The 56,231-nt window shown below is 69.3% G+C and carries 50 protein-coding genes and 2 tRNA genes (2 of these 52 cut by a window edge); 36 read left to right on the forward strand and 16 right to left on the reverse strand.

Annotated features, from left to right (window positions below; genetic code table 11):
- The 3 genes from HNQ73_RS14030 to purH all read left to right on the forward strand — a co-directional run.
- On the forward strand, positions 1-780 hold the 3' portion of the coding sequence (locus tag HNQ73_RS14030) for an RsmB/NOP family class I SAM-dependent RNA methyltransferase (RefSeq protein ID WP_183335507.1). It extends 504 nt beyond the left edge of the window; the window shows 780 of its 1,284 coding nt (coding positions 505-1,284); the start codon falls outside the window, past its left edge; it ends in the stop codon at positions 778-780.
- Between the two features lie 108 nt (positions 781-888).
- Positions 889-2,694 carry a heparinase II/III family protein gene (locus HNQ73_RS14035; protein ID WP_183335508.1) on the forward strand — a complete coding sequence of 602 codons (1,806 nt, stop codon included), beginning with the start codon at positions 889-891 and terminating at the stop codon, positions 2,692-2,694.
- Positions 2,695-2,819: 125 nt separating this feature from the next.
- Complete coding sequence (gene purH / locus HNQ73_RS14040) at positions 2,820-4,412, forward strand: bifunctional phosphoribosylaminoimidazolecarboxamide formyltransferase/IMP cyclohydrolase (protein WP_183335509.1); 1,593 nt, start codon at positions 2,820-2,822, stop codon at positions 4,410-4,412.
- Positions 4,413-4,476: 64 nt separating this feature from the next.
- Here purH and acs read toward each other — a convergent pair whose 3' ends face one another.
- The 6 genes from acs to hemC form a co-directional block, all read right to left on the reverse strand.
- Positions 4,477-6,426, reverse strand: a complete 1,950-nt coding sequence (gene acs, locus HNQ73_RS14045; RefSeq protein ID WP_183335510.1) for an acetate--CoA ligase — start codon at positions 6,424-6,426, stop codon at positions 4,477-4,479.
- A 271-nt stretch (positions 6,427-6,697) separates the two neighbouring features.
- Positions 6,698-6,773, reverse strand: a tRNA-Thr gene (locus tag HNQ73_RS14050).
- A 97-nt stretch (positions 6,774-6,870) separates the two neighbouring features.
- Positions 6,871-8,721, reverse strand: coding sequence for a heme biosynthesis protein HemY (locus HNQ73_RS14055; protein WP_183335511.1), 1,851 nt, complete (start codon positions 8,719-8,721; stop codon positions 6,871-6,873).
- A gap of 10 nt (positions 8,722-8,731) precedes the next feature.
- Positions 8,732-10,000, reverse strand: coding sequence for a COG4223 family protein (locus tag HNQ73_RS14060; RefSeq protein WP_183335512.1), 1,269 nt, complete (start codon positions 9,998-10,000; stop codon positions 8,732-8,734).
- 114 nt (positions 10,001-10,114) lie between these two features.
- Positions 10,115-10,834 carry a uroporphyrinogen-III synthase gene (locus HNQ73_RS14065; protein ID WP_183335513.1) on the reverse strand — a complete coding sequence of 240 codons (720 nt, stop codon included), beginning with the start codon at positions 10,832-10,834 and terminating at the stop codon, positions 10,115-10,117.
- A gap of 1 nt (position 10,835) precedes the next feature.
- Complete coding sequence (gene hemC / locus HNQ73_RS14070) at positions 10,836-11,768, reverse strand: hydroxymethylbilane synthase (protein ID WP_183335514.1); 933 nt, start codon at positions 11,766-11,768, stop codon at positions 10,836-10,838.
- A 209-nt stretch (positions 11,769-11,977) separates the two neighbouring features.
- Here hemC and tsaD point away from each other — a divergent pair, with 209 nt between their 5' ends.
- Genes tsaD through HNQ73_RS14095 form a run of 5 tightly spaced genes read left to right on the forward strand, consistent with a single transcriptional unit; the run spans position 11,978 to position 15,786 of the window.
- Positions 11,978-13,018 carry a tRNA (adenosine(37)-N6)-threonylcarbamoyltransferase complex transferase subunit TsaD gene (tsaD, locus tag HNQ73_RS14075; protein ID WP_183335515.1) on the forward strand — a complete coding sequence of 347 codons (1,041 nt, stop codon included), beginning with the start codon at positions 11,978-11,980 and terminating at the stop codon, positions 13,016-13,018.
- Complete coding sequence (locus tag HNQ73_RS14080) at positions 13,015-14,013, forward strand: NAD(P)H-dependent glycerol-3-phosphate dehydrogenase (protein ID WP_183335516.1); 999 nt, start codon at positions 13,015-13,017, stop codon at positions 14,011-14,013. Before tsaD ends, HNQ73_RS14080 begins: the two co-directional genes overlap by 4 nt.
- Positions 14,014-14,027: 14 nt before the next feature.
- Positions 14,028-14,441 carry an EVE domain-containing protein gene (locus tag HNQ73_RS14085; protein ID WP_183335517.1) on the forward strand — a complete coding sequence of 138 codons (414 nt, stop codon included), beginning with the start codon at positions 14,028-14,030 and terminating at the stop codon, positions 14,439-14,441.
- Positions 14,442-14,500: 59 nt separating this feature from the next.
- Entirely contained in the window at positions 14,501-15,013 is a 513-nt protein-coding gene (locus HNQ73_RS14090) for a tellurite resistance TerB family protein (protein ID WP_183335518.1), read from the forward strand.
- A complete protein-coding gene (locus HNQ73_RS14095; RefSeq protein ID WP_183335519.1) occupies positions 15,013-15,786 on the forward strand; it encodes a glutamine amidotransferase in 774 nt (257 codons plus the stop codon). Before HNQ73_RS14090 ends, HNQ73_RS14095 begins: the two co-directional genes overlap by 1 nt.
- A 25-nt stretch (positions 15,787-15,811) precedes the next feature.
- Here the strand turns inward: HNQ73_RS14095 and HNQ73_RS14100 are convergent, their stop codons facing one another.
- Positions 15,812-16,048 carry a hypothetical protein gene (locus HNQ73_RS14100; protein WP_183335520.1) on the reverse strand — a complete coding sequence of 79 codons (237 nt, stop codon included), beginning with the start codon at positions 16,046-16,048 and terminating at the stop codon, positions 15,812-15,814.
- A 246-nt stretch (positions 16,049-16,294) separates the two neighbouring features.
- Here HNQ73_RS14100 and HNQ73_RS14105 point away from each other — a divergent pair, with 246 nt between their 5' ends.
- On the forward strand, positions 16,295-16,645 hold the full coding sequence (locus HNQ73_RS14105) for a 4a-hydroxytetrahydrobiopterin dehydratase (protein ID WP_183335521.1): 351 nt from the start codon (positions 16,295-16,297) through the stop codon (positions 16,643-16,645).
- A 44-nt stretch (positions 16,646-16,689) separates the two neighbouring features.
- A complete protein-coding gene (locus HNQ73_RS14110; protein ID WP_183335522.1) occupies positions 16,690-17,322 on the forward strand; it encodes a MarC family protein in 633 nt (210 codons plus the stop codon).
- A gap of 107 nt (positions 17,323-17,429) precedes the next feature.
- Here HNQ73_RS14110 and HNQ73_RS14115 read toward each other — a convergent pair.
- Positions 17,430-17,505: transfer RNA gene (locus HNQ73_RS14115), tRNA-Ala, on the reverse strand.
- A 148-nt stretch (positions 17,506-17,653) separates the two neighbouring features.
- Here HNQ73_RS14115 and HNQ73_RS14120 point away from each other — a divergent pair.
- From HNQ73_RS14120 to HNQ73_RS14160, 9 genes are all read left to right on the forward strand, one after another.
- Positions 17,654-17,944: a YggT family protein gene (locus HNQ73_RS14120; RefSeq protein ID WP_183335523.1), complete on the forward strand. Its 291-nt coding sequence runs from the start codon at positions 17,654-17,656 to the stop codon at positions 17,942-17,944.
- A 22-nt stretch (positions 17,945-17,966) separates the two neighbouring features.
- The gene (locus HNQ73_RS14125) at positions 17,967-18,296 is read left to right on the forward strand and encodes a DUF167 family protein (RefSeq protein ID WP_183335524.1); all 330 of its coding nucleotides are present in this window, start codon (positions 17,967-17,969) and stop codon (positions 18,294-18,296) included.
- Positions 18,293-19,204 carry a bifunctional methylenetetrahydrofolate dehydrogenase/methenyltetrahydrofolate cyclohydrolase FolD gene (folD, locus tag HNQ73_RS14130; protein WP_183335525.1) on the forward strand — a complete coding sequence of 304 codons (912 nt, stop codon included), beginning with the start codon at positions 18,293-18,295 and terminating at the stop codon, positions 19,202-19,204. Before HNQ73_RS14125 ends, folD begins: the two co-directional genes overlap by 4 nt.
- A gap of 90 nt (positions 19,205-19,294) precedes the next feature.
- On the forward strand, positions 19,295-20,341 hold the full coding sequence (locus tag HNQ73_RS14135; RefSeq protein WP_183335616.1) for a MaoC family dehydratase: 1,047 nt from the start codon (positions 19,295-19,297) through the stop codon (positions 20,339-20,341).
- A gap of 136 nt (positions 20,342-20,477) precedes the next feature.
- Positions 20,478-20,891, forward strand: coding sequence for a succinate dehydrogenase, cytochrome b556 subunit (gene sdhC / locus HNQ73_RS14140; RefSeq protein ID WP_183335526.1), 414 nt, complete (start codon positions 20,478-20,480; stop codon positions 20,889-20,891).
- 11 nt (positions 20,892-20,902) lie between these two features.
- On the forward strand, positions 20,903-21,298 hold the full coding sequence (sdhD, locus tag HNQ73_RS14145) for a succinate dehydrogenase, hydrophobic membrane anchor protein (protein WP_183335527.1): 396 nt from the start codon (positions 20,903-20,905) through the stop codon (positions 21,296-21,298).
- A gap of 4 nt (positions 21,299-21,302) precedes the next feature.
- Complete coding sequence (gene sdhA, locus HNQ73_RS14150) at positions 21,303-23,258, forward strand: succinate dehydrogenase flavoprotein subunit (RefSeq protein WP_183335528.1); 1,956 nt, start codon at positions 21,303-21,305, stop codon at positions 23,256-23,258.
- 76 nt (positions 23,259-23,334) lie between these two features.
- Positions 23,335-24,120, forward strand: a complete 786-nt coding sequence (locus HNQ73_RS14155) for a succinate dehydrogenase iron-sulfur subunit (RefSeq protein ID WP_183335529.1) — start codon at positions 23,335-23,337, stop codon at positions 24,118-24,120.
- A gap of 211 nt (positions 24,121-24,331) precedes the next feature.
- Positions 24,332-25,003 carry an AprI/Inh family metalloprotease inhibitor gene (locus HNQ73_RS14160; protein ID WP_183335530.1) on the forward strand — a complete coding sequence of 224 codons (672 nt, stop codon included), beginning with the start codon at positions 24,332-24,334 and terminating at the stop codon, positions 25,001-25,003.
- A gap of 41 nt (positions 25,004-25,044) precedes the next feature.
- Here HNQ73_RS14160 and HNQ73_RS14165 read toward each other — a convergent pair whose 3' ends face one another.
- Complete coding sequence (locus HNQ73_RS14165) at positions 25,045-25,632, reverse strand: GNAT family N-acetyltransferase (protein ID WP_183335531.1); 588 nt, start codon at positions 25,630-25,632, stop codon at positions 25,045-25,047.
- Positions 25,633-25,811: 179 nt separating this feature from the next.
- On the opposite strand from HNQ73_RS14165, the gene HNQ73_RS14170 reads away from it, so the two are divergent.
- From HNQ73_RS14170 to lpdA, 9 genes are all read left to right on the forward strand, one after another.
- A complete protein-coding gene (locus HNQ73_RS14170) occupies positions 25,812-26,438 on the forward strand; it encodes a glutathione S-transferase family protein (protein ID WP_183335532.1) in 627 nt (208 codons plus the stop codon).
- A 63-nt stretch (positions 26,439-26,501) separates the two neighbouring features.
- On the forward strand, positions 26,502-27,707 hold the full coding sequence (zapE, locus tag HNQ73_RS14175) for a cell division protein ZapE (protein ID WP_183335533.1): 1,206 nt from the start codon (positions 26,502-26,504) through the stop codon (positions 27,705-27,707).
- The gene (locus HNQ73_RS14180) at positions 27,704-28,327 is read left to right on the forward strand and encodes a TetR/AcrR family transcriptional regulator (RefSeq protein WP_183335534.1); all 624 of its coding nucleotides are present in this window, start codon (positions 27,704-27,706) and stop codon (positions 28,325-28,327) included. Before zapE ends, HNQ73_RS14180 begins: the two co-directional genes overlap by 4 nt.
- A gap of 302 nt (positions 28,328-28,629) precedes the next feature.
- A complete protein-coding gene (mdh, locus tag HNQ73_RS14185) occupies positions 28,630-29,595 on the forward strand; it encodes a malate dehydrogenase (protein WP_183335535.1) in 966 nt (321 codons plus the stop codon).
- Positions 29,596-29,694: 99 nt separating this feature from the next.
- On the forward strand, positions 29,695-30,891 hold the full coding sequence (gene sucC, locus HNQ73_RS14190; RefSeq protein WP_183335536.1) for an ADP-forming succinate--CoA ligase subunit beta: 1,197 nt from the start codon (positions 29,695-29,697) through the stop codon (positions 30,889-30,891).
- A gap of 3 nt (positions 30,892-30,894) precedes the next feature.
- Positions 30,895-31,779, forward strand: coding sequence for a succinate--CoA ligase subunit alpha (sucD, locus tag HNQ73_RS14195; protein ID WP_183335537.1), 885 nt, complete (start codon positions 30,895-30,897; stop codon positions 31,777-31,779).
- Between the two features lie 204 nt (positions 31,780-31,983).
- Positions 31,984-34,944: a 2-oxoglutarate dehydrogenase E1 component gene (locus HNQ73_RS14200; protein WP_183335538.1), complete on the forward strand. Its 2,961-nt coding sequence runs from the start codon at positions 31,984-31,986 to the stop codon at positions 34,942-34,944.
- Between the two features lie 72 nt (positions 34,945-35,016).
- Positions 35,017-36,240, forward strand: coding sequence for a 2-oxoglutarate dehydrogenase complex dihydrolipoyllysine-residue succinyltransferase (gene odhB / locus HNQ73_RS14205; protein WP_183335539.1), 1,224 nt, complete (start codon positions 35,017-35,019; stop codon positions 36,238-36,240).
- 99 nt (positions 36,241-36,339) lie between these two features.
- A complete protein-coding gene (lpdA, locus tag HNQ73_RS14210; protein ID WP_183335540.1) occupies positions 36,340-37,740 on the forward strand; it encodes a dihydrolipoyl dehydrogenase in 1,401 nt (466 codons plus the stop codon).
- A gap of 68 nt (positions 37,741-37,808) precedes the next feature.
- Here lpdA and HNQ73_RS14215 read toward each other — a convergent pair whose 3' ends face one another.
- Positions 37,809-38,741 (reverse strand): tyrosine recombinase XerC, encoded by a 933-nt coding sequence (locus HNQ73_RS14215; protein ID WP_183335541.1) that lies wholly within the window; start codon positions 38,739-38,741, stop codon positions 37,809-37,811.
- Positions 38,742-38,813: 72 nt separating this feature from the next.
- On the opposite strand from HNQ73_RS14215, the gene HNQ73_RS14220 reads away from it, so the two are divergent.
- Positions 38,814-41,018, forward strand: a complete 2,205-nt coding sequence (locus HNQ73_RS14220) for a primosomal protein N' (RefSeq protein WP_183335542.1) — start codon at positions 38,814-38,816, stop codon at positions 41,016-41,018.
- 29 nt (positions 41,019-41,047) lie between these two features.
- On the opposite strand, the gene HNQ73_RS14225 is transcribed toward HNQ73_RS14220, so the two are convergent.
- Entirely contained in the window at positions 41,048-41,968 is a 921-nt protein-coding gene (locus HNQ73_RS14225) for a pseudouridine-5'-phosphate glycosidase (protein ID WP_183335543.1), read from the reverse strand.
- A 480-nt stretch (positions 41,969-42,448) separates the two neighbouring features.
- Between HNQ73_RS14225 and HNQ73_RS14230 the strand changes: the two genes are divergently transcribed.
- The 5 genes from HNQ73_RS14230 (at position 42,449) to HNQ73_RS14250 (ending at position 47,446) form a co-directional block, all read left to right on the forward strand.
- On the forward strand, positions 42,449-43,009 hold the full coding sequence (locus HNQ73_RS14230) for a F0F1 ATP synthase subunit delta (RefSeq protein ID WP_183335544.1): 561 nt from the start codon (positions 42,449-42,451) through the stop codon (positions 43,007-43,009).
- A complete protein-coding gene (gene atpA / locus HNQ73_RS14235) occupies positions 43,009-44,538 on the forward strand; it encodes a F0F1 ATP synthase subunit alpha (RefSeq protein ID WP_183335545.1) in 1,530 nt (509 codons plus the stop codon). The genes HNQ73_RS14230 and atpA overlap by 1 nt, the downstream gene beginning before the upstream one ends.
- Positions 44,539-44,594: 56 nt before the next feature.
- Positions 44,595-45,476 (forward strand): F0F1 ATP synthase subunit gamma, encoded by an 882-nt coding sequence (locus tag HNQ73_RS14240; protein WP_183335546.1) that lies wholly within the window; start codon positions 44,595-44,597, stop codon positions 45,474-45,476.
- 35 nt (positions 45,477-45,511) lie between these two features.
- Positions 45,512-46,963 carry a F0F1 ATP synthase subunit beta gene (gene atpD / locus HNQ73_RS14245; protein WP_183335547.1) on the forward strand — a complete coding sequence of 484 codons (1,452 nt, stop codon included), beginning with the start codon at positions 45,512-45,514 and terminating at the stop codon, positions 46,961-46,963.
- Between the two features lie 81 nt (positions 46,964-47,044).
- Positions 47,045-47,446, forward strand: coding sequence for a F0F1 ATP synthase subunit epsilon (locus HNQ73_RS14250; RefSeq protein ID WP_183335548.1), 402 nt, complete (start codon positions 47,045-47,047; stop codon positions 47,444-47,446).
- Positions 47,447-47,496: 50 nt separating this feature from the next.
- Here HNQ73_RS14250 and HNQ73_RS14255 read toward each other — a convergent pair whose 3' ends face one another.
- The 5 genes from HNQ73_RS14255 to HNQ73_RS14275 form a co-directional block, all read right to left on the reverse strand.
- Positions 47,497-49,113 (reverse strand): acyl-CoA synthetase, encoded by a 1,617-nt coding sequence (locus HNQ73_RS14255; protein ID WP_183335549.1) that lies wholly within the window; start codon positions 49,111-49,113, stop codon positions 47,497-47,499.
- 77 nt (positions 49,114-49,190) lie between these two features.
- Positions 49,191-49,937, reverse strand: coding sequence for an ABC transporter permease (locus HNQ73_RS14260; RefSeq protein WP_244650222.1), 747 nt, complete (start codon positions 49,935-49,937; stop codon positions 49,191-49,193).
- Positions 49,938-50,035: 98 nt separating this feature from the next.
- Positions 50,036-50,824 (reverse strand): ABC transporter ATP-binding protein, encoded by a 789-nt coding sequence (locus tag HNQ73_RS14265; RefSeq protein ID WP_183335617.1) that lies wholly within the window; start codon positions 50,822-50,824, stop codon positions 50,036-50,038.
- A gap of 71 nt (positions 50,825-50,895) precedes the next feature.
- Positions 50,896-51,957 (reverse strand): ABC transporter substrate-binding protein, encoded by a 1,062-nt coding sequence (locus tag HNQ73_RS14270; RefSeq protein WP_244650214.1) that lies wholly within the window; start codon positions 51,955-51,957, stop codon positions 50,896-50,898.
- Between the two features lie 202 nt (positions 51,958-52,159).
- Complete coding sequence (locus HNQ73_RS14275) at positions 52,160-52,618, reverse strand: Lrp/AsnC ligand binding domain-containing protein (protein ID WP_183335551.1); 459 nt, start codon at positions 52,616-52,618, stop codon at positions 52,160-52,162.
- A 125-nt stretch (positions 52,619-52,743) separates the two neighbouring features.
- Between HNQ73_RS14275 and putA the strand changes: the two genes are divergently transcribed.
- Together putA and HNQ73_RS14285 are read left to right on the forward strand one after the other, a co-directional pair.
- Positions 52,744-55,851 (forward strand): bifunctional proline dehydrogenase/L-glutamate gamma-semialdehyde dehydrogenase PutA, encoded by a 3,108-nt coding sequence (gene putA, locus HNQ73_RS14280; protein ID WP_183335552.1) that lies wholly within the window; start codon positions 52,744-52,746, stop codon positions 55,849-55,851.
- A 271-nt stretch (positions 55,852-56,122) separates the two neighbouring features.
- Positions 56,123-56,231 carry the beginning of a peroxiredoxin gene (locus HNQ73_RS14285; protein WP_183335553.1) on the forward strand. It continues 446 nt past the right edge of the window, so only the first 109 of its 555 coding nucleotides appear in the window; the start codon lies at positions 56,123-56,125; its stop codon lies beyond the right edge, outside the window.

Here is a 56,231-nt window from a genome sequence, read left to right on the forward strand (position 1 = left end):
GTCGACATTTCGGTGAAGGAGGACCTTGCCGGCTGGGCGGAGAGGCTCGGCGCGCACATCCTGCCCACCGGTTCGCTGCGCCTGCCGCAGCGCGTGCCGGTGCCCGACCTGCCGGGCTACGCCGAAGGGGCATGGTGGGTGCAGGATGCAGCCGCGGCCCTGCCCGCGCGCCTCGTCGGCCCCCGCGCAGGCGAGCGCATCCTCGACCTGTGCGCGGCGCCCGGCGGCAAGACGGCGCAGCTTGCCGCCGCTGGCGCTTCGGTGATCGCCGTCGACCGCTCGCCCGAACGCCTGGAACGGCTGGCCGAGAACATGCGTCGCCTGTCGCTTGCCGTTGAGACACTGGCCGCCGACGTGCTCGAGCTCGACCTTCCCCCAGCCGATGCCGTGCTGCTCGACGCGCCGTGCTCGGCCACCGGCACCCTGCGCCGCCGCCCCGATGTCGCCTGGACGAAGCGTCCGCAGGACATTGCCTCGCTCGCTCAGCTCCAGACGCAGCTCCTCGACAAGGCGGCAGGCCTCGTGCGCCCCGGCGGGCGGCTCGTCTACTGCACCTGCTCGCTGGAGCCGGAAGAGGGTGAGCAGCAGATCGCGACGTTCCTCGCCCGCCACGGCGATTTCTCGCGCCAGCCTGTCACCGCCGACGAGATCGGTGGGCTCTCCCAGTTCGTTACGGCCGATGGCGACCTGCGCACCCTGCCGCATGCCCTACCCGGTGCCGAGCCGCGCCTGTCCGGCCTGGACGGCTTCTTCGCTGCCCGTCTCGTCCGCGCCTCGTGAAAGCGAAGGCATCGCAGGTACGGTTAAGGGCCCCCGCGGGCGTGGAACCGAAACGTTAACCATCCTGCAGTAATTTGTGTGGGCTAAGTGTTGACGGAAGCGCAAACGATGCACGCGGACAAGGCGGGAGCAATCGTGGCCGAAAGCGCCGATCGGTGGCGGCTCATGGGACTTGCCCTCGGCGAGCTTGCTCGGCGTGCCCGCAGCGTCGCCGCCGGCTCCCTGCGTGCCCTGCTGCAGCCCATCGGCCGGCAGACGCCCGGCCGCCTCATCATTGCTCCGCAGGATCTGCGCACCACCGACCCGACGGTGGCGGGCGACATCTATGCCGGCTATTTCACCTTCGCCGGCCGCGTCGTGCAGGCCCAGGGCCGCTCTCCCTTCGACGCCGAGCCGCCAAGCCGGGCGTGGGCCGAGCAGCTCTACAGCTTCGGCTGGCTGCGCCACCTGCGGGCGGCCGATTCGGCCCTGGCACGGGCGAACGCGCGTGCCCTCGTCGACGATTTTCTCGCCGGCGGCCACGACCGGCGCGGACTTGCAGCCGAGCCCGCCATCGTCGCCCGCCGGCTCATCGCCTTCCTCACCCAGTCGCCGCTGCTGCTGGAAGGGGCAGACCACGCCTTCTACCGCCGGCTGATGAAGGCACTCGGCCGTGCGGTCGCCCAGCTGCAACGGGCGCTCGCCGGCGGTGCGCGGGGACAGGAGCGGCTGACGGCCGCCATCGCACTCGCCTATGCGGGCCTGTGCCTCGACGGCTATTCGCGCCTGCAGCGCAGCGCCAGCCGCACGCTGGCCGAGGAGCTGTCGCGCCAGATTCTGCCCGACGGGGGGCACATCAGCCGCAATCCGCGCGTCCTCATCGATCTGCTGACTGACCTGCTGCCGCTGCGCCAGACCTATGCGGCCCGCAGCGTCGAGCCGCCGGCCCCGCTCCTGCGCGCCATTGACCGCATGATGCCGATGCTGCGTCTCTTCCGGCACGGCGACGGCTCCATCGCGCTGTTCAACGGCATGGGCGGCACCGCGCCGGATCTCATCGCGACGCTGCTCGTCTACGACGATGCCCGCGCCCAGGGCATGGAGCATGCGCCGCACAGCGGCTACGAACGGCTTCAGGCCGGCCACACGGTGGTCATTGCCGACACGGGGCGCCCGCCGCCCGCGGCCTTCTCGGGCGAGGCCCATGCGGGCTGCCTCTCCTTCGAGCTGACGGCCGGCGCCAGCCGCATCGTCGTCAATTGCGGCGCGCCGCGCGGCACGGGGCAGGTGCCGGTGGCCACGCGCTCCACCGCCGCCCATTCGACGGCGACGGTGCACGACGCCTCCTCCTGCCACTTCGCCGGGGCAGGCGACGATCTGTCGCTCGGCAGCCGCCTCGGCCGGTGGATCGGCGCGCCCATCCTGTCCGGCCCGCAGGACGTGCAGGTGTCGCGCAAGACCGAGAACGGTGACATCATCCTCGTGGCGTCGCATGACGGCTACGTGCGGCGCTTCGGCATCGTGCACGAGCGGCGCTGGCGCCTTTCCGCCAACGGTGAGCAGCTCACGGGCGAGGACATCTTCATCCTCATAGATCCGACGCCGGGCATGACGGACGTCGCCATCCGCTTCCATCTCCACCCGTCGGTGCGCGCCAGCCGCCTGCAGAGCGGACAGGCCGTCATGCTGCTACTGCCGGACGGCGAGGCCTGGACCTTCGAGGCCGAGCAGGTGCCGCTCGCCATCGAGGAGAGCGTGTTCTTCGCCGCCCCCGACGGCACGCGCCGCACCGAGCAGATCGTCCTCTCCGTCGATGCGGCGGACACGCACGCGGTTCGCTGGTCCTTCCAGCGCATCGGCCGCCACAACAGCATGGGCTCGAGACGCTCCGCTGCCCGGACGGACGAGGGGACGCTGCCCCTCGAGAACGTCTGAGGCGCATCTTCCCCGCATCGCGCGTTTTGTCCGCGGCCCTTTCGTGCTAAGCGCCGGGGCGACGGCGCCGGCACAGTGCTCTGCGGCCGGCTGCCATGAGCCAGTTTGCCTGAGGACATCGCGTAATGCCGAGCAAAGTCAGGCGCGTCACCCGCGCCCTCCTGTCCGTCTCCGACAAGACGGGCCTCGTCGAATTCGCTGCCGCGCTCGCGGCCCGGGGCATCGCCCTCGTGTCGACCGGGGGCACGCGCAAGGCGCTCGTCGACGCCGGCCTCACCGTGGCCGATGTCTCCGACGTGACGGGCTTTCCCGAGATGATGGACGGCCGCGTCAAAACGCTGCACCCGGCAGTTCACGGCGGCCTGCTCGCCATCCGCGACAATCCCGAGCATCAGGCGGCCATGCTGGCCCACGGCATCAGCCCCATCGACCTGCTGGTCGTCAACCTCTACCCCTTCGAGGCCACGGTTGCGAAGGGTGCCGCCTTTGACGACTGCATCGAGAACATCGACATCGGCGGCCCCGCGATGATCCGCGCCGCGGCCAAGAACCACGACGATGTCGCCGTGGTCGTGGAGCCTGCCGACTATGCTGCCGTGCTCGCCGACCTCGAGGCGCACGACGGCGGCACCACGCTGGCGCTGCGCCGGCGCCTCGCCCAGAAGGCCTATGCGCGCACTGCCGCCTACGACGCCGCCATCTCCAACTGGCTCGCCGGCCAGCTCGGCGAGACGACCCCCGCATTCCGCGCCCTCGGGGGCGCTCTGGCCGAGCCTATGCGCTACGGCGAGAACCCGCACCAGTGGGCCGCCTTTTACCGGACGCCGGACGTGCGCCCGGGCGTCGCCACGGCGCGCCAGCTCCAGGGCAAGCAGCTCTCCTACAACAACATCAACGACACGGACGCCGCCTTCGAATGCGTGGCGGAGTTCGACCCGGCGCGCACCGCCGCCGTCGTCATCGTCAAGCACGCCAACCCCTGCGGCGTCGCGGAGGGAGCGACGCTTCTGGAAGCCTACGAGAAGGCGCTCGCCTGCGATCCGGTCTCGGCATTCGGCGGCATCGTCGCCCTCAACCGCACGCTCGATGCGGAGGCCGCAAGGAAGATCGTCGAGATCTTCACCGAGGTGATCATCGCGCCGGACGCGACGGAGGAGGCCATCGCCATCGTCGCGGCGAAGAAGAACCTGCGCCTGCTCGTCACGGGCGGCCTGCCCGATCCGCGGGCGCCGGGGCTCGCCCTGCGCACCGTCGCCGGCGGCTTCCTCGCCCAGGCGCGTGACAATGCCGTCGTTGACGACATGAGCCTCAAGGTGGTGACGCAGCGCGCACCGACGGCTGAGGAGCTGGCCGACCTCAAGTTCGCCTTCCGCGTCGCCAAGCACGTCAAGTCGAACGCCATCGTCTACGCCCGCAACGGCGCGACGGTCGGTATCGGCGCCGGCCAGATGAGCCGCGTCGATTCCTCGCGCATCGCGGCCTGGAAGGCGGCCGAGGCGGCGAAGATGGCCGGGCTGCCCGAGTCCCTGGCCAAGGGGTCAGTCGTCGCTTCCGACGCCTTCTTCCCCTTCGCCGATGGCCTCCTTGCGGCAGCCGAGGCCGGCGCCACCGCCGTGATCCAGCCCGGAGGTTCCATGCGCGACGACGAGGTGATCAAGGCCGCCGACGAGGCCGGCCTCGCCATGGTCTTCACCGGCCACCGCCACTTCCGGCACTGACCACGAAAAAGCCTCTCCCCGGCAGCGGGGAGAGGCTGCGACGAATGCCGCCGGTAGAGCGGCCTTATGCCGGAACACGCCGGTTCTGACGATTGTTGATGAGATCGTCGACAACGGACGGGTCCGCCAGCGTCGAGGTGTCGCCGAGGTTGGAGAACTCGTCCTCGGCGATCTTGCGCAGGATGCGCCGCATGATCTTGCCCGAGCGGGTCTTGGGCAGGTTCGGCGCGAACTGGATGAGATCGGGCGAGGCGATGGGGCCGATCTCCTTGCGCACCCACTGAACGAGCTCCTTGCGCAGCTCCTCCGTCGGCTCCACGCCGGCCATCAGCGTCACATAGGCGTAGATGCCCTGGCCCTTGATATCGTGCGGATAGCCGACGACCGCCGCCTCCGACACCTTGGGATGGGCCACGAGCGCCGACTCGACCTCGGCGGTACCCATGCGGTGTCCGGAGACGTTGATGACGTCGTCGACGCGGCCCGTGATCCAGTAGTAGCCGTCGGCGTCGCGCCGGCAGCCGTCACCGGTGAAGTACTTGCCGGGATAGGTCGAGAAATAGGTGTCCATGAAGCGCTGGTGGTCGCCGTAGACCGTGCGCATCTGGCCCGGCCAGGAGTCGGCGATGCAAAGGTTGCCCTCCGCCGCGCCCTCGAGCACCTTGCCCTCGGCGTCGACGATCTCGGGCTTCACGCCGAAGAACGGACGGGTGGCCGAGCCGGGCTTCAGCGCCGTGGCCCCGGGCAGCGGCGAGATGAGAATGCCACCGGTCTCCGTCTGCCACCAGGTGTCGACGATGGGGCAGCGCCCGTCACCGACCACACGGTGATACCACTCCCACGCCTCCGGGTTGATCGGCTCGCCGACCGAGCCGAGAAGGCGCAGCGAGGCGCGCGAGGTCTTCTTCACCGGCTCGTCGCCAGCCTGCATCAGGGCGCGGATGGCGGTGGGCGCCGTGTAGAAGATGTTGACCTTGTGCTTGTCGACCACCCGCCAGAAGCGCGAGTTGTCCGGGTAGTTCGGCACGCCCTCGAACATGAGCGTCGTGGCACCATTGGCGAGCGGCCCGTAGACAATGTAGCTGTGGCCCGTCACCCAGCCCACGTCAGCCGTGCACCAGAAGATGTCGCCGTCGTGATAGTCGAAGACGTACTGGTGCGTCATCGACGCATAGACGAGATAGCCGCCCGTGGTGTGCAGCACGCCCTTCGGCTTGCCGGTGGAGCCGGACGTGTAGAGGATGAAAAGCGGATCCTCCGCCCCCATCGGCTCGCAGGGGCAGTCGGTCGTCACCATCGCGGCCGCTTCGTGGTACCAGACGTCGCGGCCCGGCTCCATGGCGACGTCCGCGCCCGTGCGGCGCACGACGATGACGTGGTCGACACCGCCGGTCTTGGCGATGGCCGCGTCGACATTGGCCTTGAGCGGCACCTTGCGGCCGCCGCGCACACCCTCGTCCGCCGTAATCACGACCCTGGAGGCGCAGTCCTCGATGCGGCCGGCGAGCGAATCGGGCGAGAAGCCGCCGAAGACGACCGAGTGGATGGCGCCGAGGCGCGCGCAGGCCAGCATGGCGAAGGCAGCCTCGGGGATCATCGGCATGTAGATGGTGACGCGGTCACCCTTGCCGACGCCGCGGTTGCGCAGCACGTTGGCGAAGCGGCAGACCTCGTCGTGCAGCTCGCGATAGGTGATGTAGCGGGACTCGGACGGATCGTCCCCTTCCCAGATGATCGCCGTCTGGTCGCCGCGCTTCTCCAGATGCCGGTCGATGCAGTTGTAGGCGACGTTGGTGACACCGTCCTCGAACCAGCGGATAGACACCGCCCCTGGCGCGTAGGAGACGTTCTTGACCTTCTGGTAGGGCGTGAACCAGTCGATGCGTCGGCCGTGCTCACCCCAGAACGCTTCGGGATCCCGAATCGAGGCCTCGTACATCTCCTTGTAACGGGCCTCATCCACGTAGGCGCGCTTCGCCCAGTCGGCCGGCACCTCGTAGATCTTCTCCTGCATGACGTCCTCCCGAAACCTCGGCCGGGCCCTTCTGCTGGCGCCGGTCCAAACGCATCATCCGCCACGCCATCCGGGCGGACGACGGCGGATATCATCGATCGGGCGGCATTATGCGAAGCGCAACCGGCAGCGGCAAGGCGCGACGGGGTCACACTTTCGTCTCTTCGACATTGGATTGAGGCATCCTGTGGCCTTCTGCCTCGCGGCAGGCTCCGCACCGGGCCCGGAAACGCAAAAAGCCGGCGCGCTGGCGGCCGGCCCGGAGAGAGAATGGTGCCGCGGAAGGGATTCGAACCCCCGACCCACGCATTACGAATGCGTTGCTCTACCAGCTGAGCTACCGCGGCACGCGCGCGCCTTCTAGCCTCAATCGCCCTGGCTTGGCAAGTGCTTCCCCGCGATTCGACGCGGATCGCGGCGCGACACCTGTGCAGAACGGCGCGATCAGGTCACGATGCGGCGCACGGGAGCGCCCTCGTCCTCTGCGCTCACCGGGCCGGGATCGTCCGGCGGCCGGCTGATGGGGAAGATGACGGGGCTCGCCGGCCGGGGATGGCGGGAGGCGGATTCGTCCCCCCCTGCCGGCTCACCGCGCTGGCCCCGCCCCTTCGCCGCCTCCATCACATACTGCGGCACCGGAATGGCCGGAGGCGGCAACGGCGCCTTCTCGGCCGGCCGGGACGGAGCCGGTGCGGGCTCCGCCCTCGCAGGCGCGGCTGCAGCTTCGGCTGCAGGTGCGGAAGTGGGTGCGGGTGCCGCGGGAGCGGGTGTGGGCGCCGGAGCCGGCGCGGCCGGGATCCGGGGCTCCTCGGCGGGTTCTGCCGCGGCCGCCGGCGCAGGCTCGGCACGCGTCTCGATGATCTCGCCCCGGGCCGCAGCAGGCTTTGCGGCGGGCTCATCCTTCACCGGCGGGGCGATCTCGGGCAGCGCTTCGGCCACAGGACGCTCGTCCCCATCGCCCAGAACCTCGTCGGACTGGTGCCCGTCCTGCGTCTCGCGGTGCTGGTGGGCGATCTGCTCGCTCGGCGTGCCCCAGACGAAGGCGTCGAGCCGGCCGGTGACCGGCGAGACCGGCGACCAGGTGTCGGAGATGACGCCGTCGGCGAGCCAGGCGGGATCCCGCGGCGCGCGCGAGGCGCGAGCCAACCAGGCACGCACCGCCCCTGTCTCGCCGTGCTCCGCCTCCTCGATATCGGCCATCAGCACGCAGGTGCGCAGCGTCGGGCGCTCGGCGATAAGTGGCGCGAGCGCCTCGCGGGCGCGGGCGAACTCGCGGGCATCAAGCGCGGCCTTCGCCAGCATGAGGCGCGATTCGGCGGCATCCGGCGCAAGCCGGGCCAGCGTCTCGGCGCGGGCGAGCCGGTCACGCGCCGAGTCGCCGGAGCGCATCTCCACATAGGCCGCGGCAATATCAGGATGCGGCAGGCGCACCCAGGCCGCTTCGAGAATCTTCGCCGCCTTGCGGTACTTGCCGGCGCGGGCGAGCAGCCGGCCTGCCAGCACCGCGGCGGGCACCAGGTCGGGCGCCAGCTTGACGGCCTCGCGCACGGCAGCGAGCGCCGCCTCGGGCTCCGTCTCTGCCCGATCCATGGCGTCGGCCGTCAGCAGAACGGCACGCTGCCGGCGCGCCTCCGCCCGGTCGATGAGCCGCAGCGCGGCGCGCCGCTCGAGCGTCTTGAGCGCCCCGCGCCAGTTGCGTTCTGCGGACTGGAACTCGAGCACCGCCTCGTTGGCCCAGCCGACGCTCGGCGCGAGCTCCACCGCCTTGGTGGCGTGAGCGCGCGCCGCAACGAGATCGCCCTTGCGTCGTGCCTCGACGAAGAGGCCGCGCAGGCCGAGCACCCGCGTCTCTGGTTCCTCGAGCATGTCGTTGAAGGCCGCTTCGGCCGCGGCCCGGTCACCGGAGATCTGGGCGGCCTGGGCCTTGAGGAGCAGCGTCAGCGGCTCGCGGCCGAGCAGGCGCTCGGCGTCGCCCGCGTGGCGGCGCGCGGCCACGGGGTCGCCCGAGCCGACGGCCACCATGCCGCGCGAGACGGCGGCAAAGCCCCGTGCCCGCCGCCGGGCGCGCGAGGCGATGGTGACGAGGTCCGGCAGCTTGAAGATGAAGCGCACCACGCTCCAGGCGATGATGAGCGCGGTCACCACGGCGACGAGCGCCGCCACGGCGACGCTGAGCGGCGTGCTGATGCGATAGTCCTGCCAGGTCAGCACCACCTCGCCCGGATGGTCGGCGAGCCAGGCGGCACCGAGGGCGACGAAGGCGAGAAAGACGAGGAAGACGAGAACACGAATCATGCCGGCGCCCTCACTCGTTGCCGCCAAAGGCGTCGATGGCCGCGTCACGAACCGCGAGCGCCGCCTGTTCCGCCTCCACGCGCGCCCTCAGGGCCGCGACCCAGTCCCGCGTCGCCTGCTGCTCCGCAGGGGGCAGCCGCTCCCACGCCGCGAGCGCCGCAACCGCGTCGCCGCGGGCGAGCGCCGCATCGACGGCATCGGCCGGCTGGTCACCGCCACCGACGCGCTCCACGCGCACGAGGCTCGCGGCGCTCTCGCTGAGGCGCTCCCAGAGGCTCGCCTCGGGCCGCGCGCGGCGTTGCGCCTCAGCCGCCTCGGCGAGGGCCTGGCGCAGCCCCGGGCGCAGGCTCTCGGCCGTCGGCAGGCCGGCACGCGCCTGCTGTGCGAGCGGGGCCAGAAGCTCCGCCGGTGTGCCGAGATGCCGGAGTGCCGCCATCTCCTTCTCGAAAGGCCGGCCTGAACGGACGGCATCCAGCAGCAACTGGGCCACCACGAGCCGGCCCGCAGCGTTGCCCACCGGCTCGGCGGCGCCGGCGGCAATCTGTTTCTCGGCGGCATCGAGCCGCCCGGCGAGCACAGCGAGCTGGCGAGTGATATTGCCAACGGCGTCCGGATCAAGGCTGCGCACCGCACCGTCGAGCGCGTCGACGCGCCGGCTCAGCTCATCGCGGATCGCCCGAAGCTCAGCCGGGGACGTGCCCGCGGCGGAACGCAGCGCCTCGATCTCGCTGGCGAGGCCGTTGATGCGCGCCGTCAGGCCGTCGTCCTGGCGCGTGGCGGAGGTCATGCGCGCCTCGAGCGCCTCCAGATCCTCGCGGCTGGCGACGTTGGCGAGGCTGCGTTCGACGACGGCGAGGCGCGCCGCCGTGTCGTTCGCCGGCCCCACGAGCACGGGCAGCAGCATGGCCGCGGCAGCACCGACGACGCCGCCCACGGCAGCCGCCACGATAAGCGAGGTCTGGAAGCCCTGCCGGGGTGTAGCCGGCTGCGCCTCCTCGGCACGCGGCGTCTCGTCGGCCTGCGCGGAGGCGGGCGCGTCCTCGTTCCGGGCAGGCTCGTCCGGCATCGGAGCCTCGTCGACAGGGGATGACTGTGTGTCCGGCTGCCCGGGGCCGCCCGCTGCATCGGCAGCGGCAGCCGCCTGCGGAGCGGCCGCGGCGGCGACATCGGCGGGAACCGGAGGGAGGGTCTCGGCCGCTTCACGCGCGCTCGTCTGGGCAACGCGCCCTTTCGTCCGGGCCTTCCGGGGCGTCGGGTCCGTCGGCTTCTCGTCGCTCATGCAGACCTCTCTCCATCTTCGTTCGGCCCCGCCCGGCGCGCCCGGACAGGCCGCGATGAACCCTCAAGCTCTTAACATCAGCCGCCCACCCATGGCGAGCCCAGCAGCTGCGTGTCAGCTGTCGCCGTCTGCCGGCAACAGGGCGAGAAGGGCATCCTCGTGCGGCACCGCCGCTGCCTCAACCACACGCGCGCCGGCGGCCCGCAGCGGAGCGGCAACATCCTCGGACAGGCAGAGATGACGCAGGGCGCGGAAGACCTCGCCGCAGCCCGCCCGCTCGGCAAGGCTGAGCGCGAGGCCCGCGCTGCGGCGGGAATAATGCAGTGCGACCGAGACGGCGCCCCTGCCCAGCGCCGCCACCGCCGCCTCGGGCAGCGCGCCTTCCGCCTCTGCGGCGTAGGCGATCCAGGGCACAACCATAAAGCCCGCCTCCTCCAGGAGCGACGGGGTATCGGGCTTGTGATCGCGGCCGAGAACGAGGAGAAGTCGTGCTCCAGCGACGAAGACGGACGGGGCGAGCGCGGCGAGCGCGATGCGATCGCCGGCTGCTGCCGTGACGGCGGTGAACCCGGCCCTCCGTGCTGCCTCGCCCGTGCGCTCGCCAACGGCGAGCAGGGGCAGCGCGACAACGGCCGCCAGATCCGCCGGCCCCAGGGCCTCGAAGGCATTGGGACTGGTGACAACGACCCCGTCGAAAGGGCCGTCGGGTCGGGCCTCGCCCGTCGCCCGGATGGTCAGGAGCGGCGCCACGACCGGATCATGGCCGCGCTCGCGCAGGCGCTGCGCCGTCCGGCGCGCCGCTTCTTCCGGCCGCAGGACGAGGACGCCTACCATGCTATCGTCCCAGAAGTGCCGGGCGGGCGCGGGCCAGCACCTCGCGCCCCGCGTCCTCCCCCAGGGCGAATGCGTCGGCGATCGGCCCGGAGCGTTCGACGGCCACCCAGTCGCTGCCGTCGGGCGCCAGCAGCATCCCGCGGAAGGAGAGGCTGGCACCGTCCACCTGCGCCAGCCCGGCAATGGGGGTGCGGCACGAGCCGTCGAGGATGCGCAGGAAGGCCCGCTCGGCCTCCAGCGCTACCGCCGTCGCCGGATCCGTAAAGCGCCGCAGCGTCTCGCGCAGGGCGACATCGCCGGCGCGCGTGACGATGGCGATGGCGCCCTGGCCGATGGCGGGCAGGAAATCGTCCGTGTCTAGCAGGACGGTGGCCCTGTCGGCGAGGCCGAGCCGGCGCAGCCCCGCGAGGGCGAGGAGCGTCGCGTCGATCTCGCCGCTCTCCACCTTGGCGAGTCGCGTGCCGACATTGCCGCGCAGCAGGGTGACCGAGATGTCGGGCCGCAGGCGCCTCACCTGTGCCTGCCGGCGCAGCGAGGCACTGCCGACCACGGCCCCATGCGGCAGCTCGGCAATGCTGCGGGCGTCGCCGCGGCAGATGAGCACGTCGCGCACATCCTCACGCGGCAGATAGCCGGCGATGACGAGCCCGTCGGGCAGAACGGTCGGCAGGTCCTTGGCGGAGTGGACCGCGAGGGCAATGCGCCCGTCGAGGAGCGCATTGTCGAGCTCCTTCGTGAACAGGCCCTTGCCGCCGACCTCGGACAGTGCCCTGTCCTGGATCATGTCGCCCGTGGTCTTGATGACCGAAAGGGCGATCTCCTCGGCCGGGCAGCCGAGCGCCGCGGCGAGAAGCCCCTGCACCTGCCGCGCCTGGGCGAGAGCCAGGGGGCTGCCACGCGTGCCGATGACGGGGGCGCCGGTCGATGCAGTCATTGTTCCATCCAACTCCGTTTGCGTGGCCGAGGCCGGGGGCAATTCGTGCGCCGGCGTCCGCAGAGCCGCAACCGCCATTCACTATCGCATGGCCTGTCGTTCCGCTGCGGCGAAAAACCGGTTCCCACGGCTTTGCGGCATGCTCTATAGGGGATGCGGCGCATTTGCGAACCGCGACCGATCGCAGCCCCTTCCAGACCCGGCGAATCATGCGCGTTCTTGGCATCGAGACCACCTGTGACGAAACGGCGGCGGCCGTCGTCGGCCTTGCCGGCGACGGGCGGGGCGCCATCCTGTCGAACGAGATCCTCAGCCAGATCACGGAGCATGCCGCTTATGGCGGCGTCGTGCCGGAGATCGCCGCGCGTGCCCATGTCGAGGTCGTCGACCGGCTGGTGGCGCGGGCGCTGAAGGCAGCCGATGTTTCGCTCAAGGACATCGATGCCGTTGCCGCCGCGGCCGGGCCTGGCCTCATCGGCGGTGTCATCGTCGGCCTCACCACCGGCAAGGCGCTGTCGCTCGTCTCCGGCAAGCCCTTCATCGCGGTCAACCATCTCGAGGCCCATGCGCTGACGGCGCGCATGACGGACGGCGTCGCCTTTCCCTACCTGCTGCTGCTCGCCTCGGGCGGGCACACGCAGTTGCTGGCCGTGCGCGGTGTCGGTGACTACGTGCGCCTCGGCACCACCATCGACGACGCCATCGGCGAGGCCTTCGACAAGACGGCCAAGACGCTCGGCCTGCCCTATCCCGGCGGGCCGGAGGTGGAGCGTCAGGCCCTGCAGGGCGACCCGACGCGCTTCGCCCTGCCCCGGCCGCTCGTCGGCCGGCCCGATCCCGACTTCTCGCTCTCCGGCCTCAAGACCGCCGTGCGCATCGAGGCCGAGCGCATCGCCCCCCTCTCCGCCCGGGATGTGGCGGACCTGTGCGCCTCCTTCCAGGCGGCCGTGGTCGACGTGGTGGCCGACCGGGTGCGCATGGGCCTGCGCGCCTTCCGCCAGAAAGCGGGGCATCCGACGGCCCTTGTCGTCGCCGGCGGCGTGGCTGCCAATCAGGCGATCCGCCGCGGCCTGACGCGCCTCGCCTCCGAGGCGGGCCTGCCGCTCGTCACCCCGCCGCCGGCCCTGTGCACGGACAACGGCGCGATGATCGCCTGGGCGGGCCTCGAACGCCTGCGCCTCGGCCTTACCGACGATCTCACCGCTCCCGCCCGCGCACGCTGGCCGCTCGAGGCGGCATCCGCCGCATGATCGCCGATCCGCTCGTCATCATCGGGGCGGGCGCCTGGGGCACGGCCCTCGCCAATGCGGCAGCCCAGGCGGGCCGCACCGTCACCCTCGTCGCGCGCGACCCGGAGCATGCCGCCACCATCGAGGCGACGCGGGAGAACCTGCGCTTCCTGCCCGGCGCGTTGCTCCATGCGGGCATTACCGTCACGGCCGATCTCGGGGCGGCGGCAGTGGCGCGGGCCCTCCTCCTCGTCGTGCCGGCGCAGGCCCTGCGCGAGGTGGCCCGCAGCCTTGCGCCGCGGCTCGCCCCGGGCACGCCGGTCGTCATCTGCGCCAAGGGCATCGAGCGCACCTCGGGCCGCTTCATGAGCGATATCGTCGCCGAAGAGCTGCCGGCAGCGGTGCCATTGGTGCTCTCCGGTCCGAGCTTTGCCGAGGACGTGGTGCGCGGCTTGCCGACGGCGGTGGTGCTTGCCTGTGGGCAGGAGCCCGTCGCCCGCAGCCTGGCCGTGGCGCTGGCGAGCCCCACCTTCCGCATCTATCACGGCACGGACGTGCGCGGCGTCGAGATCGGCGGGGCGGCCAAGAACGTGCTCGCCATCGCCTGCGGCATCGTCATGGGCTGCGGCCTTGGCGAGAGCGCCCGCGCGGCCATGGTAGCGCGCGGCTTTGCCGAGCTGACGCGCTTTGCGCGCGCGCTCGGCGCCCGGCCCGAGACGCTGATGGGACTGTCCGGCCTCGGCGACCTGGTGCTCACCTGCGGCTCGGCGAAATCGCGCAACTTCGCCTTCGGAGAGGCGCTGGGGCGTGGCGTGCCGCTGGCCGAGGCCGCCGGCGGCAAGCTGGCCGAAGGTGCCTTCACGGCCGCCGCCCTCGTGGCGATGGCTGGGCGGCACGGGGTCGAGATGCCGATCTCGGAAGCCGTCGCCGCCGTCGTCGCCGGCGAGATGTCCGTCGATGAGGCGATCGGCGCACTGCTCAACCGGCCGATCCGCGCCGAGCACGAGATCATCTGACGAAGGGGGGAAGCATGGCGCACTGGCTGTTCAAGTCCGAACCGGCAACATGGTCGTGGGACCAGCAGGTGGCGGAAGGCGAGAAGGGCACGTGCTGGAACGGCGTGCGCAACCACTCCGCCAAGCTCAACATGATGGCCATGAAGAACGGCGAGACCGGCTTCTTCTACCATTCCAACGAGGGCAAGGCGATCGTCGGCATCGTCGAGGTGATCAAGGAATACTACCCCGACCACACCGATCCGACGGGCCGCTTCGGCATGGTCGACGTCAAGGCGGTGAAGGCGCTGCCGAAGCCGGTGACGCTCGAGGAAATCAAGAAGACGCCTGCCCTCGCCGGGATGGTTCTGGTCAACAACTCGCGCCTGTCGGTGCAGCCGGTGAGTGACGAGGAATGGGAAACCATCTGCAAGATGGGCGGATTGTGAAGACGGCGGGGTTGAGCACCGCGACCCGATCCGACAGAATGCCTCCTGGAACCGTTGCAATGTCCATGATCCGCCCCATCCGCCTGCTCTCCAGCATCGCCCGCCTGTTCGAGCGCCTGCCCCGGCACCAGGCCACGTCGGAGCGTGCCGCGCACGAGCGTGACGAGGCGCGCCGGGATGCCGACATTCTCAGGTCGCTCGCCATCGTGCTCGTCCACATCGCTGGCGGTGACGGGCGCCTCACGGCGGAAGAGCGCAGCACGCTCGCCAACTTCGTCGGACGCCGCTTCCGCCTGTCCCCGCGCGAGGCGCTGAGAATCATCGAGGCTGCGATTGCTGCCGAGCGCTCGCGCGAGGATGTGGACGACGCTTTCGATGACCTGAAGCGCCTCCTGCCGCCGGACGGGCGCCGCGAGCTGATGGTCGCCGCATGGGAGCTGGCGAAGATCGACGGCCATGTTGCCGAACTCGAGGACGATCTCCTGTGGCGTTCGGCGCGCCGGCTGGGGCTGAGCGAGCGCGAGGCCGAAGCCCTCAGGCAGAGCGCGCTGGCGGATGTCGGAGGCGCCTGATGCCAGAGGCGGCCCGGCTGCCCGTTCTCGTCGTCCTGCACCAGGAACATTCGACGCCCGGCCGGGTCGGCCGTCTTATCACGGAGCGCGGCCACCTGCTCGACATCCGTCGCCCGCGCTTCGGCGACCCCCTGCCGGAGACGCTGGAGCTCCACGCCGGCGCGGTGGTCTTTGGTGGGCCGATGAGCGCCAACGACCCGGACGAGTGGCTGAAGCGCGAGATCGACTGGATGGGCGTCGCGCTCAGGGAGCGCAAGCCGCTGCTCGGCCTCTGTCTCGGCGCGCAGATGCTGGCGAAGCACCTCGGCGGGCGCGTCGACCCGCATCCTTCAGGCCTTGCCGAGATCGGCTATTACCCGCTCTGGCCCACCCAGAAGGGCCAACGTTTCGCCGAGGAGACAGGAGCGCCCTGGCCCTCCCATGTCTACCAGTGGCACAGGGAAGGGCTCGAATGTCCGCCGGGTGGCGAGCTGCTGGCCGAGGGTGCGCATTTCCCCAACCAGGCCTTCCGTGTGGGACCGGCCGCCTTCGGCCTGCAGTTCCACCCCGAGGTGACGCACGCCATGATCTATCGCTGGACGACGCGCGCCAGCGAGCGCCTCAGCCTGCCGGGCGCGCAGCCTCCGCACCTGCACCACCGCGGACGCTTCATGTACGACCCGGCGGTGGCCCGGTGGCTCGAAGCCTTCCTCGACTACTGGCTGGCGAGCGGCGAGACACCGCCCCGGCCGCAACCGGCCGAGAATCGGGACCGTCTGCCCGCGCCGGCCTGAAGGCCGCGGGCGCGGTCTGATTGTGCTATACGAAATCGATGCCGGGCACCATCTGTTGCCAGAGACGGAAGCGCCCTTCTCCCTCCTGCGCCAGGCTGCCGAGCCGGCGGCGGCCGCACCAGTCGAGCGCCTTGTCCCGCACGGCGCGGACCGCGCTCCAACCAATCAGCGTGCTCGCCTTCGCCCGGGCGAGGGCCTGGACGAGGACGAGGCCGTCGCCGCCCGCGGCAGCGAGGACCTGGTGCAGAAGATCGGCCTGCACGAGGGACCCTGCCTGGCGGCGAACGCGCGGCAGAACGATTTCGGCCCGACGGTGAACATCGCCTCGCACATGCAGGGGCCCGCCGAACGCAGATGATCGACGCCGCAGGCGCCGTCATCGAGCGGCCGGAGGTGTCGGACCTGCCCACCCCTTCCGGCCTGACGCCGCAGGCGCAATGGCGCCTTGCGCGGCATTGACGATGAGTTCACCTTGTATGAGATTTCCTGACCCGCCAGCGGGACCAGCATGACGGACGATCTCGCCGCAAGAACCTGCACGCCATGCAAGGGCGGGATACCCCCGCTCTCGCGGGACGCCATTGCGCCTTACGCGAAGCAGGTTCCGCAGTGGCAGGTCGGCGAGGACGCCACCCGCATCACCCGCACCTTCCGCTTCAGGAACTATGCGGACGCCTTCGCCTTCGTGGCGCGCGTATCGGAGATCGCCGAGCAGCAGGGCCACCATCCGGACATCACCTTCGGCTGGGGCTATGCCACGGTCACGCTCCAGACTCACAAGATCAAGGGCCTTCACGAGAACGACTTCATCATGGCCGCCCGGATCGACGAGATCGCCGGCGACGCCGCGGCGGCCTGAGCCTCGCAACCCGCCTTCCCTCAACATTGCTGCCGGAGCCGATCGTGCTGATCGACCAGACCCTGCTCGTCACCCAGTTCCTGACGCTCTTCGCCGTCCTCGATCCGATCAGCCACACCACGCTCTTCCTCTCCGTCACGGGAAGGCTCGATCCGGCGGAGCGGCGCAAGGCGGCGCTCATCTGCGTGCCCGTGGCCTTCGCCATCCTCGTGGTCTTCGCCATCATTGGTCAGTACGCGCTGGCGGCGATGAACATCTCGCTCATCTCCTTCCAGATCGCCGGCGGCATCATCCTGCTCATATTCGCCCTGTCGATGACCTTGGGGGACAAGGAGCCGGCGCCAGCCAGCGAGGCGGGCGCCAGTGATGCGGCAAGCGTCGCCATCTACCCTCTCGCGGTGCCGATCATCGCCGGGCCGGGCGCCATGCTGGCCATCGTCATTCTCATGGACAACAACCGCCTGACCTTCATCGAGCAGATGGAGACGGTGGCCATGCTGGGTCTCAACATGCTCATCCTGCTCGGCCTCTTCCTGTGCGGCGGCACTGTCTCGCGCCTCATCGGCCGTCACGGCGCCAACGTGCTGCGCCGCGTGATGGGCATCCTGCTCGCGGCCCTGTCGATCAACCTGATCCTGGAAGCGACGGCCAAGTGGCTGGGCCTGCCGGCGATTTGAGGGAGAAGCGGGTAAAGCGGCACGCCTTGCGCATCCCCGCCCGGCACCGCTCAACGCCAATTGTCATGAGATGGGCACTTCAATGTCCATTCCGGCCTGACGCGGAATGGTGGAGCTGAGGGGATTCGAACCCCTGACCTCTGCAGTGCGATTGCAGCGCTCTCCCAACTGAGCTACAGCCCCTGAAGGTCGGCGCGTTTTAGGCCGGCGCGGGGGCGGCTGTCAATTGCTGTTTCGCGCCATCGCGCAGCGAGTGCGATGGGTTGTTCACAGCGACGGAGGGCGCTAAACGAAAGCCTCCCGTCCGTCCTCACCATCCTCCGGATTTTCGATGCGCGCGATTCTCGATGTTCTCATGGTCGTGTTCGACCTCTACACCTGGCTCGTGATCGCCTCGGCCGTCATCAGCTGGCTGGTCGCCTTCAACGTGGTCAACACGCGCAACGACGTGGTGCGGGCGATCTGGAACTTCCTCTACCAGGTGACGGAGCCCGCCCTGCGGCCCATCCGCTCCATCCTGCCCAACCTCGGCGGCATCGACGTCTCGCCCATCATCCTGCTGCTCATCATCTTCTTCATCCAGCGGGTGATCGTCCTCTACATCTACCCGGCTGTCATCTGAGCCGGCCGCGCGGGGCAGGCCCATGGGCAGTGGCGCCTTCACGCGCACGGACACGGGGCTGACGCTCACCGTGCGCCTTACGCCGCGCGGCGGGCGCGACGCGATCGAGGGCACCGAGCAGCTCTCGGACGGCCGGGCTGTCATCAAGGCCCGCGTGCGCGCCGTGCCCGAGGACGGGGCGGCCAACACGGCGCTCACCCGCCTTCTCGCCAAGAGCCTCGGCGTCTCTGCCTCCGCCGTCTCGCTCGTTTCCGGGCACACGGCCCGCATCAAGATCCTGACCGTCGCGGGTGACGCCGCTATGCTGGAGGCGCGGCTCGCGGCACTCATCAAGCACGAGAACCGGACATGACCACCCATCCCACGACCCGAATCATCGACGGCAAGGCCTTCGCCGAGGGCCTGCGCCGGCGCGTGGCGGACGCCGCGGCAGACTTCCTCGCCCGCTCCGGCCGCGCGCCCGGCCTCGCCGTGGTGCTCGTGGGCGACGATCCGGCAAGCAGCGTCTACGTCCGCAACAAGGCGCAGCAGACGGTGGAGGCCGGCATGGCCTCCTTCGAACACCGCCTGCCGGCGGAGACGAGCGAGGCCGAGCTTCTGGCGCTCGTCGCGCGGCTCAATGCCGACGATGCGGTGGACGGCATCCTCGTGCAGCTGCCGCTGCCGGCGCACATCGACGCGCAGAAGGTGATCGAGGCCATCGACCCGGCCAAGGACGTGGACGGCTTCCACCCCGCCAACGCCGGGCGGCTGATGACCGGCCTGCCGGGGCTGGTGCCCTGCACGCCGCTGGGCTGCCTGATGCTCATCAGGTCCGTGCAGCCCGCTCTCGCCGGGCTCGAGGCCGTCGTCATCGGGCGCTCCAACATCGTCGGCAAGCCGATGGCGCAGCTTCTCCTCGCCGAGAGCTGCACCGTCACCATTGCCCATTCGAAGACGCGCGACCTGCCGTCCGTGTGCCGCCGCGCCGACATTCTCGTGGCCGCCGTCGGCCGGCCGCAGATGGTGCGGGGCGACTGGGTGAAGCCCGGCGCCATCGTGATCGACGTCGGCATCAACCGCGTGCCGGCGCCCGAGCGCGGCGAGGGCAAGATGCGGCTTGTCGGCGACGTGGCCTATGACGAGGCGGTGGAGCGCGCCGGCGCCATCACGCCCGTGCCGGGCGGTGTCGGGCCGATGACCATCGCCTGCCTCCTGCGCAATGCGCTCGCGGCGGCCGTCGCCCGCACCGGGATCGTGGTCGACGTGCCGTCGGCCTGAGCCTCCACCCAAGGTCTGATGGCGCCGTGCAGCATGTGGGCTAGTCTCCCTGCGCCAGCGAGGAAGGAAGGGATGAACGCAGCACCGCCAATGAAGACCAGCGCCGGCCGGTTCTTCGAGGACTTCCGGCTCGGCGAGACGATCCGCCACCCGACGCCGCGCACGGTGACCGCGGCCGATGCCGCGCTCTATGTGGCACTCTACGGCTCGCGCTTTGCCGTCCAGTCGTCGGACGTCTTCGCGGCGCAGATCGGCTACGAGCGCAGCCCCCTCGACGAACTGCTCGTCTTCCACATCGTCTTCGGCAAGACGGTGCCGGATATCTCGCTCAACGCGGTCGCCAACCTCGGCTACGCCGAGGGGCGCTTCCTGAAGCCTGTCTATCCAGGCGAGACGCTGTCTGCCGTCTCTGAGGTCATCGGCCTCAAGGAGAACTCCAACGGCAAGACCGGCGTGGTCTACGTGCGCACGCGCGGCCTGCGCTCCGACGGCGCCGAGGTGCTGGAATACGTGCGCTGGGTGATGGTGCGCAAGCGCGACGAACGGGCGAAGGTCGCGCAGGAGCACGTGCCGCGGCTCGCCGACAGCGTCGCGCCTGCGCAGCTCGGCGTCGGCTGCCCGCCCATCGACGTCGAGGCCTACGACTTCGGCCTCGCCGGCAGCCCCTGGCGCTGGGGAGACTTCAGCGTCGGCGAGCGCATCGACCACGTGGACGGCATGACGGTCGAGGAGGCCGAGCACCAGCTCGCCACCCGCCTCTTCCAGAACACGGCCCGCGTCCATTTCGACCAGCACGCGGCGGCCGGCTCGCGCTTCGGGCGGCGGCTCATCTATGGCGGCCACGTGATCTCGCTGGCGCGGGCCCTGTCCTTCAACGGCTTGGGCAACGCCTTCCACATCGCCGCCATCAACGGCGGGCGGCACGTGGCGCCGCTGTTTGCCGGCGACACGGTCTATTGCTGGAGCGAGGTGCTCGACAGGGCCGAGCTCGAGGGCCGCAGCGACATGGGTGCGCTGCGCCTGCGCACCATCGCCACCAAGAACATGCCGGCGTCGGGCTTTCCGGGCCGGAGCGGCTCGGACTACGATCCCGCCGTCGTGCTCGACTTCGACTACTGGGTCCTTCTGCCGCGATAGGCAGGTGCAAGGTTGCGGTTACAAAGCATAAAAAATGTCACCGCCTTTGCCGGCTTGCTGCATTGCGGTTGACGCCCACATTCGTTACGAAGCCCCTAGCTTCGAGCAACTCCAGACTGCAAGCGGGGAGGCCCACATGGCCGAGGCGAACGTGCCCGGGACGAGACCGGAAGACATCCGCCCCCTTTCGCCGCACCTCCAGATCTATCGCTGGACGTGGACGATGGCGATGTCGGTGGCCCATCGCATCACCGGCGCGGCGCTCTACGTCGGTTCACTGCTGCTGGTCATCTGGCTGCTGGCGCTGGCCAGCGGGCCGGAGGCCTTCGAGACGGCGCAGTGGTTCTTCGGCTCTTTCCTCGGCCGGCTCATCCTGTTCGGCTACACGTGGGCGCTGCTGCACCATATGCTCGGCGGCATCCGCCACTTCATCTGGGACGTGGGGCTCGGCTTCGATGCCGCTTCCCGCCACACCCTCGCCCGCTTGACCCTCATCGCCTCGGCCGCGCTCACGCTCCTCGTGTGGGTGATCGGCTACGCGGTCTCGTGAGGAGGCATTCCATGGCTTCGACGAAGCACACGCTGCGCACGCCGCTCAGTCGCGTCCGGGGGCTGGGCTCGGCCCGGTCCGGCACGTCGCACTTCTGGCACCAGCGCCTGACCGCGGTCGCCAACGTGCCGCTGGCGCTCGCCTTCATCGCCATCGTGGTTTGCGCCACCGGCAGCGGCTACGAGGAGGCGCTGGCCCTGGTGCGCAGCCCGCTCGTGGCGATCCTGCTGCTCCTGTTCATTCTCTCGGCGGCGTACCACATGCGCCTCGGCATGCAGGTCATCATCGAGGACTACGTGCACAGCGGCGCCAAGGTGGCTGCCGTCATCGCCAACACCTTCTTTGCCGTGCTCGTGGCAGCCGCCGCGGTCTTCGCGGTTCTCAAGATCACCTTCGGCGGGATGTAAGTTCATGGCCAAGGCACCCAGCAACGGAACCACCCCCGTCACCGAGGCCGGCGCCCCCGCGCGCCGCACCACGAAGTCCAGGCCGGCAGAGGCGCACGCGCGCGCCGCGCAGGGTGACAGCGCCATCCGCGGCGGCATCCTGCACGTGCCGCGCCCGGCCTATACCGGCAAGGCCTATCCCATCACCGACCATACCTTCGATGTCGTGGTCGTCGGTGCCGGCGGCGCCGGCCTGCGCGCCACCGTCGGCTGTGCCCAGGCCGGTCTCAAGACGGCCTGCGTCACCAAGGTCTTCCCCACGCGCTCGCACACGGTCGCCGCGCAGGGCGGTGTCGCCGCCTCGCTTGGCAACATGGGGCCGGACGACTGGCGCTGGCACATGTACGACACGGTGAAGGGGTCGGACTGGTTGGGCGACCAGGACTCCATCGAGTATCTTGTGCGCAACGCGCCGGCCGCCGTCTACGAGCTCGAGCACTGGGGCGTGCCCTTCTCGCGCACCGAGGACGGACGCATCTACCAGCGCCCCTTCGGCGGCATGACGACCGACTTCGGCAAGGGCCCGCCGGCCCAGCGCACCTGCGCCGCCGCCGACCGCACGGGCCACGCCATCCTGCACACGCTCTACGGCCAGGCGCTGCGCAACAACACCGAATTCTTTATCGAGTACTTCGCCATCGACCTCATCATGGACAGCGAGGGCCGTTGCCGCGGCGTCGTTGCCCTGAAGATGGACGACGGCACCATCCACCGCTTCCGCTCGCACCTCGTCATCCTGGCGACAGGCGGCTACGGCCGCGCCTATTTCTCGGCGACCTCCGCCCACACCTGCACGGGTGACGGCAACGCCATGGTGCTGCGCGCCGGCCTGCCTCTACAGGACATGGAGTTTGTGCAGTTCCACCCCACCGGCATCTACGGCGCCGGCTGCCTCATCACCGAGGGTGCCCGCGGCGAGGGCGGCTATCTCACCAACTCCGAGGGCGAGCGCTTCATGGAACGCTATGCCCCGTCGGTGAAGGACCTCGCCCCGCGCGACATGGTCTCGCGCTCGATGACCATCGAGATCCGCGAAGGCCGCGGCGTGGGCAAGAACAAGGACCACATCCACCTGCACCTCGAACACCTCGATCCGCAGGTGCTGCACGAGCGGCTGCCCGGCATCTCGGAGAGCGCCCGCATCTTCGCCGGCGTCGACGTGACCAAGGAGCCGATCCCGGTGCTGCCCACCGTCCACTACAACATGGGCGGCATCCCGACGAACTACCACGGCGAGGTGGTGACGAAGGCCGGCGACAATCCGGACCATGTCGTGCCCGGCCTGATGGCGATCGGCGAGGCAGCCTGCGTGTCCGTCCACGGTGCGAACCGCCTCGGCTCCAACTCGCTCATCGACCTCGTGGTCTTCGGCCGCGCCGCCGGCCTGCGGGCGGCCGAACTCATCAAGCCGGGCCAACCGCATGCCGACCTGCCGAAGGATTCGGCCGACCTGGCGCTGTCGCGGCTCGACCGCTTCCGCTACGCCAACGGCAGCACTCCTACCGCGGAGCTGCGGCTGCGGATGCAGCGCACGATGCAGTCGAACTGCGCCGTCTTCCGCACCGGCGAGGTGCTGGAGGAAGGGCGGCGGCTCATCCGCGAGGTCTGGGAAGGGGCCGAGGACGTGCGCGTCACCGACCGCTCGCTCGTGTGGAACTCGGACCTCATCGAGACACTCGAGTTCGACAACCTCATCACCCAGGCCGTCGTGACGATGGAGGGGGCGGCCAACCGCAAGGAGAGCCGCGGCGCCCATGCGCGCGAGGACTATCCCGAGCGCGACGACGTCAACTGGATGAAGCACACGCTGGCTTGGGTCGACGACACGAACAAGACCGTCACCATCGACTACCGCCCGGTGCACAACTACACGATGTCCAACGACATCGAGTACATCGAGCCGAAGGCACGCGTCTACTGAGGCTGCTGCGCGACAGACCCCACTCGGCCCGTGGCCGCAGGCCACGGACGCCGGCAGGTTCGAGGACACAGACAAGATGGCCAAGTTCTCCCTCCCCAAGAATTCGCAGATCAAGGAAGGCAAGGCCTGGCCGAAGCCGGAAGGGGCGACCAACGTCACCGCCTTCCGCATCTATCGCTGGAACCCCGACGACGGGCAGAACCCGCGGGTCGACACCTATTATGTGGACCGCGACGACTGCGGGCCGATGGTTCTGGATGCGCTCATCTACATCAAGAACAAGATCGACTCGACGCTGACCTTCCGCCGCTCCTGCCGCGAAGGCATCTGCGGCTCCTGCGCCATGAACATCGATGGCGCCAACACGCTGGCCTGCACCAAGGCCATCGACGAGTGCACGTCGAAGGGCGAGGTCCGCATCTATCCGCTTCCGCACATGCCGGTGGTGAAGGATCTGGTGCCCGACCTGACGCGGTTCTACGCGCAGCACGCCTCCATCGAGCCGTGGCTGAAGACGACGACGCCAGAGCCGGAGAAGGAGTGGCGCCAGAGCCGCGAGGACCGCGAGAAGCTTGACGGTCTCTACGAGTGCATCCTGTGTGCCTGCTGCTCCACCTCGTGCCCGAGCTACTGGTGGAACGGCGACCGTTACCTCGGCCCGGCCGTGCTGCTGCAGGCCTACCGCTGGCTCATCGACAGCCGCGACGAGGCCACGGGCGAGCGCCTCGACAACCTCGAGGATCCGTTCCGCCTCTATCGCTGCCACACCATCATGAACTGCGCCAACGTGTGCCCGAAGGGTCTGAACCCGGCGAAGGCCATCGCCGAGATCAAGCAGATGATGGTCACGCGCCAGCTCTGACGGCGTCCGCCCGTCCGGGGCGTGTCACGGAAGGTGTGACACGTGTGCCACGCTGCAGCCGCAGAGATGCGCGCTGCGGCGGTGTAATCAGTCAATTTGCCCGCCTGGGCTTGCCCGATCAAACCGTTTACGGCATGACGAAAGCGGTGGCTTGGCGCCTGCCCCGCCTCACGCGGGCGGATGGCGCCGAAGAGAGCGGGAGCGGGACAGCATGACGACGATGCACGACGCGACGACCGAAAGGGGCCGGCGCAGCGCGAGCGCGAAGCGCTTCGCCCGGCGGGTTGCGGCTCTCGCTCCGCTCCTCATCGTCGCCGCCTGCGCCTCGGAACGCTTCAGCGACGCCGGACCCGCGCCGGGTGGTTATCGCAGCGCCCGCGCCGTCTCGGCCGGTTCGGACTTCGAGCCGCTGCCGCCGTCTGCCCCGGCCGAGGTGATCGCGAGCCCCCTGCCACCGGCGCCGGGCACGGCCGCCGCACCGGACGGTTCGGTCGTGGCGCCGGGCACGCTCGGGCCGGACGGCACACTCGCCGGCACCGAGGCTGGTACCACGCCGGGCCCCGTCGCCGACCTCGGCCGCCAGCCGACAAGCGCTCCTCCCGCGCCCACGCGCAGCAGCGTGACGGGCGGCTGGACGGCCCGCGAGGCCGCCGGCAGCTCGTGCCGCATCACGCTGTCCAGCGCCCCGGCGCTCGACCTCTACAAGGCCTCCTCGTCGGGCTGCAACAGCCGCGACCTCCAGAGCGTCAACGCCTGGGATCTGCGCGACGGCGAGGTCTATCTGTATTCGCGTGGCAGCGTCGTGGCCCGCCTCAAGGGCAGCGGCAACTCCTTCAACGGCGTGCTCGCCAAGTCCGGCGCGCCGCTTACCCTGTCCCGCTGAGACAGCAGAAAGGATAAGAAAGGGCGCCTCGGCGCCCTTTTTCAGTTCGCAGCCGGCTGCGACGCCATGAGGCGCCGCTGGTAGTCGAGCGCGCTCATGGCAAGGCTCCGGGCGTCGTCGATCATCTCCTCGGCAATGGAGACGGGCGTCGGCCCGAGACCCTTGATCGTGCCGATGAGTTCCCCATGCTCGAAGATGATCTCGGCGGAAAAGCGCCGTGCCAGCGCGCGCATCGCCTCGTTGTCGCCCATGCAGTTGACGATGAGCGTCTTCACGCCGCGGTTGCGGGCGCTGACGAGGAGGCGGGAGAAGAGCGCGCTGCCGATGCCGCGGCGGCGCCACGCGCGCTCGACGCTGAAGGCGGCCTCGGCCCGCCGCTCGCCCCCGATCTCAAAGGGCTGCAGCTCGGCCGCGCCGCGCACGATGCCGTCCTCGACATAGCCGAAGACGAGCCCCCGCGAGGCCAGGCAGCGGTCGGCATAGGCGTCGAGATACTCGTCGGCGACTGCCCCGATGAAGCGGCTCTGGCGGCTTTCCGGGTCGAGACGTCGCAAGTGGGCGCGGAAATCGGGCAGATCCGCAGCGAACAGCTTGCGGATGATGCCGGAAGGCCTGGAGTTTGTGTCCATCGTCGTTCTCTCGGTGGCCGATCGTCGATCCGACCCCCGAGGGCGCGCGTTCCCTAGACGCCGGCACATATTGTGCAATGCAACATGAAATTCAAGCGCCCTGATGCCTCCCCGCTCTGGCGCGGCCCGCCTGTTTGCGGTCAACTGGCGCCGGAACCTAAAGGAGGGCGCAGCGCACGATGGGCGGCTACATCCTTCATTGCTTCGGCCAGTCGGGGAACGCCTACAAGGTGGCCCTGATGCTGAACCTTTGCGGCTGCGAATGGCGGCCGCGTTTCGTCGATTTCTTCAACGGCGAGACCAGGAGCCCCGAGTTCCGCGACACCTGCAACGAGATGGGCGAGGTGCCGGTGCTCGAGCACGACGGGCAGCGTTTCACCCAGAGCGGTGCCATTCTTGTGATGCTGGCCGAGCGGCACGGCCGCTTTGGCGGGCGTGACACCGCCGAGCGCTACGACATCCTGCGCTGGATCCTCTTCGACAACCACAAGTTCACGAGCTATCTGGCGACACTGCGGTTCATGGTCGGCCTCAGGAAGATGCCCGAGAGCCCGGTGACCGAGTTCCTGCGCAACCGCACGCTCGCCGCCTTCGACATCGTGGAGAAGCACCTCGCCAGGCGCTCCTTCATCGTGGGCGATACACCGACCATCGCCGACATCTCCATAGTCGGATACCTCTACTATCCCGAGGAGACGGGCATCGGCCGGTCCGCCTTCCCCAACATCGAGGCCTGGACCCGGCGCATCGCCGCCCTGCCCGGCTGGGCGCACCCCTACGATCTCATGCCGCGGGAGCCGGGCTGACCTGCCGTGCCGCGACCGCGAGGCGGATTGTACAGGACCGCGTGAGGCGCTAAATCCCTCCCCGTGATCATCGAGCCCCGCCTTTCCCTTGCCTCCACCAGCGTGCGCGCCCGCTACGACACCCTCGTAAGCGAAGGCGTGATCGAGCGCGACCCCGCCCAGGAAAGGCTCGTGGCGCGGCTCGACGAGCTGGCGCAGCGCCTCGGCGAGCGGCGCCTCGCCCGCAAGACGAGCCCGCTCGGCTGGCTGTTCGGCAAGCGCAGCGAGAAGGCGGAACCCCTCAAGGGTCTTTACATCTGGGGCTCGGTGGGCCGCGGCAAGACCATGCTGATGGATCTCTTCTTTGAGGTCGCGCCGCCCGAGCGCAAGCGCCGCGCGCACTTCCACGCCTTCATGGCCGACGTGCACGAGCGCATCTTCGCCCACCGCCAGCGGGTCAAGGACGGGCGGGAGAAGGACGGCGACCCCATCCCGCCCGTGGCCGATGCGCTGGCGGACGAAGCCTGGCTGCTGTGCTTCGACGAGTTCACGGTGACGGATATCGCCGACGCGATGATCCTCGGCCGGCTGTTTGCGGCCCTGTTCGCGCGCGGCGTCACCGTGGTTGCCACGTCGAACGTGGAGCCGAGCCGCCTCTATGAGGATGGCCTCAACCGGGCGCTGTTCCTGCCCTTCATCGACCTGCTGACGAGCCGGATGGAGGTGGTGCGCCTGGATTCCCGCACCGACTTCCGCCTCGAGAAGCTGGCCGGCAGCCCGGTCTACCACGTGCCGGCGGACGCGGCGGCCGAGGCGGCGCTGGACGAGGCCTTCTTCCGCCTCACCGGGCGGCGCGAGGGCAAGCCCGACGCGATCCACGTGAAGGGGCGCACGGTGCCCGTGCCGAGCGCGAGCGACGGCGTGGCCCGCTTCACGTTCGCCGAGCTGTGCGAGCGCCCCCTCGGCGCCTCCGACTATCTGGCGCTGGCCGAGCGCTACCACTGCATCATCCTGTCGGGCATCCCGATGATGGATTATGCCCAGCGCAACGCGGCCAAGCGCTTCATCACGCTCATCGACACGCTCTACGAGAAACACGTGAAGCTCATCGCCTCGGCCGAGGCGGAGCCGCACGAACTCTACCGTGCCGACCAGGGGCGCGAGGTCTTCGAGTTCGACCGCACGGTGTCGCGCCTCATCGAGATGCGGTCGCAGGATTATCTCGCCCTGCCGCATGGCCAGGGCGATTCCCGCGCCTCCGGCAACACGACGGGCCTGGTGGAGACATGAGCGCGCCCCGCCGAGCGGCCCGCGCGACGCCCGAGACGGCGGACGCGCGGCTGCTCGAGATTGCTGCCGAGCACGTGCGCCGCCTGGGAGCGGCGCGGGTCACGGTGGTGGGCGTCGCCCAGGAGGCGGGCATGACGCACGCCAATGTCTACCGATACTTCCCCTCCAAGCGCGACCTGCTGGATGCGGTGGTGCAGGCGGCCCTGCGTCCGGTCGAGACCTTCCTCGCCGACGTGGCAAATGCACCGGACCCGGCGGACGACAAGCTGGAGCGTCTCATCCTCGCGCTCGCGCGTGACTACCGCGACCTGGCCGAGAACGACCCGCCGATCTTCGACCTCTTCGTCGCCGCGGCCGAGGCGAACCGCGGCGTGGCGCGGCGGCACCGGGGCCGGGTGCGCATGTTCGTCGGCCGGGTAGTGGACGAGGGGCTGGCGACCGGCACCTTCAACCCCAGGGACCGCGAGCAGGCGCTGACCTTCCTCACCGACATCCTCTTCCGGTTTACGCATCCGACCGCGGTCCGGCTTGACGCGGAGCGCCCCCGCGACATGCTGGAGGAGCGACTGGCGACGATCATCCGCATCGCGCTGCGGGCTCTCAAAGCCGGCTATGTATGAGTGCGCGCTGGCCGGCGGACAGCCTATCCGGCGCTGCCGGCGCGATAAAAGTTACAATATCTGAAAACTGTAACAAAAAGACTTCGCATCTGCCGCATCAGCCCGGGGCACCACTGGAAATTCCCAACCCCTTGCACCATCTGTCTTTTCGCCGCCGCGCCCGGCGCAAGCTACCGGTTGTGGCAGCAAAGGCCAGCCCCGCGGCGGGTTTTGCATGACTTGAAGCAGGACCCCGTTTGAGTCAAAGAAACCGCGGTTTTCCGGGATGCGTCCCCTCCTCGAACTGAAGGACGGTTTCTCACATGGCCCGTAAGAAGATCGCGCTGATCGGCGCCGGCCAGATCGGCGGCACCCTTGCCCATCTCGTCGGCCTCAAGGAGCTGGGCGACGTCGTGCTCTTCGACATCGCCGAAGGCATTCCGCAGGGCAAAGGCCTCGACCTGGCCGAGTCCTCCCCGGTGGACGGCTTCGACGCCGCCTACAAGGGCACCCAGTCCTACGCCGATATCGAGGGGGCGGACGTCATCATCGTCACCGCCGGCGTGCCGCGCAAGCCGGGCATGAGCCGCGACGACCTGCTCGGCATCAACCTCAAGGTGATGGAAGCGGTCGGCCAGGGCATCAAGCAGTACGCCCCTAACGCCTTCGTCATCTGCATCACCAACCCGCTCGACGCCATGGTGTGGGCGCTGCAGAAGGCGTCGGGCCTGCCGAAGAACAAGATCGTCGGCATGGCCGGCGTGCTCGATTCGGCCCGCTTCCGCTACTTCCTCGCCGAGGAGTTCAAGGTCTCGGTCAAGGACGTCACGGCCTTCGTGCTCGGCGGCCACGGTGACGACATGGTGCCGCTCGTGCGCTACTCCACGGTGGCTGGCATCCCGCTGCCCGACCTCGTCAAGATGGGCTGGACCACGCAGGAGAAGGTGGACGCCATCGTCGAGCGCACGCGCAAGGGCGGCGGCGAGATCGTCAACCTGCTCAAGACCGGCTCGGCCTTCTACGCCCCGGCGGCTTCCGCCATCGCCATGGCCGAGAGCTACCTCAAGGACAAGAAGCGCGTCCTGCCCTGCGCCGCCTATCTCAACGGCGAGTATGGCGTGAAGGACATGTTCGTCGGCGTGCCGATCGTCATCGGTGCCGGCGGCGTGGAGCGCATCGTCGAGATCGAGCTGAACGACGCCGAGAAGGCGATGTTCCAGAAGTCGGTCGCGTCCGTGCAGGGCCTCGTCGAGGCCTGCAAGGGCATCAACCCGGCCTTCGCCGGCTGATCGAGGAGGCAGTCGGCTGCAGGCAGTCCGCGTAAGAGGTGCGACGATTGCCTGCCGCCGGCGGCACTGCCGATTGCCCCGCCAAGAAGGGACACACTCATGAACATTCACGAGTACCAGGCCAAGGCCGTTCTGAAGGAATTCGGCGTCCCGGTCTCGGCCGGCAAGGCCGTCTTCTCCGTTGAAGAGGCAGAAGCCGCGGCGAAAGAGCTCGGCGGGCCGCTGTGGGTCGTCAAGGCCCAGATTCATGCCGGCGGGCGCGGCAAGGGCAAGTTCAAGGAGCCGGAAGCGGGCGACAAGGGCGGCGTGCGCCTCGCCAGGTCGGTCGAAGAGGTCAAGACCTTCGTCGGCCAGATGCTGGGCAAGACGCTTGTGACCGTTCAGACCGGCCCGGCCGGCAAGCAGGTCAACCGCATCTACATCGAGGACGGCTCGGACATCGAGCGTGAGTTCTATCTCTCCGCCCTCGTCGACCGTGCCACGAGCCGCGTCGCCTTCGTCGTCTCGACGGAAGGCGGCATGGACATTGAGGAGGTCGCCCACAAGAGCCCCGAGAAGATCCTGACCTTCGCGGTTGATCCGGCGACCGGCGTGATGCCGCACCACGGCCGCACCGTGGCCAAGGCGCTGGGCCTTACCGGCGACCTCGCCAAGCAGGCCGAGAGCCTCGTGACCAAGCTCTATGCGGCCTTCGTCGCCAAGGACATGGCGATGCTCGAGATCAACCCGCTGATCGTCACCAAGGATGGCCAGCTGCGCTGCCTCGACGCCAAGGTGTCCTTCGACTCCAACGCCCTCTACCGCCACCCGGACATCGTTGCCCTGCGGGACGTGACCGAGGAGGACGAGAAGGAGATCGAGGCCAGCAAGCACGATCTCGCCTACATCGCCCTCGACGGCACCATCGGCTGCATGGTCAACGGCGCCGGTCTCGCCATGGCGACGATGGACATCATCAAGCTCTACGGCGCAGAGCCGGCCAACTTCCTCGACGTCGGCGGCGGCGCCTCGAGGGAGAAGGTCACGGCGGCCTTCAAGATCATCACCGCCGACCCGAACGTGAAGGGCATCCTCGTCAACATCTTCGGCGGCATCATGAAGTGCGACGTCATCGCCGAGGGCGTGATTGCCGCGGTGAAGGAGGTCGGCCTCAAGGTTCCGCTTGTCGTGCGCCTCGAGGGCACCAATGTCGAACTCGGCAAGAAGATCCTGAACGAGTCCGGCCTCAACGTCATTTCTGCCGACGACCTCGACGACGCCGCTCAGAAGATCGTCAAGGCCGTGAAGGGAGCCTGAACGATGTCCATCCTCATCGACAAGAACACGAAGGTCATCTGCCAGGGCTTCACCGGCAAGAACGGCACCTTCCACTCCGAGCAGGCCATCGCCTACGGCACGAAGATGGTCGGCGGCGTCTCCCCCGGCAAGGGTGGAACGACGCACCTTGGCCTGCCGGTGTTCGACACCGTCGCCGAGGCGCGCGAGAAGACGGGCGCCGACGCGACTGTGATCTATGTTCCGCCGGCGGGCGCGGCCGACGCCATCTGCGAGGCGATCGCGGCCGAGATTCCGCTCATCGTCTGCATCACCGAGGGCATCCCGGTGATGGACATGGTGAAGGTCAAGCGTGCCCTCTCCGGCTCCAAGTCTCGCCTCATCGGGCCGAACTGCCCCGGCGTGGTGACGGCCGGCGAGTCGAAGATCGGCATCATGCCGGGCAACATCTTTCGCCCCGGCAATGTCGGCATCGTCTCGCGCTCCGGCACGCTGACCTACGAGGCCGTGTTCCAGACGACGCAGGAGGGCCTCGGCCAGACGACGGCCGTCGGCATCGGCGGCGACCCGGTGAAGGGCACCGAGTTCATCGAGGTGCTCGACATGTTCCTCTCCGATCCGAATACGCACTCGATCATCATGATCGGCGAGATCGGCGGATCGGCCGAGGAGGAGGCGGCCGAGTTCATCCGGGCTGAGGCGCGCAAGGGCCGCAAGAAGCCGATGGTCGGCTTCATCGCCGGCCGGACCGCTCCGCCCGGCCGCCGCATGGGCCACGCCGGCGCCATCATTTCCGGCGGCAAGGGCGGCGCCGAGGACAAGATCGCGGCCATGGAGGCGGCGGGCATCCGCGTCTCGCCTTCCCCGGCGCGGCTCGGCAAGACCCTCGTCGAGGTTCTCAAGGGCTGACGGAGCGGCGATGCGCGGGCGAAGGCAACCTTTTGCTCACGTATCCGTCGTAACGTTCGGCTTTGCTTCGCCATTCACGGGCCGCCTCCGGGCGGCCCTCCCACCATCCGCCGCCTAACCGGAGGCGGCGGATCAAGGAGCCGGGCAACCGGCTCTGTTCTCCATCGGGGTTCATCCCCGTGGGTTCCGGCAGGACCAGGACCAATGGCACGCCAGGACGCCAACGATCTCTTCGCCCAAACCTCGTTCCTCTACGGCGGCAATGCTGCCTACATCGAGGAGCTCTACGCCCGCTACCAGCAGAACCCGGCCTCGGTCGATGCCGAGTGGCAGACGTTCTTCGCAGGTCTCAAGGACGATGCCGCGCTGATCACCAAGAACGCGCGGGGCGCCTCCTGGAAGAAGCCGAACTGGCCTGTGCCGCTCAACGGCGAGCTCGTCTCGGCGCTCGACGGCAACTGGGCACCGGTCGAGAAGGCCCTCGGCGACAAGGTCAAGGCGAAGGCGCAGAAGTCGGGCGTCGAGCTGTCCGACGCCCAGGTGCTGCAGGCGACGCGTGACTCCGTCCGCGCCCTCATGATGATCCGCGCCTATCGCATGCGCGGCCACCTGCACGCCAACCTCGACCCGCTGGCCATCGCGCCGCCGAAGGATCACGAGGAGCTGCATCCCTCGACCTACGGCTTCACGGAAGCCGACTACGACCGGCCGATCTTCATCGACCACGTGCTCGGCCTCGAGTTCGCGACCATCAACCAGATGCTCGCGATCCTGCGCCGCACCTACTGCCAGACACTCGGCGTCGAGTTCATGCACATCTCCGATCCGACGGAGAAGGCGTGGATCCAGGAGCGCATCGAGGGGCCGGACAAGGAGATCGCCTTCACCGAGCGCGGCAAGCGGGCGATCCTCAACAAGCTCATCGAGGCCGAGGGCTTCGAGAAGTTCCTCGACATCAAGTACACCGGGACCAAGCGCTTCGGCCTGGACGGCGGCGAGGCGATCATCCCGGCGCTGGAGCAGATCATCAAGCGCGGCGGCGCGCTCGGCGTGAAGGAGATCGTGCTGGGCATGGCCCACCGCGGCCGCCTCAATGTGCTCGCTCAGGTGATGGGCAAGCCGCACCGCGCCATCTTCCACGAGTTCAAGGGCGGCTCCTTCGCGCCTGACGACGTGGAGGGCTCGGGCGACGTGAAGTACCACCTCGGCGCCTCGTCGGACCGCGAGTTCGACGGCAACAGGGTGCATCTGTCGCTGACCGCCAACCCGTCGCACCTGGAGATCGTCGACCCCGTGGTGCTCGGTAAGGTGCGCGCCAAGCAGGACCAGCTCGGTGACACGGTGGAGCGCTCCAAGGTGATGCCGCTCCTCATCCATGGCGACGCGGCCTTCGCCGGCCAGGGCGTCGTGGCCGAATGCTTCGGCCTCTCCGGTCTCAAGGGTCACCGCACCGGCGGCTCGGTGCACTTCATCATCAACAACCAGATCGGCTTCACGACCAATCCGCGCTACTCGCGCTCCTCGCCCTATCCGTCCGACGTGGCCAAGATGGTCGAGGCGCCGGTCTTCCACGTCAACGGCGACGATCCGGAGGCGGTGACCTTCGCCGCCAAGATCGCGACGGAATTCCGGCAGAAGTTCCACAAGCCGGTCGTCATCGACATGTTCTGCTATCGTCGCTTCGGCCACAACGAAGGCGACGAGCCCGGCTTTACCCAGCCGTTGATGTACAAGAAGATCCGCCAGCATCCGACGACGCTGGAGATCTACGCCAAGAAGCTCATCGACGAGGGCGTGGTCACGCAGGCTGAGGTCCACGAGGCCCGCGAGAAGTGGCGCGCCAAGCTCGACGAGGAGTTCGAGGCGGCCCAGTCCTACAAGCCCAACAAGGCTGACTGGCTCGACGGGCGCTGGTCCGGCCTGAAGGCCGTGCGCGAGGACGCGGACGATCCACGCCGTGGCGCCACGGGCGTCGCCATCGACACGCTGAAGATGATCGGCCAGCGCATCTGCGAGGTGCCGGAAGGCTTCAACGTGCACCGCACGATCAGGCGCTTCCTCGACAACCGCCGCAAGATGATCGAGACCGGCGAGGGCCTCGACTGGGCGACCGCCGAGGCGCTTGCTTTTGGCTCGCTGGTGCTCGAGGGGCACCCCGTGCGCCTGTCCGGCCAGGACAGCGAGCGCGGCACCTTCAGCCAGCGCCACTCGGTGCTCATCGATCAGGAGACCGAGGACCGCTACACGCCCCTCAACAACATCCGCGAGGGCCAGGCGCGCTACGAGGTCATCAACTCGATGCTTTCGGAAGAGGCCGTGCTCGGCTTCGAATACGGCTACACGCTCGCCGAACCCAACGCGCTCACGATGTGGGAGGCGCAGTTCGGCGACTTCGCCAACGGCGCGCAGGTGGTCATCGACCAGTTCATCTCCTCGGGCGAGCGCAAGTGGCTGCGCATGTCGGGCCTCGTCATGCTGCTGCCGCACGGCTACGAGGGCCAGGGACCGGAGCACTCCTCCGCCCGCCTTGAGCGCTACCTGCAGCTGTGCGCCGAGGACAACATGCAGGTCGCGAACTGCACGACGCCGGCGAACTACTTCCACATCCTGCGCCGGCAGCTGAAGCGCGACTTCCGCAAGCCCCTCATCCTGATGACGCCGAAGTCCCTGCTGCGTCACAAGCGCTGCGTGTCGAGCCTGGCCGAGCTGGGCGAGGGCACGAGCTTCCACCGCATCCTCAGGGACGACGCGGAGCGGCTGCCGGGCGAGACAATCAAGCTCGTCAAGGACGACAAGATCCGCCGCGTCGTGATCTGCTCGGGCAAGGTCTACTACGACCTCTATGAGGAGCGCGAGAAGCGGGGCATCGACGACATCTACCTGCTCCGCACCGAGCAGCTCTATCCCTTCCCGGCCAAGTCCCTGGCGACGGAGCTGCAGCGCTTCCCGCGCGCCGAGGTGATCTGGTGCCAGGAAGAGCCGAAGAACATGGGGGCGTGGACCTTCGTCGAGCCCTATCTCGAGTGGGTGCTCGATCACGCCGGCTGCAAGGTGAAGCGGCCGCGCTACGTCGGCCGTGCGGCCTCCGCCGCCACCGCCACTGGCCTGATGTCGAAGCACCTCGCCCAGCTGCAGGCTTTCCTCGACGAGGCCTTCGCCCCGTAATGCCGGGACGGCTCCCGAGCCGTCCCTTGCCCCCTCAACCCGGCCGCGTGGCCTAGAAGCGAAACGAAGATCATGGCGACCGAAATCCGCGTGCCCACCCTGGGCGAATCCGTCACCGAGGCCACCATTGGCCGCTGGTTCAAGAAGCCCGGCGAGGCCGTGAAGGCCGATGAGCCGCTCGTCGAGCTCGAGACCGACAAGGTCACGCTCGAGGTCAATGCCCCCGCGGCCGGCGTCCTCGCCGAGGTGGCCGCGAAGGAGGGCGACACGGTCGAGGTGGGGGCGCTGCTCGGCTCCATCACGGAGGGCGAGGGCGCCGCTGCCAAGCCGGCCGAGAAGCCGGCCGCGAAGAAGGAAGAGGCGCCCAAGGCCGATGCGCCGAAGCCCGCGGCCCCGGCCGCCGCCACGGACCACGGCCCGGCCGTGCGACGCATTGCCGAGGAGACCGGCGTCTCCCCCGCTTCCGTCGCCGGCACCGGCAAGGACGGGCGCGTGACCAAGGGCGACATGCTGGCGGCCGTCGCTGCCGGCGCCGCCGCCCCGCAGGCGCCGGCCGCCCCGGCGCAGATCCGCGCCCCCTCGGCACCGGACGATGCCGCGCGCGAGGAGCGCGTGCGCATGACCAAGCTGCGCCAGACCATCGCCCGCCGCCTCAAGGATGCCCAGCAGACCGCGGCCATGCTGACGACGTTCAACGACGTCGACATGTCGGGCGTGATGGCGCTGCGCAGCCAGTACAAGGATACCTTCGAGAAGAAGCACGGCGTGAAGCTCGGCTTCATGGGCTTCTTCGTGAAGGCCTGCGTGCAGGCGCTCAAGGAGCTGCCGGCCGTCAATGCCGAGATCGACGGCACCGACATCATCTACAAGAACTACTACCACATCGGCGTCGCCGTCGGCACGGACAAGGGCCTCGTCGTGCCGGTGGTGCGCGATGCCGACCAGCTCTCCATCGCCGGCATCGAGAAGGCGATCGCCGACTTCGGCAAGCGCGCCCGTGACGGCCAGCTGAAGATCGAGGAGATGCAGGGCGGCACCTTCACCATCTCCAACGGCGGCGTCTACGGCTCGCTCCTCTCGACGCCGATCCTCAACGCGCCGCAGTCGGCCATCCTCGGCATGCACCGCATCGAGGAGCGCCCGGTGGTCCGCAACGGCCAGATCGTCATCCGCCCGATGATGTATCTCGCACTGTCCTACGACCACCGCATCATCGACGGCAAGGAGGCCGTCACCTTCCTGGTGCGCGTGAAGGAGAACCTCGAGGATCCGGCGCGCCTCGTGCTCGACCTCTGATCCGCCCCCCGGCCAGCACGCCGGACCTCTTCCCGCTCGCTCGGGACGCATGGACGGCCGGGGCACCCCGGCCGTCACGTCTCAAACGGAGCTCGCCCCATGTCCTACGACACGATCGTCATCGGCACCGGCCCTGGTGGCTACGTCTGTGCCATCCGCGCCGCCCAGCTCGGCCAGAAGGTCGCCGTGGTGGAGAAGCGCAAGACGCACGGCGGCACCTGCCTCAACGTCGGCTGCATCCCCTCCAAGGCCCTGCTCCATGCCTCGCATCGTTTCGAGGAGGCGGCGCACGCCTTCGCCGACATGGGCATCGGCGTGTCGACGCCGACGCTCGACCTCGCGAGGATGCACGCCTTCAAGCAGGAGGGCATCGATGGCAACACCAAGGGCGTCGAGTTCCTGCTGAAGAAGAACAAGATCGACGCCTTCCACGGCACGGGCCGCATCGCCGCGCCCGGCAAGGTGGAGGTGACGGCCGAGGACGGCTCGGTGAAGACGCTCGAGGCGAAGAACATTGTCATCGCCACGGGCTCTGACGTCGCCCAGCTTCCGGGCGTGACGATCGACGAGAAGGTCGTCGTCTCCTCCACGGGCGCGCTGTCGCTCGAAAAGGTTCCCGGCAAGCTCGTCGTCGTGGGTGCCGGCGTCATCGGCCTCGAGCTCGGCTCGGTGTGGCGCCGCCTCGGCGCCGAGGTGACGGTGGTCGAGTTCCTCGACCGCATCCTGCCCGGCATGGACGGCGAGGTGGCCAAGAACTTCCAGCGCATCCTCTCCAAGCAGGGCTTCACCTTCAAGCTCGGCAGCAAGGTGACCAAGGTCGAGACCGGCAATGGCGGGGCCAAGGTCACGGTGGAGCCGGCAGCCGGCGGTGACGCCGAGGTGGTCGACGCCGACATCGTGCTCGTGGCCATCGGCCGCGTGCCCTACACCAAGGACCTGGGCCTCGAGGGGCTCGGCATCGAGACCGACAAGCGCGGCCGCATCGTGGTCGACGCCCATTTCCAGACGAAGGTGCCGGGCATCTACGCCATCGGCGACGTGATCGCCGGCCCCATGCTCGCCCACAAGGCCGAGGACGAGGGCGTGGCCGTGGCCGAGATCCTCGCCGGCAAGGCGGGGCACGTGAACTACGACGTCATTCCGGGCGTCGTCTACACCTTCCCGGAGGTGGCCGCCGTCGGCAAGACGGAGGAGGAGCTGAAGGAGGCCGGCGTCGCCTACACGGTCGGCAAGTTCCCCTTCACCGCCAATGGCCGCGCCAAGGTGAACCGGGAGACGGACGGCTTTGTGAAGGTGCTCGCCGACGCGGCGACCGACAAGGTGCTCGGCGTGCACATCATCGGCCCGGAAGCCGGCGAGATGATCCACGAGGCGGCCGTGCTGATGGAGTTCCGCGGCTCGTCCGAGGATCTCGCCCGCACCTGCCACGCCCACCCCACCCGCTCGGAAGCGGTGAAGGAAGCCGCCATGGCCGTGGAGAAGCGCGCGATCCACATGTGATCGCCTGCCGATCGCCATGCATTCGCACGGGCCCGGGGCATCGCCCCGGGCTTCGTCGTCTCGGGCGTTCACGCCCGCGGATGCGCCGCTTCGTAGGCGGCCAGAAGCCGGGCGGCGTCGACCTTGGTGTAGACCTGCGTCGTCGACAGCGAGGCGTGGCCGAGCAGCTCCTGGATGGCGCGCAGATCCCCCCCGCGGCCGAGCAGGTGGCTGGCGAAGGAATGGCGCAGCGCGTGGGGCGTCGCGCTCGCCGGCAGGCCGAGGGCGCCACGCAGACGCTCCATGGCGAGCTGGATGATGCGCGGCGACAGGGGGCCGCCGCGGGCACCGACGAAGAGCGGCCCGTCCGGCACGAGCGGATAGGGGCAGGCGGAGACGTAATCCGCCACCGCCCGCGCCACCTGCGGCAGCACCGGCACCTCGCGCATCTTGCCGCCCTTGCCGGTCACAGTGATGCTGCCCGCCTCGAGGGCCTTGACGTCCCCTCCCCTGAGGCCGAGCGCCTCCGAGATGCGCAGGCCACAACCGTAGAGCAGCGCCATCACGGCTGCATCGCGCGCCAGGATCCAGCCCTCGCGTGCCTCACCGGCGCGGCTGTCGGCATCCACCACGGCGCGGGCCGCCTCGGCCGTCAGCGGGCGCGGCAGGCCCTTCGATACCTTCGGTGCGCGCATGGCAACAAAGGCCGACGCCGTGCCGAGGCCGGCGCGTTCGAGATGCCGGGCGAAGGAGCGCAGCGCCGCCAGCTGGCGCATCAGCGAGCGCCCGGTGACCCCCGCCGCGCGGCGCGAGGCGAGGAAGGCGCGCAGGTCCATCGGCTTCAGCCGCGCGATGGCGGCGAGCGTCGGCGGGCCGCCGAGGTGGTCCGTGAGGAAGGCGAAGAACTGGCGCGCGTCGCGGCCATAGGCCTCCAGCGTCTTGGGCGACAGGCGGCGCTCACCGGCAAGGTGGGCGAGCCACCCCTGGAAGGCGCGGAAGGTGTCATCAGGCAGATCGATCATGAGGGCAAGGATTCCACCCGCCACCCTAACGGCGCGTGAACAGGCAGGCGAATCGGTGTTATGCCAGAGCGCATGGACATGCCCTCCGAAAACGGCGCGAGCGAAGCGCGGCAGGCGGCGAGCCGCATCGCCGATGTCGTCGTGCCCGTGGCGCTCGACAAGGCCTATTCCTACGCCGTGCCGGCCGGCACGGCGCTGGCGGAGGGTGACGTCGTCGTGGTGCCGCTTGGGCCGCGCCAGACCGTCGGCGTCGTCTGGGCCGTGCGCGAGGGCTCCGCCGCCAATCTGAAGAGCGTCCTCGGGCGGGTGGACGTGCCGCCCATGGGCGAGGACCTGCGCCGGCTCATCGACTGGATCGCCTGGTACACGCTCGCCCCCCTCGGGCTCGCCATGCGTCTTGCCCTGCGTATTCCCGGCGAGGACAAGGCCGAGCAGGTGCGCGTGGGCGTGCGCCTCTCTGGCGAGCCGCCCGAGCGCCTGACCGCGGCGCGCCTCCGGGTCATCGCGGCGGCCGAAGGCGGGCTGGTCTACACGAAGGCGGACCTCGCCGAGCGTGCGGGCGTGAGCCTTGCCGTGATCAACGGCCTCGTCGACGCCGGTACGCTCGAGACAGTCGCCCTGCCGCCGGAGCCGGTAGCGGGTCTGCCGGATCCAGACCATGCGCCGGCGGAGCTGTCGCCGGACCAGGAGCGGGCCGCGGCCGTCCTGCGCAGCGCCGTCGCCGAGCGCCGCTTCTCCGTCACGCTCGTCGAGGGCGTCACCGGCTCGGGCAAGACGGAAGTTTATTTCGAGGCCGTGGCGGAGGCCCTGCGGCAGGGCCGGCAGGCGCTGATCCTCATGCCCGAGATCGCGCTCACGGCGCAGTTCCTCGGCCGCTTCGCCGCCCGCTTCGGCACCGCGCCGGCCGAATGGCACTCGGGCATTTCCGGCCGCCGGCGCGAGCGCCTGCACCGGGCCGTGGCGGCCGGGGAGGTGAAGGTGGTCGCGGGGGCGCGCTCGGCCCTCTTCCTGCCCTTCCGCGACCTCGGCCTCATCGTCGTCGACGAGGAGCACGAGCAGGCCTACAAGCAGGAGGAAGGAGCGCTCTATCACGCCCGCGACATGGCCATCGTGCGGGCGCGCATCGACAAGGCGCCCATCGTCCTCGCCTCCGCTACCCCGTCAGTCGAGACGCGCGTCAACGCGGCGCGCGGGCGCTATCGCCACCTCGTCCTGCCCGAGCGCTTCGGGGGCCGCACCCTGCCTGCCATGCGGGCCATCGACATGCGCCGGCACGCGCCCGAGCGCGGCCGCTGGCTGTCGCCCCCCCTGCTCGCCGCCATGCGGGAGACGCGCGCGGCAGGCGAGCAGAGCCTGCTCTTCCTCAACAGGCGCGGCTATGCGCCCCTCACGCTCTGCCGCAGCTGCGGCCACCGCTTCCAGTGCCCCAACTGCTCGGCCTGGCTGGTGGAGCACCGTTTTCGCCGCGCCCTCGTCTGCCACCATTGCGGCCATGTGGAGCGGCGGCCGGACAACTGCCCGGAATGCGGCACGGTCGATGCGCTCGCCGCCTGCGGGCCCGGTGTCGAGCGCCTGGCCGAGGAGGTGGTCGAGCACTTCCCCGACGCCCGCGTCATCACCCTGTCCAGCGACTTTCCCGGCGGCGTGGAGCGCCTGCGCCGGGAGCTCGCGGCGATCGCCGCGGGCGAGGCGGATATCATCATCGGCACCCAGCTCGTCGCCAAGGGCCACAACTTCCCGCTGCTGACGCTCGTGGGCGTCGTCGATGCCGATGTGGGGCTGGCGAGCGGCGACCCGCGCGCCTCCGAGCGCACGTTCCAGCTGCTCCAGCAGGTGACAGGCCGCGCCGGACGCGGCGAGCGGCCGGGGCGGGCGCTGCTGCAGACCTACCAGCCCGACCATCCCGTGATGCGGGCGCTCCTGTCCGGCGATGCCACAGCCTTCTACGCCGAGGAGGAGGCCGTGCGCGAGGCCGCCGGCCTGCCGCCCTTCGGGCGCCTCGCCGCCATCATCGTCTCGGCCCCGGATCGTGGCGAGGCCGAGGCGCATGCGCGCGCCCTCGCCCGCGCCGCCGAGCCGCCGGCGGGCATCGACGTGCTCGGTCCGGCGGAGGCGCCGCTCGCCCTCATCCGCGGCCGCTACCGCTTCCGCCTCCTCGTCAGGGCGACGCGCGACAGCGACCTGCAGGGCTACCTGCGGGCCTGGCTCGCACGGACGCCGAAGCCGCCGCAGCGAATCCGCGTGACGGTGGATGTCGACCCCATGAGCTTCATGTAAGGGGCCGGGCGCAGCCCGCGCCTCCTTGTTCACCGCTCCTCGGCGGCGAGCGCCACCGCGATCTGCGCTGCAAGCACTGCGTTGTTCTCGACGAGCGCGATGTTGGCCCTGAGGCTGCGGCCGGCCGTGGCCTCCACGACGCGCGGCAGCAGGAAGGGCGTCACGTCCTTGCCGGTGATGCCCGCCGCGGCGGCCTCGAGGAGGGCCGATTCGATCACCGGCGCGATCTCGGCGGCGGGAATCTCGGCCTCGGCCGGGATGGGGTTGGCGACGAGCACCCCGGAATTGAGGCCGAGCGCGCGATGGGCGCGGATGAAGGTGGCGATCTGTGCCGCCGTGTCGAGCCGCGCGGGGGCGCGAAGGCCGCTGTCGCGGGAGTAGAAGGCGGGGAAGGTGTCCGTGCCGACCGCAACCACCGGCACGCCGAGCGTCTCCAGCATCTCCAGCGTCAGGGCGAGGTCGAGGATGGCCTTGGCTCCCGCCGAGACGACGGCGACGGGTGTGCGAGACAGCTCCGTCAGGTCGGCAGAAATGTCGAAGGACGTGGCCGCGCCGCGGTGGACGCCACCGATGCCGCCGGTGGCGAAGACGGCGATGCCCGCCATGGCGGCGAGGCGCATGGTGGCGGCGACGGTCGTGGCCGCATCGCGCCCGGTGGTGAGAGCGAGCGCCACCTCGCGCGTGCTCGCCTTCATCACGCCGGGTGCGGTGGCGAGCCTCTCGAGGCCGGCCTCGTCGAGGCCGATGCGGATGCGTCCGTCAAGGATGGCGATGGTCGCCGGCACCGCGCCGCCCTCGCGCACGATGGCCTCGACCCGGCGCGCCGTCTCGAGATTGGCGGGATAGGCCATGCCGTGGGCGATGATGGTGGATTCGAGGGCGACCACGGGCCGTCGGGCCGCGAGCGCGTCGGCCACCTCGGGCGACAGGATGGGAGTGACGTCGGTCATCGCTCGGTCTCCTCCTCGGCACAGCCTCATCATGCCCGCTGATGGCCGCTGCCGCCACATCATCGCGTCGCTGGCCGGGCCCCCGGCGGCGGAGGCGCATCGCCGCAGGCCGGTCTGCCCGGCATCGCACGCCGGGAGGCCGGCACGGCCGGCGAAGGGCCCGAAAAGCGCCCATCGGGACTGGACTTGGGGTGAAATGCCGCAACATGCCCATCTAGGGAGCCGCTCTCACCCCTTCTTCCGGCGCTGCGCCCGCCCTGCGGAGCGTGGGACACGGCTGTGGGGAAGTGGCCTTTGTGGCAACGCGAAGGCGCAAGCGGCGCCTGCGATGTTGCGCGCGCACGATCCTTATGTTAGGGCACCGGCGCCTTCCGGGCAGATTGTGTCTGTCCTCGCCATTCCCTGTCCCGCGCGAAGGATCAGGCGCCGCCGAGGCGATCGGTGACGACCGTAGGTTCTTGAGAGCAAGAGAGAAGCCCTGTGGCTCAAGGCGGAACTATCATAGCAGGAGTTGCCGGGCGCTATGCCTCGGCGCTGTTCGAGCTGGCCAAGGAAGCCGGTAGCCTCGACGCGATCGAGGCCGACCTCAAGCGCTTCGATGCGCTCGTGGCCGAGAGCCCGGACCTTGCCCGCCTCGTGACGAGCCCCGCGTTCACCGCGGAGGAGCAGGAGCGGGGCGTCGCCGCCGTTCTCGCCAAGGCCGGCATCGGCGGGCTCGCTGCCAATTTCATCCGTCTCGTTGCGTCGAAACGTCGCCTCTTCGCGATCCGCGACATGGTGCGCGCCTACAGCGCGCTCGTCGCCCGCGAGAAGGGCATCGTTCACGCCAAGGTGACCCTCGCCGAGGAGCCGTCGCAGAAGGCCCTCGACGAGATCAAGGCGGCCGTCAAGGCGGCTGCCGGGGGCGAGGTTGCCCTCGACGTCAAGATCGATCCCGCCATTCTCGGCGGTCTCATCGTCAAGCTGGGCAGCCGCATGGTCGATGCGAGCCTTCGCCATAAACTGAATTCGATCCGTTTCGCCATGAAAGAGGTCGGCTGATGGACATCCGCGCCGCGGAAATTTCCGCAATCCTCAAGGAGCAGATCAAGAACTTCGGCTCCGAGGCCGAGGTCACCGAGGTCGGCCAGGTTCTGTCGGTGGGTGACGGCATTGCCCGTTGCTACGGCCTCGACAACGTGCAGGCCGGCGAGATGGTCGAGTTCGAGTCGGGCGTGCGCGGCATGGCCCTGAACCTCGAGGTCGACAATGTTGGTGTCGTTATCTTCGGCTCCGACCGCGAGATCGCCGAAGGGCAGACGGTGAAGCGCACGGGCGCCATCGTGGACGTGCCGGTGGGCAAGGGCCTGCTCGGCCGCGTCGTCGACGCCCTGGGCAACCCCATCGACGGCAAGGGCCCGATCCAGGCCACCGAGCGCCGCCGCGTGGACGTGAAGGCGCCGGGCATCATTCCGCGCAAGTCCGTGCATGAGCCGATGGCCACCGGCCTGAAGGCGATCGACGCCCTCATTCCGATCGGTCGCGGCCAGCGCGAGCTGATCATCGGTGACCGCCAGACCGGCAAGACCGCGATCGCGCTCGACACCATCCTCAACCAGAAGCCGCTGCACGCGACCGGCGACGAGAACCAGAAGCTCTACTGCGTCTATGTCGCGGTCGGCCAGAAGCGCTCCACCGTCGCCCAGTTCGTGAAGGTGCTGGAGGAGAACGGCGCGCTCGAGTACTCGATCATCGTCGCCGCCACGGCCTCCGATCCGGCGCCGATGCAGTTCCTGGCGCCCTTCTCCGGCTGCGCCATGGGTGAGTACTTCCGCGACAACGGCATGCACGCCGTGATCGTCTACGACGACCTGTCCAAGCAGGCCGTCGCCTACCGCCAGATGTCGCTGCTGCTGCGCCGTCCGCCCGGCCGCGAGGCTTATCCGGGTGACGTGTTCTATCTGCACTCGCGCCTGCTCGAGCGCGCGGCGAAGATGAACGACGAGAACGGCGCCGGCTCGCTGACCGCCCTTCCGGTCATCGAGACGCAGGCCAACGACGTGTCGGCCTACATCCCGACGAACGTCATCTCGATCACCGACGGCCAGATCTTCCTCGAGACCGACCTGTTCTACCAGGGCATTCGCCCGGCCGTGAACGTGGGTCTGTCCGTGTCGCGCGTGGGCTCCTCGGCCCAGACCAAGGCGATGAAGAAGGTCGCCGGCAAGATCAAGGGCGAGCTGGCGCAGTACCGCGAGATGGCGGCCTTCGCGCAGTTCGGCTCCGACCTCGACGCCACGACCCAGCGCCTGCTGAACCGCGGTGCTCGCCTCACCGAGCTCCTGAAGCAGCCGCAGTTCTCGCCGCTGAAGATGGAGGAGCAGGTCTGCGTGATCTATGCGGGCGTGAACGGCTATCTCGATCCGCTGCCGGTCAACCGGGTGCGCGACTTCGAGGAGGGGCTGCTGGGCGTCCTGCGCTCCAAGCACGCCGACATCCTCGACGCGATCCGCACGTCGAAGGACCTGTCCGACGAGACGGCTGCCAAGCTCAAGGACGTCGTCGAGGCCTTCGCCAAGACGTTCGCCTGAGAGGCGTCCGCTTGAGCCGCACCTGCCATCGCAGCAACGGGAAATAGGCGCTCGTCATGCCGAGCTTGAAGGATCTGCGCAACCGCATCGCCTCGGTGAAGGCGACGCAGAAGATCACCAAGGCCATGCAGATGGTGGCCGCGGCCAAGCTGCGCCGTGCCCAGACGGCGGTCGAGGCGGCGCGCCCCTATGCCGAGCGCATGGAGGCGGTGCTGGCCAACCTCGCCTCGCGCATGACGGTGAAGGAAGGCGCCCCGCGCCTTCTCGCCGGCACGGGCCGTGACCAGACGCATCTTCTCATCGTCTGCACGGCCGAGCGTGGCCTGTGCGGCGCCTTCAACAGCTCCATCGCGCGTCTCGCCCGCGACCGGGCGACCGCGCTGATGGCGCAGGGCAAGACGGTGAAGATCCTGTGCGTCGGCAAGAAGGGCTATGACGCCCTGCGCCGGCAGTTCAAGGATCAGATCGTCGACCTCATCGAGCTGCGCTCGGTGCGCCAGATCGGCTTCGAGAACGCCGACGCTGTGGGCCGCAAGGTCCTGCAGATGTTCGACGCCGGCGAGTTCGACGTGGCCACGCTGTTTTACAGCAAGTTCAAGTCCGTGATCTCGCAGGTGCCGACGGCGCAGCAGATCATCCCGGCCCAGTTCGACGGCGAGGCGAAGGAGGCCGCCGGCCTCGACGCCGTCTACGACTACGAGCCGGGCGAGGAGGAGATCCTCGCGGCACTCCTGCCGCGCAACGTCTCGGTGCAGATCTTCCGGGCACTGCTCGAGAACGGCGCCTCCGAGCAGGGCGCGCGCATGACCGCTATGGACAACGCGACGCGCAATGCCGGCGAAATGATCAGGAAGCAGACGCTGACCTACAACCGGACGCGTCAGGCGATGATCACCAAGGAACTCATCGAAATCATCTCGGGCGCCGAGGCTCTTTGAGGCCCCGCTCTGATCGGACCGTGAGGGTTTAGAAAATGGCGAACAAGGCGAGCGACAAGGCGGTCGGACGCATCACCCAGGTCATCGGCGCGGTGGTCGACGTGCAGTTCGACGGGCACCTGCCGGAAATTCTGAACGCGCTCGAGACGACGAACCAGGGCAACCGGCTCGTGCTCGAGGTGGCGCAGCAGCTCGGCGAAAACACCGTCCGCTGCATCGCGATGGACACCTCCGAGGGCCTCGTGCGTGGCCAGGAGGTGCGCGACACCGGCGCCCCGATCAAGGTTCCGGTCGGTGACGGCACGCTCGGCCGCATCATGAACGTCATCGGCGAGCCCGTGGACGAGGCTGGCCCCATCGAGGCCGAGGATCACCGCGCCATCCACCAGCCGGCCCCGAGCTATGCCGAGCAGTCCACCGAGGCGCAGATTCTCGTCACGGGCATCAAGGTCATCGACCTGCTCGCCCCCTACGCCCGCGGCGGCAAGATCGGCCTCTTCGGCGGCGCCGGCGTCGGCAAGACGGTGCTCATCCAGGAGCTCATCAACAACGTCGCCAAGGCCCACGGCGGCTACTCCGTGTTCGCCGGCGTCGGCGAGCGCACCCGTGAGGGTAACGATCTCTACCACGAGATGATCGAATCGGGCGTGAACAAGGACCCGAAGAAGAACGGGGGCACGGCGGCTGGTTCCAAGTGCGCCCTCGTTTACGGCCAGATGAACGAGCCGCCCGGCGCCCGCGCCCGTGTCGCGCTCACCGGCCTGACGGTCGCCGAACACTTCCGCGACAAGGGCCAGGACGTGCTCTTCTTCGTCGACAACATCTTCCGCTTCACGCAGGCGGGCTCCGAGGTGTCGGCGCTTCTCGGCCGCATCCCCTCGGCGGTGGGTTACCAGCCGACGCTCGCCACCGACATGGGCGCCCTGCAGGAGCGCATCACCACCACGACGAAGGGCTCGATCACCTCGGTGCAGGCCATTTACGTGCCGGCCGACGACCTGACCGACCCGGCCCCGGCCACGTCGTTCGCCCACCTCGACGCGACGACCGTTCTCTCGCGCGCCATCGCCGAGAAGGGCATCTACCCGGCGGTGGACCCGCTCGACTCGACCTCGCGCATGCTCGACCCGCGCATTGTCGGCGAGGAGCACTACGAAGTGGCGCGCCAGGTGCAGCAGATCCTGCAGCGCTACAAGTCCCTGCAGGACATCATCGCCATTCTCGGCATGGACGAGCTGTCGGAAGAGGACAAGCTCACGGTGGCCCGCGCCCGCAAGATCGAGCGCTTCCTCTCGCAGCCGTTCCACGTGGCCGAGGTGTTCACCGGCACGCCGGGCCAGCTCGTCGCCATCGAGGACACGATCAAGGGCTTCAAGGGCCTGTGCAACGGCGAGTACGACCACCTGCCGGAGGCCGCCTTCTACATGGTCGGCACCATCGAGCAGGCGGTTGAGAAGGCCAAGCGCCTCGCTGCCGAGGCCGCGTAAGCGGCGAGCGCCGGCCGCGGCTCCCGCCCCGGCCGGCCCGATGCCCACGCCCGGGAATTCCGGTTTCGGAGACAGATCGACATGGCCACCTTTACGTTCGAGCTCGTCTCGCCCGAGCGGCTTCTCTTCTCCGGCGAGGTCGAGAGCGTTGTCGTGCCCTCGAGCGAGGGTGAGATGACGGTCATGGCTGGCCACTCGCCGGTGATGGCGGTGCTGAAGCCCGGCGTCGTCGCCGTCAGCGAGGGCAAAGGCGCCGTGCGTCGCCTCTTCGTGCGCGGCGGCTTCGCCGATGTCGGCCCGGCAGGCCTCACCATCCTCGCCGAGCAGGCGCTGCCGCTGGAGGAGCTGGACGCCGAGATGCTGGCCCAGCACATCCGTGACGCCGAGGAGGACGTGGCCGACGCCAGGACCGACGAGGCCCGGCAGGCCGCGGCCGAGCGGCTTGCCCAGCTCAACGAGCTGCGCAGCGCGCTGGTGCACTGAGCAAGCTGCCAGTCCTTTCGGAAGGCCGCCTCCGGGCGGCCTTTTTTGTTTCAGGCTTCGGAGCGCAGCAGCCGGCGGATGACCTTGCCGGTTGTCGTCAACGGCAGCTCGTCGCGAAAGGCGATCTCGCGCGGATATTCGTGGGCGGACAGGCGCTCGCGCACGAAGGCCTTGATGTCGTCGGCGAGCGCTTCTGACGGCTCGTAGCCCTCCCGCAGCACGATGAAGGCCTTCACGATCTCTGTGCGCACCGGGTCCGGCTTGCCGACGACGGCGGCAAGAGCGACCGCCTCGTGCTTGATGAGGCAATCCTCGATCTCGCCGGGGCCGATGCGATAGCCCGACGAGGTGATGACGTCGTCGTCGCGGCCGACGAAGTGGATGTAACCGTCCTCGTCCATTGAGCCCTGGTCGCCCGTTGTCATCCAGTCGCCGACGAACTTGTCGCGCGTCGCCTCCGGCCGGCGCCAGTAGGCGAGGAACATGACGGGATCGGGCCGCAGCACCGCGATCTGGCCGAGTTCCCCCGGCTCGCAGCGCGTGCCGTCGGGGCGGATCACGGCCACCGTGTGGCCGGGTACCGGCTTGCCGATGGCTCCGGCGCGCGAGATGCCGATGGCCGCGCAGGACGCGAGCACCAGGTTGCACTCCGTCTGGCCATAGAACTCGTTGATGGTGAGCCCGAGCTCCTCACGCCCCCACACGAAGGTCGCCTCCCCCAGCGATTCGCCGCCGGAGGCGAGCGTGCGCAGGGAAAGGTCGAAGCGGGCAGCCGGTCGCGGCACGCTGCGCAGCATCCTGAGCGCCGTCGGCGGAATGAAGGCGTTGCGCACCTTAAGTCGCGCCATGAGGTCGAAGGCTTCCTCGGGGTCGAATTTCTCGAACTTGCGCGCCACCACGGGCACGCCGTGGTGCAGGCCGGGCAGCAGCACGTTGAGAAGGCCGCCCGCCCAGGCCCAGTCCGCCGGCGTCCACAGCCTGTCCCCGGGCTGGGGCAGGAATTCGTGCGGCATTTCCACGCCCGGCAGGTGGCCGAGCAGCACGCGGTGGCCGTGCAGGGCCCCTTTCGGATTGCCGGTGGTGCCGGAGGTGTAGATCATCATGGCCGGATCGTCCGGCCCCGTGTCGCGCGGCACGAAGTCCTCCTCCGCCTCCGCGAGAATCTCGTCGAAGCCGAAGGCCGCCCTGTCCGGTCCGTCCGTGCTGACGACGACGGAGAGCTCGGGCAGCGGCACGTCGATGGCCGCGAGTGTCGCAAGGCCAGCCGAATTGGTGATGATGGCGCGCGCGCCGGCATCGGCGAGGCGGTAGCTCAAGGCATCGACGCCGAACAGCACGGCAAGCGGCAGGGCGATGGCGCCCAGCTTGTAGATGGCCATGTGGGCGATCGCCACCTGCCGCGACTGCGGCAGCAGGATCGCCACCCGGTCCCCGGCGGCGACGCCGCGGCGGGCGAGCGCGTTGGCGAGACGGTTCGAGCAGCGCCGCAGGCCGTCGTAGGTCAGGGCCTCGACCCTACCGTCGCGGGACACCTCGATGATGGCCGGCCGTCCCGGCTCCGCGGCCGCCCAGCGGTCGCAGCAATCGACGCCGATATTGTAGCGGGCGGGAATATGCCAGCGAAAGCCGGCGACGAGCGCCTCGTAGTCGCGAATGTCGGGCAGCATCGGCACCCCCGCCTGCCTTGGGACTGCCGTGTTTATAGGCAAAGCGCTGCCGGACCGCCATGCCGGCGTGCGCCCGGTCAGGCGGCGAACTGCGAGCGCTGGGCCCAGCCGGTCATGCGCCGCTCCAGCCACGCCATCACGGCGTAGATCATGATGCCGAGCACGGCGAGCGCGATGAGGGCGGCGAACAGGAGCGGCACGTTGAAGTCCGCGCTGGCGCGCGCCATCAGGTTGCCGATGCCGTTGCGCGAGGCGTTGTACTCGGCGATCACCGAGCCGACATAGGCGAGCGTGATGGCCACCTTCAGCGAGCCGAAGAAGTAGGGCAGCGAGCGCGGCACCCCCACCTTCAGCATGATGTCGAGCTTGCGCGCGCCCAGCGCCCGCAGCACGTCCTCCACCTCCGGCTCGATGGTGGCGAGCCCGGTGGCGACATTCACGACGATGGGGAAGAAGGAGATCATGAAGGCGGTCAGCACCGCCGGCAGCCAGCCGACGCCGAACCGGATGACGAGGATCGGCACCACCGCCACCTTGGGGATGGCGTTGAAGCCGACGAGAAGCGGGTAGACCCCGGCGTGGACAAAGCGCGAGGCACCCAGCGCCAGGCCGAGCACGAGACCGAAGACGATGGCGATGACAAAGCCCGCCGTTGTCATCCAGAGCGTGTGGAAGGAGTGGAACAGCAGCGGCCACCAGTAGGCGACGATGGCATCCAGAATGTCGCTCGGCGTCGGCAGGACGTAGGAGGAGACGCCGAAAATCCGGCAGGCGGCCTCCCACAGCAGGAAGAAGCCGATGGTGCAGAGCCACGGCGCCAGCATGAGCCGGCGTGCCCGTGACGCCCTGGCGCGCGCCGCCGCCTCGCGCACGGCGCGGGCCTCGGCCTCTGCTGCGGCGGATACGGAATCGGCCTCGGCGTTCATGCTGTCTTCCTCGCATCGGCGATATGGCCGCGCAGCTCATGCACGATGTCGATGAAGGCCTTCGTGTAGGTGATCTCGAGGTCGCGCGGGCGGGGAAAGTCGACCACCCGCTCGGCAACGACGCGGCCGGGACGCGCGCTCATGCAGAAGATGCGGTCGGCGAGGAAGACGGCCTCGCGCAGGTCGTGGGTGACGAGAACCACCGTCATGCGCCGTTCGGCGTGCAGGTCGCGGATCACGCACCACAGCTCCTCGCGCGTGAACGCATCGAGCGCCCCGAAGGGCTCGTCGAGGAGGAGGAGCCGCGGCTCGTGGATGAGCGCGCGGCACAGCGAGGCACGCTGCTGCATGCCGCCCGAGAGCTCCCACGGGTATTTCCCGCCCTGCCCGGCGAGGCCCACCTTTGCCAGCAGCTGCTCGGCCCTGGAGACGTAGGCGGCGCGCTCCCGCTTCAGGCGGCTGCGGTGCGGCTCGACGATCTCGAGCGGCAGGAGCAGGTTCTCGAGCGTGGTACGCCAGGGCAGCAGCGTCGGGTTCTGGAAGGCCATGCCCGCGATGCGCACCGGCTCCGTCACCGGCGCCCCGCCGACGAGGATCGTCCCAGCGCGGGGAAACTGCAGGCCCGTGGCGAGCTTCATCAGCGTGGACTTGCCGCAGCCGGACGGGCCGACAACGGCGGCGAACTCGCCCTCGGCGATGGAGAGCGACAGGTGCTCGACGGCGGGAAAGCCGTCACCACTGCCGTAGGCGTGCGTGACGTCCTTCAGGGCGACGAAGGCATTCAAGCGGGTCACCTTTCCTTGGCCACGGGAACCGGCCGCCAGAGGCGGCCGGGATGGACGCGGCGAGGGAACGGTCAGTCCACCATCCGCTCGGCGAGCGGAGGCAGGTAGGTGTCGACGAAGATCTCGCTGGCCACCGGCTTCTTCTTGAACGTGAAGGTAAGGCCGATCTGCTCCAGCGCCTTCTCGAACCGCGCCGGATCGATGTCACCGAAGCCGTGCTCCTTGACCCAGGGCGTGACGACGTTCTGGGCAAGGTTCATCTGCAGGCGCTCCAGCTCCACCTCCTTCTTGGCGACGTCGTTGCGTTTGATGACGCTGTCGACCGCGGCGGAAGGATTGGCGATAGTGTCCTTGAGGCCGCGCACGAAGGCACGCAGGAAGCCCTTGACGGCCTGCGGATTCTCCTCGGCGAACCTGGACGAGACCATGATGGCGTTGCCGTACAGCTCGACGCCATAGTCGCCCATCAGCATGACCACGATGTCGTCCACAGCGACACCGCGCGACTTGAGATTGATGAGTGACGACATGGCGAAGCCGAAGATGGCGTCGACCTCGCCCGAGGCCAGCATCGGCTCGCGCACCGGGAAGCCGACGTTCTCGAACTTCATCTTGGAATCGTCGAGCCCGTTCACCTCCTTGAAGATCGGCCACTGGGCGAACGCTCCGTCGGCGACCGGGGCGCCGAAGGTCTTGCCCTCGAGGCTCTTGGGATCGGTGGAGATGCCGCGGCTCTTGCGGCCGATGATGGCGAAGGGCGGCCGGTCGTAGACCATCATCACCGCCTTCACGTCGACGTTGGGATTCTCGTCGCGGAAGCGCACCAGCGAGTTGATGTCGCCAAAGCCCATGTCGTAGGTGCCGGACGCGACGCGCGGGATGACATCGCGCGAGCCATTGCCGGTGTCGATGGTGACGTCGAGGCCCTCTTCCTTGAAGTAGCCCTTGTCGATGGCCACGAGAAACGGCGCTGCCGGACCCTCGAACCGCCAGTCGAGCGTGAAGCGCAGCGGTGTCTGCGCCGCGGCCGCACCGGTCCAGAGCGCGGCGGCGCCGGCGAGCACGCCGGCGAAGGTCCTCAGAACGCTGCGGCGACACTGACCGAAGGGGCTCAACACGGACAGAAGGGACATCGGGCGGACTCCAGTCTGGAAGCGTTGGACGCGTAGGGCCGCGTCATCGTTATCGAAGCAATATTCGTACCGGAACGGGCGGTGCAAAGCGCCTGGAACTGATCGTGACGGGCCCTTTGCCCCTGTCAAGGACGATGCCCCCGTCGGGCCGGTCACAAAGCGTTTCGTATCCTGACGCCTGCCCTCGGCGCTGGCCTGTTGCCTAATTAACGGGCAGCGCACCGTCGCTCTTGACCTCTTCCATGACGGCATAGGTGCGCGTCTCGGTGACGCCGGGCAGCGACAGCAGCACGTCGCCGAGGAAGCGGCGGTAGGCTGCCATGTCGGCCACCCGCGTCTTGACGAGATAGTCGAAGCCGCCGGCCACCATGTGGCACTCCAGCACCTCCGGCGCGCGCCGCACGGCCTCGGCGAACCGCTCGAAGATGTCGGGCGTCGTCTTGTCGAGCGACACCTCGACAAAGACCAGCAGCTCGAGGCCGAGCTTGCGCGGGTCGAGCCGCGCACCGTAGCCGGTGATGTAGCCCTCGCGCGTCAGACGCTTCAGCCGCTCGCTCGTCGCCGTCGGCGACAGGCCGATTCGCTCGGCCAGCTCCACGGTGGAAATGCGGCCGTCCGCCTGCAGGACGGTGAGGATGCGCTTGTCGGTCCTGTCGAGCACTTGCGCCTTTCGCTATGGATAGCCCGTTTCATAGCGATTTTTGTGGCCGTTTGCCGATTTCGTCAAATCGAAAACCGGCTACTTCCGGGCTATCGTAACGATCTCCCCATGGAGTTTGATCGTCGATGCGTTCCGCCACCAGCCAGTTCCATCCAGCCATGCCGCCCTTCCGTGCTCCCTTCGCGCCCGACGATGTCGCCATCGCCCGCGATCTCATGGCCCGGTCCACGCTGGAGCCGGAGCGCGAGCGCCGCATCGACGCCTTGGCGACGAGCCTGATCGAGGCCATCCGTTCAAAGAGCGGCGGGCTCGGCGGCGTCGAGGAGCTGCTGCGCGAATATTCGCTGTCCACCCGCGAGGGTCTCGCGCTCATGGTGCTGGCCGAGGCGCTGCTGCGCGTGCCCGACAGCGCCACTGCCGACCGGCTGATCGAGGACAAGCTCGGCCAGGGCGACTTCGCCCGCCACGAGGCGAAGTCCGACGCCTTCCTCGTCTCGGCCTCGGCCTGGGCCCTCGGTGTCACGGCGCGCATCATCCAGCCCGGCGAGACGCCCGAGGGCATCCTTGGCCAACTCGCCAAGCGCATCGGCCTGCCAGCAGTGCGTACGGCCACGCGCCAGGCCATGCGCGTGCTCGGCAACCACTTCGTGCTCGGCCAGACCATCGAGGAGGCGCTGAAGCGCGCCCAGTCGAGCGCCGGGCGCATCTATCGCTATTCCTTCGACATGCTGGGCGAGGGCGCCCGCACGAAGGAGGATGCCGACCGCTACTGGCGCTCCTATGCCGATGCCATCGACGCCATCGGCCGGGCAGCCGGTAACGAGCCGTTGCCGAACCGCCCCGGCATTTCCGTCAAGCTCTCGGCGCTGCATCCTCGCTACGAGGCGGTGAGCCGCGCGCGGGTGATGGCCGAGCTGGTGCCGCAGGTGGTCGCGCTCGCGGAGAAGGCCAAAAGCTACGACCTCAACTTCACCATCGACGCCGAGGAGGCGGACCGGCTGGAGCTGTCGCTCGACGTCATCGCCGCCGTCGTCGCCTCGCCTTCCCTCGCCGGCTGGGACGGCTTCGGCCTCGCCATCCAGGCCTACCAGAAGCGCGCTGCCGCAGTGATCGACTGGATCGCCGCGCTCGCCGAGCACCATGACCGCCGGTTCATGGTGCGCCTCGTCAAGGGCGCCTATTGGGACACGGAGATCAAGCGCGCGCAGGAGCGCGGCCTTTCCGGCTATCCCGTCTTCACGCGCAAGGCGATGACAGACCTCCATTACATGGCCTGCGCCGAAAAGCTGCTGGCCCTGCGCCCGCGCATCTTCCCGCAGTTCGCCACGCACAACGCGCTCACCGTGGCCAGCATCGTCGAGCGCGCCGGCAAGGTGGAGGGTTTCGAGTTCCAGCGACTGCACGGCATGGGCGAGGCGCTCTACGGCAAGCTGCTCCAGACCCTGCCGGGCGCCGCCTGCCGGACCTATGCGCCGGTTGGCGGGCACCGTGACCTTCTCGCCTATCTGGTGCGCCGCCTGCTCGAGAACGGCGCCAACTCCTCCTTCGTGTCCGTGGCGGCGGACCCGAATGTGCCGATCGCCGACATCCTCAAACGGCCGGCGGCGATCATCGGCTCGCCCGAGGCGGCCGCCAACCCGCGCCTGCCCCTGCCGGCCGCGCTCTATGGATCACGCATCAATTCGGCCGGCGTCGAGTTCGGCCACGCGGAGGAGTTCGAACGGCTCATGGACGATCTGCAGAAGGCGGGCCTGCCGACGGCCCCGGCCCGGGCCCTCGTCGACGGCGAATCGCGCCCCGGCACGCGGCGCGAGGTCATCAGCCCTATTGACGGCAAGACCGTCGCCGGCATCGTGGAGGATGCGGACGAGGCCACAGCCGATGCGGCGATGGCGGCGGCCAGGGCCGGCTTCGCGGCCTGGGCGGCGACGCCTGCCGCAACGCGCGCCGAGGCCATCCGCAAGGCGTCCGACCTGCTCGAGGCGCGGCGCGGCCTGTTCATCAACCTGCTGCAGACGGAGGCGGGCAAGACGCTTGACGATGCGGTGGCGGACCTGCGCGAGGCGGTGGACTTCTGCCGCTACTACGCCCGGCAGGCCGAACGGCTCTTTGGCGAGAGCATGGCCCTGCCCGGCCCGACCGGCGAGGAGAACCGCCTCGTGCTGCGCGGGCGGGGGCCCTTCGTCTGCATCTCCCCCTGGAACTTCCCCCTCGCCATCTTCATGGGCCAGGTGACGGCCGCGCTCGTTGCCGGCAATTCCGTTGTCGCCAAGCCTGCCGAGCAGACGCCCATCATCGCCCATGAGGCGGTGACGCTGCTGCACGAGGCCGGCGTGCCGAAGAGCGCCCTTCACTACGTGCCCGGCGACGGGCGCATCGGCGCCCGGCTGGTGGCGCATCCGGCCGTCGCCGGTGTGGCCTTCACCGGCTCGACGGAGGTTGCGCGCATCATCAACCGCACGCTCGCCGCCAAGGACGGGCCGATCGTGCCGCTCATCGCCGAGACGGGCGGCATCAATGCCATGATCGTCGATGCCACCGCCCTGCCCGAGCAGGTGGCCGACGATGTCGTGACCTCCGCCTTCCGCTCGGCCGGCCAGCGCTGCTCGGCGCTGCGGCTCATGTGCGTGCAGGAGGACGTGGCGGACCGCATGATCGAGATGGTCGTCGGCGCGGCACGCGAGCTCAAGGTGGGCGACCCGCGCGACCCGTCGGTCCATGTGGGCCCGGTGATCGACGCCGAGGCGAAGGCGAAGCTCGAGGCGCACATCGCCGCGATGAAGGCGAACGCCCGCACGCATCTCGCCATCCCGGGCCCGACGCCCGGTACCTATGTAGGCCCGCACATCTTCGAGCTGGCCAGCCCCGGCGACCTCAAGGAGGAGGTCTTCGGCCCTATCCTGCACGTCGTGCGCTACAAGGCGAACCGGCTCGATGACGTGATCGCGGCCATCGAGGCCACGGGCTACGGCCTGACGCTCGGCATCCATTCGCGCATCGAGGAAACGGTCGAGCACATCGTCGCGCGGCTGCAGACTGGCAACGTCTACGTCAACCGCAACATCATCGGCGCGGTGGTCGGCACCCAGCCCTTCGGCGGCCACGGCCTGTCCGGCACGGGGCCGAAGGCCGGCGGGCCGCACTATCTGCTGCGTTTCGCGACGGAGCAGACAGTGACGGTCAACACCGCCGCCGCCGGCGGCAACGCGAGCCTCATCGCAATGGGAGAATGAGGGAGCGGTCGTCCCCGTTCCCCATTCGCGGCAACGCGACACCGACGCGCCGCGGCGGGGGCCCGCCCCGCCGGTGAGCTATTTCGTCCCGCCGGGCCCGCCATGCGGCCTGCGCAATTTACATTCCGCGCCGGGTGGTTATTGTCGCGCTGCCGTGCGCGGTTGTGCACTGCACCGAAGCCGCGTCCGCGGCTTCTTCAGCCCCTTTCTTCCCTTGGCGGCGCGAGCGCGACAGAGCGCAGCGCAGCCATTTGCTTTGCGGAGAAGCGAAATGCTCGGAATCGGCGACAAGCTCCCCTCGTTTAGCGTCACCGGCGTCAAGCCCGGCTTCAATCACCACGAGGAGAACGGCGAGAGCGCCTTCGAGACGATCACGGAGC

The sequence above is a fragment of the Chelatococcus composti genome (genome assembly GCF_014201415.1).
GTDB classification, from domain to species: domain Bacteria; phylum Pseudomonadota; class Alphaproteobacteria; order Rhizobiales; family Beijerinckiaceae; genus Chelatococcus_A; species Chelatococcus_A composti.

Excerpts from the sequence above, each read along its gene's own strand:
- HNQ73_RS14035 (WP_183335508.1), top strand. The coding sequence starts at position 889 with ATGCACGCGGACAAGGCGGGAGCAATCGTGGCCGAAAGCGCCGATCGG.
- HNQ73_RS14090 (WP_183335518.1), top strand. The coding sequence starts at position 14,501 with ATGTCCATGATCCGCCCCATCCGCCTGCTCTCCAGCATCGCCCGCCTG.
- sdhA (WP_183335528.1), top strand. The coding sequence starts at position 21,303 with ATGGCCAAGGCACCCAGCAACGGAACCACCCCCGTCACCGAGGCCGGC.
- acs (WP_183335510.1), bottom strand. The coding sequence starts at position 6,426 with ATGCAGGAGAAGATCTACGAGGTGCCGGCCGACTGGGCGAAGCGCGCC.
- HNQ73_RS14160 (WP_183335530.1), top strand. The coding sequence starts at position 24,332 with ATGACGACGATGCACGACGCGACGACCGAAAGGGGCCGGCGCAGCGCG.
- HNQ73_RS14255 (WP_183335549.1), bottom strand. The coding sequence starts at position 49,113 with ATGCTGCCCGACATTCGCGACTACGAGGCGCTCGTCGCCGGCTTTCGC.
- HNQ73_RS14250 (WP_183335548.1), top strand. The coding sequence starts at position 47,045 with ATGGCCACCTTTACGTTCGAGCTCGTCTCGCCCGAGCGGCTTCTCTTC.
- HNQ73_RS14095 (WP_183335519.1), top strand. The coding sequence starts at position 15,013 with ATGCCAGAGGCGGCCCGGCTGCCCGTTCTCGTCGTCCTGCACCAGGAA.
- HNQ73_RS14085 (WP_183335517.1), top strand. The coding sequence starts at position 14,028 with ATGGCGCACTGGCTGTTCAAGTCCGAACCGGCAACATGGTCGTGGGAC.
- HNQ73_RS14180 (WP_183335534.1), top strand. The coding sequence starts at position 27,704 with ATGAGCGCGCCCCGCCGAGCGGCCCGCGCGACGCCCGAGACGGCGGAC.
- HNQ73_RS14135 (WP_183335616.1), top strand. The coding sequence starts at position 19,295 with ATGAAGACCAGCGCCGGCCGGTTCTTCGAGGACTTCCGGCTCGGCGAG.
- sdhC (WP_183335526.1), top strand. The coding sequence starts at position 20,478 with ATGGCCGAGGCGAACGTGCCCGGGACGAGACCGGAAGACATCCGCCCC.
- atpD (WP_183335547.1), top strand. The coding sequence starts at position 45,512 with ATGGCGAACAAGGCGAGCGACAAGGCGGTCGGACGCATCACCCAGGTC.
- sdhD (WP_183335527.1), top strand. The coding sequence starts at position 20,903 with ATGGCTTCGACGAAGCACACGCTGCGCACGCCGCTCAGTCGCGTCCGG.
- HNQ73_RS14240 (WP_183335546.1), top strand. The coding sequence starts at position 44,595 with ATGCCGAGCTTGAAGGATCTGCGCAACCGCATCGCCTCGGTGAAGGCG.
- atpA (WP_183335545.1), top strand. The coding sequence starts at position 43,009 with ATGGACATCCGCGCCGCGGAAATTTCCGCAATCCTCAAGGAGCAGATC.
- lpdA (WP_183335540.1), top strand. The coding sequence starts at position 36,340 with ATGTCCTACGACACGATCGTCATCGGCACCGGCCCTGGTGGCTACGTC.
- HNQ73_RS14165 (WP_183335531.1), bottom strand. The coding sequence starts at position 25,632 with ATGGACACAAACTCCAGGCCTTCCGGCATCATCCGCAAGCTGTTCGCT.
- HNQ73_RS14065 (WP_183335513.1), bottom strand. The coding sequence starts at position 10,834 with ATGGTAGGCGTCCTCGTCCTGCGGCCGGAAGAAGCGGCGCGCCGGACG.
- sucD (WP_183335537.1), top strand. The coding sequence starts at position 30,895 with ATGTCCATCCTCATCGACAAGAACACGAAGGTCATCTGCCAGGGCTTC.
- HNQ73_RS14270 (WP_244650214.1), bottom strand. The coding sequence starts at position 51,957 with ATGTCCCTTCTGTCCGTGTTGAGCCCCTTCGGTCAGTGTCGCCGCAGC.
- purH (WP_183335509.1), top strand. The coding sequence starts at position 2,820 with ATGCCGAGCAAAGTCAGGCGCGTCACCCGCGCCCTCCTGTCCGTCTCC.
- HNQ73_RS14120 (WP_183335523.1), top strand. The coding sequence starts at position 17,654 with ATGCGCGCGATTCTCGATGTTCTCATGGTCGTGTTCGACCTCTACACC.
- sucC (WP_183335536.1), top strand. The coding sequence starts at position 29,695 with ATGAACATTCACGAGTACCAGGCCAAGGCCGTTCTGAAGGAATTCGGC.
- HNQ73_RS14220 (WP_183335542.1), top strand. The coding sequence starts at position 38,814 with ATGGACATGCCCTCCGAAAACGGCGCGAGCGAAGCGCGGCAGGCGGCG.
- HNQ73_RS14225 (WP_183335543.1), bottom strand. The coding sequence starts at position 41,968 with ATGACCGACGTCACTCCCATCCTGTCGCCCGAGGTGGCCGACGCGCTC.
- HNQ73_RS14060 (WP_183335512.1), bottom strand. The coding sequence starts at position 10,000 with ATGAGCGACGAGAAGCCGACGGACCCGACGCCCCGGAAGGCCCGGACG.
- HNQ73_RS14105 (WP_183335521.1), top strand. The coding sequence starts at position 16,295 with ATGACGGACGATCTCGCCGCAAGAACCTGCACGCCATGCAAGGGCGGG.
- odhB (WP_183335539.1), top strand. The coding sequence starts at position 35,017 with ATGGCGACCGAAATCCGCGTGCCCACCCTGGGCGAATCCGTCACCGAG.
- HNQ73_RS14080 (WP_183335516.1), top strand. The coding sequence starts at position 13,015 with ATGATCGCCGATCCGCTCGTCATCATCGGGGCGGGCGCCTGGGGCACG.
- HNQ73_RS14055 (WP_183335511.1), bottom strand. The coding sequence starts at position 8,721 with ATGATTCGTGTTCTCGTCTTCCTCGTCTTTCTCGCCTTCGTCGCCCTC.
- mdh (WP_183335535.1), top strand. The coding sequence starts at position 28,630 with ATGGCCCGTAAGAAGATCGCGCTGATCGGCGCCGGCCAGATCGGCGGC.
- HNQ73_RS14200 (WP_183335538.1), top strand. The coding sequence starts at position 31,984 with ATGGCACGCCAGGACGCCAACGATCTCTTCGCCCAAACCTCGTTCCTC.
- HNQ73_RS14260 (WP_244650222.1), bottom strand. The coding sequence starts at position 49,937 with ATGCTGGCGCCGTGGCTCTGCACCATCGGCTTCTTCCTGCTGTGGGAG.
- tsaD (WP_183335515.1), top strand. The coding sequence starts at position 11,978 with ATGCGCGTTCTTGGCATCGAGACCACCTGTGACGAAACGGCGGCGGCC.
- hemC (WP_183335514.1), bottom strand. The coding sequence starts at position 11,768 with ATGACTGCATCGACCGGCGCCCCCGTCATCGGCACGCGTGGCAGCCCC.
- HNQ73_RS14155 (WP_183335529.1), top strand. The coding sequence starts at position 23,335 with ATGGCCAAGTTCTCCCTCCCCAAGAATTCGCAGATCAAGGAAGGCAAG.
- HNQ73_RS14125 (WP_183335524.1), top strand. The coding sequence starts at position 17,967 with ATGGGCAGTGGCGCCTTCACGCGCACGGACACGGGGCTGACGCTCACC.
- HNQ73_RS14170 (WP_183335532.1), top strand. The coding sequence starts at position 25,812 with ATGGGCGGCTACATCCTTCATTGCTTCGGCCAGTCGGGGAACGCCTAC.
- putA (WP_183335552.1), top strand. The coding sequence starts at position 52,744 with ATGCGTTCCGCCACCAGCCAGTTCCATCCAGCCATGCCGCCCTTCCGT.
- folD (WP_183335525.1), top strand. The coding sequence starts at position 18,293 with ATGACCACCCATCCCACGACCCGAATCATCGACGGCAAGGCCTTCGCC.
- HNQ73_RS14215 (WP_183335541.1), bottom strand. The coding sequence starts at position 38,741 with ATGATCGATCTGCCTGATGACACCTTCCGCGCCTTCCAGGGGTGGCTC.